The sequence below is a fragment of the Streptomyces sp. NPDC090442 genome, assembly GCF_044769405.1.
Classification (GTDB): Bacteria; Actinomycetota; Actinomycetes; order Streptomycetales; family Streptomycetaceae; genus Streptomyces.
On the sequence record NZ_JBIVXW010000070.1, the window covers coordinates 1 to 48536 of the forward strand.

The 48536-nt window shown below is 75.0% G+C and carries 35 protein-coding genes; 21 read left to right on the top strand and 14 right to left on the bottom strand.

What is annotated here, in order from left to right; all coding sequences use genetic code 11:
• Positions 1-141: 141 nt before the first annotated feature.
• Positions 142-1275, bottom strand: a complete 1134-nt coding sequence (locus tag ACIQU6_RS34995) for an aminoglycoside phosphotransferase family protein (RefSeq protein ID WP_403485751.1) — start codon at positions 1273-1275, stop codon at positions 142-144.
• Positions 1276-1560: 285 nt separating this feature from the next.
• On the opposite strand from ACIQU6_RS34995, the gene ACIQU6_RS35000 reads away from it, so the two are divergent.
• A complete protein-coding gene (locus ACIQU6_RS35000; protein WP_403485752.1) occupies positions 1561-3087 on the top strand; it encodes a hypothetical protein in 1527 nt (508 codons plus the stop codon).
• Between the two features lie 407 nt (positions 3088-3494).
• Here ACIQU6_RS35000 and ACIQU6_RS35005 read toward each other — a convergent pair whose 3' ends face one another.
• Positions 3495-4961: a PP2C family protein-serine/threonine phosphatase gene (locus ACIQU6_RS35005; RefSeq protein ID WP_403485753.1), complete on the bottom strand. Its 1467-nt coding sequence runs from the start codon at positions 4959-4961 to the stop codon at positions 3495-3497.
• Positions 4962-5273: 312 nt separating this feature from the next.
• On the opposite strand from ACIQU6_RS35005, the gene ACIQU6_RS35010 reads away from it, so the two are divergent.
• The 5 genes from ACIQU6_RS35010 to ACIQU6_RS35030 all read left to right on the top strand — a co-directional run bounded on the left by ACIQU6_RS35010 (position 5274) and on the right by ACIQU6_RS35030 (position 13648).
• Positions 5274-6698: a HEAT repeat domain-containing protein gene (locus ACIQU6_RS35010; protein ID WP_403485754.1), complete on the top strand. Its 1425-nt coding sequence runs from the start codon at positions 5274-5276 to the stop codon at positions 6696-6698.
• 113 nt (positions 6699-6811) lie between these two features.
• A complete protein-coding gene (locus ACIQU6_RS35015; RefSeq protein ID WP_403485755.1) occupies positions 6812-7945 on the top strand; it encodes a glycosyltransferase family 4 protein in 1134 nt (377 codons plus the stop codon).
• Positions 7942-9162, top strand: coding sequence for a glycosyltransferase (locus ACIQU6_RS35020; protein WP_403485756.1), 1221 nt, complete (start codon positions 7942-7944; stop codon positions 9160-9162). Before ACIQU6_RS35015 ends, ACIQU6_RS35020 begins: the two co-directional genes overlap by 4 nt.
• Positions 9159-10019 carry an SGNH/GDSL hydrolase family protein gene (locus ACIQU6_RS35025; RefSeq protein WP_403485757.1) on the top strand — a complete coding sequence of 287 codons (861 nt, stop codon included), beginning with the start codon at positions 9159-9161 and terminating at the stop codon, positions 10017-10019. Before ACIQU6_RS35020 ends, ACIQU6_RS35025 begins: the two co-directional genes overlap by 4 nt.
• Positions 10016-13648: a hydantoinase B/oxoprolinase family protein gene (locus ACIQU6_RS35030; protein ID WP_403485758.1), complete on the top strand. Its 3633-nt coding sequence runs from the start codon at positions 10016-10018 to the stop codon at positions 13646-13648. The genes ACIQU6_RS35025 and ACIQU6_RS35030 overlap by 4 nt, the downstream gene beginning before the upstream one ends.
• A gap of 56 nt (positions 13649-13704) precedes the next feature.
• Here the strand turns inward: ACIQU6_RS35030 and ACIQU6_RS35035 are convergent, their stop codons facing one another.
• The 4 genes from ACIQU6_RS35035 to ACIQU6_RS35050 form a co-directional block, all read right to left on the bottom strand.
• Positions 13705-13986: a hypothetical protein gene (locus ACIQU6_RS35035; protein ID WP_403485759.1), complete on the bottom strand. Its 282-nt coding sequence runs from the start codon at positions 13984-13986 to the stop codon at positions 13705-13707.
• Between the two features lie 165 nt (positions 13987-14151).
• Positions 14152-15045, bottom strand: a complete 894-nt coding sequence (locus tag ACIQU6_RS35040) for a biotin-dependent carboxyltransferase family protein (RefSeq protein WP_403485760.1) — start codon at positions 15043-15045, stop codon at positions 14152-14154.
• A complete protein-coding gene (gene pxpB, locus ACIQU6_RS35045) occupies positions 15042-15755 on the bottom strand; it encodes a 5-oxoprolinase subunit PxpB (RefSeq protein WP_403485761.1) in 714 nt (237 codons plus the stop codon). Before pxpB ends, ACIQU6_RS35040 begins: the two co-directional genes overlap by 4 nt.
• Positions 15752-16528, bottom strand: coding sequence for a LamB/YcsF family protein (locus tag ACIQU6_RS35050; RefSeq protein ID WP_403485762.1), 777 nt, complete (start codon positions 16526-16528; stop codon positions 15752-15754). The genes pxpB and ACIQU6_RS35050 overlap by 4 nt, the downstream gene beginning before the upstream one ends.
• A gap of 192 nt (positions 16529-16720) precedes the next feature.
• Here ACIQU6_RS35050 and ACIQU6_RS35055 point away from each other — a divergent pair, with 192 nt between their 5' ends.
• From ACIQU6_RS35055 to ACIQU6_RS35085, 7 genes are all read left to right on the top strand, one after another.
• Complete coding sequence (locus tag ACIQU6_RS35055) at positions 16721-17464, top strand: GntR family transcriptional regulator (protein WP_403485763.1); 744 nt, start codon at positions 16721-16723, stop codon at positions 17462-17464.
• A 156-nt stretch (positions 17465-17620) separates the two neighbouring features.
• Positions 17621-18331: a DUF969 domain-containing protein gene (locus ACIQU6_RS35060; protein ID WP_403485764.1), complete on the top strand. Its 711-nt coding sequence runs from the start codon at positions 17621-17623 to the stop codon at positions 18329-18331.
• Positions 18328-19296 (top strand): DUF979 domain-containing protein, encoded by a 969-nt coding sequence (locus ACIQU6_RS35065; RefSeq protein ID WP_403485765.1) that lies wholly within the window; start codon positions 18328-18330, stop codon positions 19294-19296. Before ACIQU6_RS35060 ends, ACIQU6_RS35065 begins: the two co-directional genes overlap by 4 nt.
• A 56-nt stretch (positions 19297-19352) precedes the next feature.
• Positions 19353-20018, top strand: coding sequence for a pyroglutamyl-peptidase I (gene pcp, locus ACIQU6_RS35070; RefSeq protein WP_403485766.1), 666 nt, complete (start codon positions 19353-19355; stop codon positions 20016-20018).
• A gap of 132 nt (positions 20019-20150) precedes the next feature.
• Positions 20151-21689, top strand: a complete 1539-nt coding sequence (locus tag ACIQU6_RS35075; protein WP_403485767.1) for a hypothetical protein — start codon at positions 20151-20153, stop codon at positions 21687-21689.
• A gap of 85 nt (positions 21690-21774) precedes the next feature.
• A complete protein-coding gene (locus tag ACIQU6_RS35080; protein WP_403485768.1) occupies positions 21775-22713 on the top strand; it encodes a hypothetical protein in 939 nt (312 codons plus the stop codon).
• A 53-nt stretch (positions 22714-22766) separates the two neighbouring features.
• A complete protein-coding gene (locus tag ACIQU6_RS35085) occupies positions 22767-27437 on the top strand; it encodes a hypothetical protein (RefSeq protein WP_403485769.1) in 4671 nt (1556 codons plus the stop codon).
• A gap of 37 nt (positions 27438-27474) precedes the next feature.
• On the opposite strand, the gene ACIQU6_RS35090 is transcribed toward ACIQU6_RS35085, so the two are convergent.
• Complete coding sequence (locus ACIQU6_RS35090) at positions 27475-28278, bottom strand: IclR family transcriptional regulator (RefSeq protein ID WP_403485770.1); 804 nt, start codon at positions 28276-28278, stop codon at positions 27475-27477.
• 165 nt (positions 28279-28443) lie between these two features.
• Here ACIQU6_RS35090 and ACIQU6_RS35095 point away from each other — a divergent pair, with 165 nt between their 5' ends.
• Complete coding sequence (locus tag ACIQU6_RS35095; protein WP_403485771.1) at positions 28444-28773, top strand: bifunctional 3-phenylpropionate/cinnamic acid dioxygenase ferredoxin subunit; 330 nt, start codon at positions 28444-28446, stop codon at positions 28771-28773.
• A gap of 28 nt (positions 28774-28801) precedes the next feature.
• On the opposite strand, the gene ACIQU6_RS35100 is transcribed toward ACIQU6_RS35095, so the two are convergent.
• Positions 28802-29185, bottom strand: coding sequence for a hypothetical protein (locus ACIQU6_RS35100; protein WP_403485772.1), 384 nt, complete (start codon positions 29183-29185; stop codon positions 28802-28804).
• Positions 29186-29558: 373 nt separating this feature from the next.
• On the opposite strand from ACIQU6_RS35100, the gene ACIQU6_RS35105 reads away from it, so the two are divergent.
• From ACIQU6_RS35105 to ACIQU6_RS35125, 5 genes are all read left to right on the top strand, one after another.
• Complete coding sequence (locus ACIQU6_RS35105; RefSeq protein ID WP_403485773.1) at positions 29559-32288, top strand: nitrate- and nitrite sensing domain-containing protein; 2730 nt, start codon at positions 29559-29561, stop codon at positions 32286-32288.
• Positions 32285-32710 carry a roadblock/LC7 domain-containing protein gene (locus ACIQU6_RS35110; RefSeq protein WP_274917326.1) on the top strand — a complete coding sequence of 142 codons (426 nt, stop codon included), beginning with the start codon at positions 32285-32287 and terminating at the stop codon, positions 32708-32710. The genes ACIQU6_RS35105 and ACIQU6_RS35110 overlap by 4 nt, the downstream gene beginning before the upstream one ends.
• Before the next feature lie 31 nt (positions 32711-32741).
• Positions 32742-33155 carry a DUF742 domain-containing protein gene (locus tag ACIQU6_RS35115; RefSeq protein WP_403485774.1) on the top strand — a complete coding sequence of 138 codons (414 nt, stop codon included), beginning with the start codon at positions 32742-32744 and terminating at the stop codon, positions 33153-33155.
• 119 nt (positions 33156-33274) lie between these two features.
• Complete coding sequence (locus ACIQU6_RS35120) at positions 33275-34141, top strand: alpha/beta fold hydrolase (protein ID WP_403485775.1); 867 nt, start codon at positions 33275-33277, stop codon at positions 34139-34141.
• 214 nt (positions 34142-34355) lie between these two features.
• Positions 34356-34967, top strand: coding sequence for a GTP-binding protein (locus tag ACIQU6_RS35125; protein WP_403485776.1), 612 nt, complete (start codon positions 34356-34358; stop codon positions 34965-34967).
• Positions 34968-35130: 163 nt separating this feature from the next.
• On the opposite strand, the gene glpK is transcribed toward ACIQU6_RS35125, so the two are convergent.
• From glpK to ACIQU6_RS35145, 4 genes are all read right to left on the bottom strand, one after another.
• Positions 35131-36708 (bottom strand): glycerol kinase GlpK, encoded by a 1578-nt coding sequence (gene glpK / locus ACIQU6_RS35130; RefSeq protein WP_403485777.1) that lies wholly within the window; start codon positions 36706-36708, stop codon positions 35131-35133.
• A gap of 307 nt (positions 36709-37015) precedes the next feature.
• Complete coding sequence (locus ACIQU6_RS35135) at positions 37016-38752, bottom strand: EAL domain-containing protein (RefSeq protein WP_403485778.1); 1737 nt, start codon at positions 38750-38752, stop codon at positions 37016-37018.
• A gap of 129 nt (positions 38753-38881) precedes the next feature.
• Complete coding sequence (locus ACIQU6_RS35140) at positions 38882-39739, bottom strand: M15 family metallopeptidase (protein ID WP_403485779.1); 858 nt, start codon at positions 39737-39739, stop codon at positions 38882-38884.
• 79 nt (positions 39740-39818) lie between these two features.
• Positions 39819-42224, bottom strand: a complete 2406-nt coding sequence (locus ACIQU6_RS35145) for a TIM-barrel domain-containing protein (protein ID WP_403485780.1) — start codon at positions 42222-42224, stop codon at positions 39819-39821.
• Between the two features lie 277 nt (positions 42225-42501).
• Here ACIQU6_RS35145 and ACIQU6_RS35150 point away from each other — a divergent pair, with 277 nt between their 5' ends.
• Positions 42502-44526, top strand: coding sequence for an acetoacetate--CoA ligase (locus tag ACIQU6_RS35150; RefSeq protein WP_403485781.1), 2025 nt, complete (start codon positions 42502-42504; stop codon positions 44524-44526).
• A gap of 145 nt (positions 44527-44671) precedes the next feature.
• Positions 44672-45598, top strand: coding sequence for a hypothetical protein (locus tag ACIQU6_RS35155; protein ID WP_403485782.1), 927 nt, complete (start codon positions 44672-44674; stop codon positions 45596-45598).
• A 94-nt stretch (positions 45599-45692) separates the two neighbouring features.
• Here the strand turns inward: ACIQU6_RS35155 and ptsP are convergent, their stop codons facing one another.
• Both ptsP and ACIQU6_RS35165 read right to left on the bottom strand, forming a co-directional pair.
• Positions 45693-47363 (bottom strand): phosphoenolpyruvate--protein phosphotransferase, encoded by a 1671-nt coding sequence (ptsP, locus tag ACIQU6_RS35160; protein ID WP_403485783.1) that lies wholly within the window; start codon positions 47361-47363, stop codon positions 45693-45695.
• Positions 47364-47443: 80 nt separating this feature from the next.
• Positions 47444-47893, bottom strand: a complete 450-nt coding sequence (locus tag ACIQU6_RS35165; protein ID WP_274917340.1) for a PTS glucose transporter subunit IIA — start codon at positions 47891-47893, stop codon at positions 47444-47446.
• Positions 47894-48536: the final 643 nt, after the last annotated feature.

Consider the following 48536-nt stretch of genomic DNA (forward strand, 5'->3'; position numbering starts at 1 on the left):
CCGGGGGGGGCCCCCCCCCCCGGCCCGGCCCGGGGCCGGGCCGGGGGGGGGGGGGGGGGCTGGGTTGGGGCCCCCCCCTGCGGGGCGGGGCGCGCCCCCCCGGGCCCCCGCCGCTCACGTGGTGCCCCTCCGGGGCCGGGGTCAGCGGGTGCCGACCGCCGCCCGCACCGCCCGCCGCGCCATCTGCGCGTCGTCGTGCAGCCTGCGCAGCAGCAGCCGCTGCTCCTCCCCGGGCGTCGGTGCCCCGGGGTGCCCCGCGGCCGGCGCGGTGGCCGGCGCGGGCTCGCGCATGGTCCGCTGCACCGCGGTCTCGTACCGCCGGATCTCGCGGGTGAGCACCAGCATCAGATTCACCAGGAAGGCGTCCCGCGCGGCGGTGCCCGGCGCCTGGGCGAGCTGGCTGATGTGCCGGCGGGCCACCGGGGCGTCGCCGAGCACCGCCCACAGCGTCGCCAGGTCGTAGCCCGGGAGGTACCAGCCGGCGTTGTCCCAGTCCAGCAGCACCGGGCCGGCCGGCGAGAGCAGGACGTTGTTCAACAGGGCGTCGCCGTGGCAGAACTGGCCCTGGGTGTGCGCCAGTCCGTGCAGCAGCTTCTGGAGGTCGCCCAGATCCCGGTCGGTGAGCAGCCCCAGGTCGTGGTAGCGCCCGATCCGGCCCGCGTAGTCCAACGGGGCGTCGAACAGACCGGCCGGCGGGCGCCAGGAGTTGACCCGGCAGACCGCGCCCAGCGCGGCCCGGACGTCGGCCCGCGGCGGCGCCTCCGAGGGGTGCCGGGCCAGGGCCGCCACCCGGCCGGGCATCCGCTCCAGCACCAGCGTGCAGTTGTCGGGGTCGGCCGCCACCAGCCGCGGCACCCGGACCGGCGGACGGTGCCGGACGAACGCCCGGTACGCGCTTATTTCCTGCCGGAAGCTGTCGACCCACGCGGGAGAGTGGTCCAGTAAACACTTCGCGACGGCGCTCATCCGCCCGGTCGTCCCCAGGAGCAGTACGGTCTTCCCGCCCCGGCGGAGCACCTGGACCGGGTTGAACTCCGGACAGATGCGGTGCACCGAGGCGACGGCGGCGCGGAGCTGGGCGCCCTGGGGGCCGGACAAGTCGAGTCTCCCGCTGAGCGGTTGGGTGCCCAACCCCTGTGCCCGCCGGTTCCGGCCGCCGGCCAGACCGGTCACCGCCCCCGCGGAGGGGGAGGGATCGAGATACGGCCCGCTGCCGGCAGGGTGCGGGCGGTACGTCCGGGTGGGGGCGGTCACGGCGGACGATGCTGCATACATGGGTGAGACAGATCCCTTCGTGCGCCGACGAGTTGCGTGCGCTCCCGGCCCGGTGACGGGAACCCGTGAACGGGCCCCGTACAGGCGGCCGTCCGCGGGTCCCCGTGAGAGGGCACGCACCCTGGGGAATGCGGTCCCGTCACCGGGCCGGGGGCTGCACACCTACCGAACACGCGGGTGCGGGTGGCAGACCATCTGGCGCACCCTGGCGAACCCTGGCGAATGCTCGCAGCGCACGTCAGCCGCCGATACTGTCAACTCAGTCGAGGAACCTGGGGGCTTGACGTGAGCAGGGAGCCAAACACTCGTCTCGCGGACCTTTTCGGCCTGGCCGGCTGGTCCAAGGGAGAACTCGCGAGGCTGGTCAACCGGCAGGCGGCGGCCATGGGCCATCCGCAACTGGCGACCGACACCTCGCGGGTGCGGCGCTGGATCGACATGGGGGAGACCCCCAGGGATCCGGTGCCCAAGGTGCTGGCCTCCCTCTTCACCGAGCGCCTCGGCCGTGTCGTAACCACCGAGGACCTCGGGTTCGCCCGGACCGGTCGCGCGGGGAAGCGGCAGGCCATGGACGGTCTGCCGTGGGCGCCCGAGCGGACCGCAGCGGTCCTCACGGAATTCACGGGAATGGACCTCATGCTCAATCGACGCGGCTTGGTGGGGGCCGGCGCGGCGCTCGCCGCGGGTTCCGCACTCACCGGTGCCCTGCACGACTGGCTGCACACCGACCCCGCTCCGCTCGCCCTCCGCCACGACGATCCGCTCGCCCACGAATCCCTGCACGAACTCGACCAGATCGGCCTCGACCGCTACGAGGCGGCCCCCGTGGGGTCACAGGAGATCGACGCCCTGGAACACTCCGTCGAGGTGTTCCGCCGCTGGGACGCGGCCCGCGGCGGCGGCCTCCAGCGCAAGGCCGTGGTCGGCCAGCTCAACGAGGTCGGCGGGATGCTCGCCTACCGCCACCCCGAGCACCTCCAGCGCCGGCTCTGGGGCGTGGCGGCCAACCTCGCGGTGCTCGCCGGCTGGATGTCCCACGACGTGGGCCTGGAGCCCACCGCCCAGAAGTACTTCATCATCGCGGCGCACGCGGCCCGCGAGGGGGGCGACCGCCCGCGCGCCGGCGAGGCGCTCTCCCGGGCCGCCCGGCAGATGGTCCACCTGGGCCGCCCGGACGACGCCCTCGACCTGATGAAGCTGGCCAAGTCCGGTTCGGGCCAGGAGACCCTGCCGCGCACCCGCGCCATGCTGCACACCATCGAGGCGTGGGCGCACGCGTCCAAGGGGCACGGCCAGGCGATGCGCCGCACCCTCGGCGAGGCCGAGGAGCTGTTCGTCTCGGACAAGGCCGATGTGCCGCCGCCGGCCTGGATGCAGATGTTCGACGAGGCGGATCTGCACGGCATGCAGGCGCTGGCGTTCCGCACCCTGGCCGAACACGACCCCGCCGCGGCCAAGATGGCGCAGAGCCACGCCACGAAGGCGCTCCAACTGCGCAAGACCGGTCATCAGCGGTCGCAGATCTTCGACTACATCTCGATGGCCTCGGCCTGCTTCATCGGCGACGATCCCGAACGGGCCGACCGCTACGCCCGGTTGGCGCTGGTCTGCATCGGGGAGAACTCCTCGCACCGCACCTGGGACCGGCTGCGGGAGATGTTCCGGCTCACCGGCCAGTACACCGGCTGCGGCAAGATCCAGGACCTCCGCGAGGAGCTCCAGCAGGTCCTGCCGAAGCCGAAGCCCAAGGGGAAGGGCGGGGGCCTGGTGCCGGGCCTCAAGATGGCCGGGGAGCCGAACTTCGGGGTCTGAGTCGTGCCGCCCGCCCGCGGCCACCCACGGGAATCCGTAGGGCAGACCCACGCCCGGCGTCAGAACGCCGTCCCCCATGTCCGCGGCCCCTGACGCCCGTTGACGCCCCCGCCGCCGGCAAGACCGCCGCCGGAACGCCTACGACAATCCTGCCGATCACCGAACCCGTAGCCGCACCTTCGATCGGTCCGCCGATGCCGATCGAGCTGCCGGCCGTCCCGCCGCCGTCCACCCCGCCCGCCGCCCCGCTGACCGACTCCTCAACCGCGCAGCCCTCGTTGACACATGGCGTAAGTGCCGCAAAAGCGACACGGGTGGCGCGCTGTCACCCCGCAGGGCGGGTCGAGCCCTCGGGGCGGGCGGCGCGGCCGTGGCCGGCCCGCCCCCGAGACGGTCGAGCCGTCGCGTCAGTCGCCGACCCGGGCGATCAGCACGCAGGCGTCGTCCTCGCGCTCGGTGGCGCCGAACTCCTCGACCACCGTGCGGACGCTGTCCTGCGCGCTGCGGGCCGCGGCGAACCGTGGTGCCAGGGCCAGGAGCCGCTGGGTGCTCTCGTGGGCGCTCCCCGGGCCGTGGGTGCGGCGCGGGACCAGGCCGTCGGTGTGCAGCACCAGTAGGTCGCCGGGCTCCAGCCGCTCGGTGCGCTGGCCGTAGCTCGCGCTGGAGGTGGCGCCGAGCAGCACGCCCTCGGGCGGGTCCAGCGCGCGCCCCGTGCCGCCGCGGAACAGCAGCGGCGCGGGGTGCCCGGCCTGGGCCCACTCCAGCGTCCGGGTCGCCGGATCGAACTGGCAGCACACCGCGCTGCCCAACGCCGGCTGGGTGGCGGTGTCCAGCAGTTGGTTGAGGAAGCCCATCAGTTGGCCCGGCCGGTGCCCGGCCACGGCCATCCCGCGCAGCGCGCCGAGCACCATGGCCATCCCGGACGTCGCCGCCACGCCGTGCCCGGTGAGGTCGCCGACGCTCAACAGCGTGCGCCCGTCGGGGAGTTGCAGCGCGTCGTACCAGTCGCCGCCGATCAGGGCGGAGGTGCCGGCGGGCAGATAGCGGCCGGCGAGGTCCAGCGTGACCGTGCCGCCCCCGGGGAACCGCAGCGAGCCGCGCCACGGCGGCAGTACGGCCTCCTGGAGCTCGACCGCGAGCCGGTGCTCGGTCTGTGCGATGTGCTGCTCGCGCTGGAGCGAGTCGCCGGTCTCGCGCACCGCCATCTGGCTGCGGCGCAGCTCGCTGACGTCCCGGAGCACGGCCCACATGCAGGCGGTGCCGCCGTCGGCGTCGAGCACCGGTTCGCCGACCATGTGGACCGTGCGGATGCCGGAGTCGGTGCGCACGATGCGGAACTCGCCGTCGATCGGCCGGCCGTCCACCAGGCAGTCGGTGACCATCACGGCCAACTGCTCCTGGTCGTCGGGGTGTACCAGGGACGGCAGTTCGTCCAGCGTCAACGGGCCGTCGGTCTCGTCGCGGCCGAACATCGTGAAGAGCTCGTCGGACCAGTTGACCTCGTCGGTGAGCAGATTCCATTCGGCGCTGCCGACCCGGCGCAACAGTGCGCCGGGCGCGGGCGCCGCCGGCGCGGGCGGGGCGGCCGGCAGTTCGGCGAGCGCCCCGGGCTCCCCGGCGGGCACGGTCGGCAGGCCCTCTCTGAGCTGGTCGAGATGGCCCCCGAGGTCGTCCAGGTGATGGACGGCGAGCTCGCACAGTGCCCGCTGCCAGCGGAGCTGCGGGTCGGCGGCGAGGTCACCGGCCACCGAGGACTCTCTGCGTACCGCGTCGAGGCCACCGCGCAGGGTGCGGGCCTGCGAGATGAGTGCCTCGACCGCGTCGCGCTCGGGGGTCCGATCGGCTGGGTGATCCGCGAAGAGAGGGGGCGGCATGACGTACTCCGTGATCAGGCGGCGCCGGAACGTATGGGCCGGTTACGACTCTTGCACAGGCTGCGACGGTGCGTAAGGGATTTGGCATTACCCGATACGGTGGTGCAACCGGCATATGCCAAAGGCTTCCCCTCGGCAACCGGGCCCGAATCGGCGGAATGAAGCGTTCCACGCTAGGCTGCGGCCGCCGTAGAGCTGTCTACCCCACCGATCCACGGGGGGAACGACGCATAGGGCCCGCGGCCACCGGCAAGAATGCCGGTCAGCGGAAATCCCGTTGCCAGCCTGTCCCCCGCACCGGATGCTGACCTCATGTTCGATCCAGACATAGCGCCCAGTGGCACCCTGCTCGGCCTCCTCCAGCGAGGCCGCGGCGACGGGACCCTGCATGCCCTCGCGGCGCCGCGGGCCGAGGCGCTCGCGGCACTCAACGACAGTGTGCTGCGCGACCCGCGCCGGGACTGGCAGGTGGAGAACCGCTCGCTCTACTACGCGCGCCTCTACATGCAGCTCGACGGCGGCCTGGAGGAGATCGAACGGCACCTCTTCCACCCCGACGACCGCATCGACACCGGGGAGGAGCGCACCGGCCTCGCCCTCGCCGTCCTCGGCCACCTCGCCTCCTACGGCAGGGACGCCGCCCGGCTGCTGCTGCGCAGTTACGCCGCGGTGGGCAGCAACTGGCGGTGGGCCCTCGACGAGCTGGCGCTGCGCGACGACGACGCCGGGCTGATGAGCCTGGCCCCCGCCGTGCTGGCCCGTTTCCCCCAGACCGCCCAGGGCGCCGCCGAGTTGGCCGCCACCGTGCGTGACGCCTTCGAGCCCCGGCCGTGGCGGCTGTGGGCGGAGGACGCCCGTTACGGCGCGCGGTTGGTCGCCGCCAAGGAGGACGGCTCCTTCGACCGTTGGCAGCGGCAGTTGCGGCCGCGCGGGCCGCGCCCCGGCTGGAGCGTGGCCGAGGTGCTGGAGTGGGCCCAGCAGGAGCTCGAACCGCGCCCCGAGGAGCACCGTTATCTCGCCGCGGCCCGCTGCCTGAGCGCCGTCGCCGGTCCCGAGGACCGCGCCGAGCTGCTGCGGGCCGGCCGCGGCGGACCGGACGCGGCGCGCGCCGCCGTCCTCCACCACCTCGCCGAGCGCGGCGACGCGGCGGTCCTGGACCTCGTCGAGGAGGCCGTCACCGACCCGCTCTCCGCCGAGCCGCTGATCGCCGCCGCGCTCTGTGCGTACGAGCGGATGCGCAGCGTGGCCGCCGTCGAGCAGGCCAGGATCTGGGCGGCGCGCGCCGACCGGCTGGGCGCGTCCGCCGCCGCGATGCTGGCCCGCCGGGGCGCCCGCCGCGACACCGGGCTGGTGCTGGCCGCGCTGCGCCGCACCGTGCGGGAGGAGGGGCCGAACGCCTGCACGCTGTGGGAGTTGGTGGACGGCGCCGGCCGCCTCGGGATCGCCTGCGCCGCGCCCGTGCTGCGCCACCTCTACCGCGAGACGTCCTCCTCGCAACTGCGCGGCCGGGCCGCCGCCGCGCTCGCCTCGACCGACCCCGGTTTCCCGGCCGGCTTCGCCGTCGAGTGCCTGTGGGACTGCGAGGAGGCCACCCGGGAGCTGGCCGCCCGGCACGCGGCCACCGCCGACGACCGGGTCGTCGAGCAGCTCCGCCGGCTGGCCGCCGACCCGGCCGAGGAGGCCGAGGTGCAGACCGCCGTGCGGGCCCGCATCGAGCCGGACGCCCCCGCGGTGTGAGGCGGCCCGGCAGAACCGCCTGACCGGGCGGGTGGGCGAACGCTCATGGGACGTTCGCCGGTTGGAAAGATCCCCTTGGCCCCGTCCACGCACGGCGCGCCGACAACAGCGGTATGCGTGTCGTCCTCGTGACCGAATCCTTCCCGCCCGACGTCAACGGCGTCGCGCACTGCGCCCTCCAGACCGCCCGCCATCTCGTCCGGCGCGGACACGAACCGCTGGTCATCGCGCCGCTGGCGAACTCCGCGCCGGCCGCCGCGCCGTACGCGCAGGAGAGTCCGTGCCCGGTGGTGCGGGTGCCCTCGATGCCGCTGCCCGGATACCCGCAGGTGCGGATCGCGCTCCCGGGGCGACGACTGACCGCCGCGCTGGACGGGCACCGGCCCGACCTGGTGCACCTGGCGAGCCCGTTCGTCCTGGGGGCGCGGGGGATGGCGGCCGCGGCACGGCGGGGGGTGCCGGCGGTCGCGGTCTACCAGACGGACATGGCCCGGTACGCGCGGACGTACCTGGGGCGCGGCGGGGCGGCGGCCTGGCGACGGATCCGGGCGGTGCACGCCGCCGCCGACCTCACCCTGGCGCCGTCCAGCGCGGCGCTGTTGGACCTGACCGAGCACGGGGTGCCGCGGGTGCGGCTGTGGCCGCGGGGGGTCGACTCGGAGCGGTTCCATCCGGGGCGCCGGGACGCGGTGCTGCGCAGTTCCCTGCTGGCGGGGCGGGAGTTGTTGGTGGGGTACGTGGGGCGGCTGGCGCCGGAGAAGGACGTGCGGCTGCTGGCCGAGACCTCCCGGCTGCCCGGGGTCCGCACCGTGGTGATCGGCGAGGGGCCCAGCGCCGCCGCCCTGCGGTCCCAGTTGCCCGGGGTGCGGTTCCTGGGCCGGCGTACGGGCGACGAACTGGCCCGGCTGTACGCCTCGTTGGACGTCTTCGTGCACACCGGCCCGTTCGAGACGTTCTGCCAGACGGTGCAGGAGGCGATGGCGTCCGGGGTGCCGGTGGTCGCGCCGGCCGCCGGCGGTCCGCTGGACCTCGTCGACCACCGGCGGACCGGGCTGCTGGTCCCGCCCGGCGACGGCGGTGCCCTGCGGGACGCGGTGCGGGTGCTGGGCGGGGACGCGGAGCTGCGGATGCGGTACGGCGCCGCGGGCCGGCGGGCGGTCGCGACCCGCACCTGGGAGGCGGTCGGCGACCAACTGCTGGGCCACTACGGCGACGTGCTGGCCGACCGGACGGCGGTGGCGGCATGACGGCGCGCCGGGCCCGGGGCGGCCGGTCGGGGCTGCGGATCGTCCGGCTCGCCAACTTCGTCACCCCGGCCTCCGGCGGGCTGCGCACCGCGCTGCGCGAACTGGGCGCCGGCTACCGGGCCGCGGGCCACGAACCGGTGCTCGTCGTGCCGGGCCCGCCGGACGCGCTGGGCCCGCGCGGTGTACGGGACGAGGAGACCGCCCAGGGGCGGGTGTTGACCCTCCCCGGGGCGGTGGTGCCGGGCAGCGGCGGCTACCGGGTGCTGACCGACCGCCGCCGGCTGAGCCGCCTGTTGGAGGGGCTGGCCCCGGACCGGTTGGAGGTCTCGGACCGCACCACGCTGCGGTGGACGGGGGAGTGGGCGCGGCGGGCCCGGGTCCCGGCGGTGATGGTGTCGCACGAGAGCGTGGACGGGGTGCTGGCCACCTGGGGCGTGCCGCGCCCGCTGGCCCGTGCCGTCGCCGACCGCGTCAACTCCCGTACCGGGTACGCCTACAGCCGGGTGGTGTGCACGACCGAGTGGGCGGCGGCGGAGTTCGTGCGGGCCGGGGCCCGGAACGTGGTGCGGGCCCCGCTCGGCGTCGATCTGGTCGCCCGCCACCCGGACCTGCACAGCGCCGCGCTGCGCGGCCGGTACGCCGGGCGGCACCGGGTCCTTCTGTTGCTGTGCTCCCGGCTGTCGACGGAGAAGCGGCCGGGACGGGCCCTGGAGGCGCTGGACGCGCTGCGGCGGCGGGGCGTCGACGCGGCGCTGGTGGTGGCCGGTGAGGGGCCGCTGCGGGCGCGTCTGGAGGGGCGGGCACGCGCGGCGCGGCTGCCGGTGGCGTTCCTGGGGCACCTCGCCGACCCGGCCCGGCTGGCGGCGCTCCAGGCGAGCGCCGACGTGGTCCTGGCGCCGGGGCCGGCCGAGACGTTCGGGCTCGCCGCGCTGGAGGCGCTGGCCTGCGGCACCCCGGTGGTCGCCAGCGCGGCCTCGGCGCTGGCCGGGCTGGTGGCCGACGGCGGACAGACCGCGCTCGACGACGGCCCGTCCTTCGCGGACGCGGTGCAACGGGTGCTGGCGCGGCCGGAGTCGGCGCGCCGCAGTGCCGCCCGGTTGTGTGCCGAGAACTACGGCTGGCGGCCCGCGGTGGCCGCCTTCCTGGCCGCCCATGACGCGCCGCGGCCGGCCGGGGTGGCACCCGCGCGCCCGGTGGCGCCCTGGGGCCCGCGGTGACGCCCCGGTTCGTGGCCCTCGGGGACTCGCTCACCGAGGGGCTCGGCGACCCGGTGGCCGGCGGCGGGTGGCGGGGCTGGGCGGCGCTGCTCGCCGAGGCGTTGGGGGAGCGGCCCGGCGGCGTCGCGCTGGTGAACCTGGCGCGCAGCGGCGCATTGGCGGACGAGGTGGCGCGCGAGCAACTGCCGGTGGCGCGCGCACTCGCCCCGCGCTATGCGTCCCTCCTGGCGGGCGCCAACGACACCCTGCGCGCCGCCTTCACCATCGAGCGGGTCGCGGCCGCGCTGGACCGGGCGCACGGCGCGCTGAGCGCCGGCGGGACGGTGGTGCTGACCGCGTGCCTGCCCGACCCCGGTCGGATGCTGGGGCTGCCGGCCCCGCTGGCCCGCCCGTTGGCGCGCCGGATGCGGGCCGTCAACACCGTGGTGCACGCGGTCTCCGCGCGCTACGGGGGCGTCCATCTGCACCTCGCCGACCATCCCTGGGTGGCGGAGCGGGCCACCTGGAGCGTGGACCGGCTGCACCCCAGCGAGCGCGGCCACCGGCTGCTGGCCCGCGGCTTCCACACCGTGCTCACCGCCCGCGGGGTGGCCGCCGGGCCGCCGCCCCCGCTCACCCTCGACGGCCCCCCGCCGACCCGCACCGGCTCGGCGGTGTGGATGGCGACCCGCGGCACCCGGTGGGTGGCCGACCGGTGCACCGACCTGTTGCCCGGTCTGCTGGCGCTGGCCGTACAGGAGTGCCGGTACGGCCTGGCCGGATCCGCGCGGCTGTTGGACGCGGCGGCCGAAAACGCCACCCGCAGCGCCCTGGCGGCCCTGACCGAGCCGGGCGGCGCTGCGACAATGGCGGGATGACCGGACGCTGGGAGTTCTGGATCGACCGCGGCGGCACCTTCACCGACGTGGTGGGCAGACGGCCGGACGGGCACCTGGTCACCGGCAAGCTGCTCTCCCACCACCCGGAGCGCTACCGGGACGCCGCGGTCGCCGGGATCCGGATGATGTTGGGGCTCGGCCCGGACGAGCCGGTCCCGGCCGAGCGGGTCGCGGTGGTCAAGATGGGCACCACGGTCGCCACCAACGCCCTCCTGGAGCGCACGGGCGAGCCGACGGTGCTGCTGACCACCGCGGGCTTCCGGGACGCGCTGCGGATCGCGTACCAGAACCGGCCGCGGATCTTCGACCGGCGGATCGTGCTGCCGGCGGCGCTCTACGAGCGGGTGATCGAGGTGCCGGAGCGGGTCGGCGCCCGCGGCGAGCCGGTCCGACCGCTGGAACGGGGGCCGGTGCGCGAGGAGTTGCGGCGGGCCCACGCGCAGGGCCTGCGCAGCGCGGCCGTGGTGCTGATGCACGGCTACCGCTACCCGGCGCACGAGCGGGCGGTCGCCGAGCTCGCCAGGGAGGCCGGCTTCACCCAGGTCAGTTGCTCGCACGAGGTCAGTCCGCTGATGAAGCTGGTGGCGCGCGGCGACACCACGGTCGTGGACGCCTACCTCTCGCCGATCCTGGGCCGCTACGTCGCCGAGGTCGCCGCCCAACTCCCCGGTATCCGGCTGCTGTTCATGCAGTCCAACGGGGGACTGCGGGAGGCCGGCCACTTCCGGGGGAAGGACGCGGTGCTGTCCGGCCCGGCGGGCGGGGTGGTCGGCATGGTGCGGACGGCCGCGGACGCCGCCCGCGCGCACGCCCCGGGCGGCCCGGACGGCGGCGCGGACCGGGTGATCGGCTTCGACATGGGCGGCACCTCCACCGACGTCTCGCACTACGCGGGCGAGTTCGAGCGGATCTTCGGCACCGAGGTCGCCGGGGTGCGGATGCGCGCCCCGATGATGAACATCCACACCGTCGCCGCCGGCGGCGGCTCCGTCCTGCACTTCGACGGCCGTCGCTACCGGGTCGGCCCCGACTCCGCCGGCGCGGACCCCGGCCCCGCCTGCTACCGGCGCGGCGGCCCGCTCACCGTCACCGACGCCAACGTGATGCTCGGCCGGGTCCAACCCGACCACTTCCCGGCGGTGTTCGGTCCGGACGGCGACCGGCCGCTGGACGCCGGGGTGGTCCGGGAGCGGTTCGCGGAGCTGGCCGCCCGCGCCGCCGCGGAGACGGGCGACGACCGCGGCCCGGAGGACGTCGCCGCCGGCTTCCTGGACATCGCGGTGCTCAACATGGCCAACGCGGTCAAGAAGATCTCCGTCCAGCGCGGCCGGGACATCACCCGCTACACGCTGGTCAGCTTCGGCGGCGCGGGCGGCCAGCACGCCTGCGCGGTCGCCGACGCGCTGGGCGTCGACACCGTCCTGGTGCCGCCGCTGGCCGGGGTGCTCTCCGCGTACGGCATCGGGGTCGCCGACGCCACCGCGATGCGCGAACAGGCGGTCGAGGAGCCGCTGGCGGACCCCGCGGCGATGGCGCGGGTGCGCGCGGTCTGCGCCGACCTCGACCGGCAGACCCGGCGGGAACTCCTGGCCGACGGCGTGCCGGAGGCGTCGCTCGCCACCCACGCCCGGGTCCTGGTCCGTTACGCCGGCACCGACTCCACCATCGGCGTGCCGCTCGCCGACGCCGCCACCATGGCCGCGGAGTTCGTTCGGGCGCACCGCGAGCGGTACGCCTTCACCATGGACAAGCCGCTGGTCGCCGAGGCGGTGTCGGTGGAGGCCCGCGGCGCGGCCGGCGGGGCCGCCGACTTCGACCTCCAACCCGGCACGCGTCAGGGCGAATTGACGCCGGTCGCGACGGTCCGGATGCACGCGGGTGGGCGGTGGCGGGAGGCCGGTCTCTTCCGCCGCGCCGAGCTGCGGTCCGGCGACACCCTCACCGGCCCGGCGATCATCGCCGAGGAGGACGCCACGACCGTCCTCGATCCCGGGTGGCGGGCCGCCGTCGGCGCCCGTGGCCACCTGCGGTTGACCCGGGCCCGGCCGCGCCCCGCCCGGACCGCCGTCGGCACCGGTGCCGACCCGGTGATGCTGGAGGTCTTCAACAGCCTCTTCATGGCCATCGCCGAGCAGATGGGCGTCCGCCTGGAGAACACCGCGCACTCCGTCAACATCAAGGAGCGGCTGGACTTCTCCTGCGCGCTCTTCGACGCGACCGGCAACCTGATCGCCAACGCCCCGCACATCCCCGTCCACCTGGGGTCGATGGGGGAGTCCATCAAGGAGGTGCTGCGGCGGCGCGGCGACGACCTGCGGCCCGGCGACGCCTACGCCGTCAACGACCCGTACCACGGCGGCACCCACCTGCCGGACGTCACCGTCATCACCCCCGTCTTCGACGCCGGGGGCGGAAAGCCGCTGTTCCTCGTCGCCTCCCGCGGCCACCACGCCGAGATCGGCGGCATCACCCCCGGTTCGATGCCCGCGTTCAGCCGCACCATCGAGGAGGAGGGCATCCGCTTCGACAACTGGCTGCTGGTCCGGGACGGGCGGCTGCGCGAGCGGGAGACCCGCGCGCTGCTCGCCTCCGGGCCGTACCCGTCGCGCGCCCCGGACGTCAACCTCGCCGACCTGCGCGCCCAGATCGCCGCCAACGAGAAGGGCATCCGCGAACTGCGGCGGATGGTCGAGCAGTTCGGCCTGGATGTCGTGCGGGCCTACATGGGGCACGTCCAGGACAACGCCGAGGAGTCGGTGCGTCGGATCCTCGTGGGGCTGCCGGACGGGCGGTACCGCTACGAGACCGACGGCGGCGCGGAGATCCGCGTCGCGCTGACCGTCGACCGGGCCGCCCGCAGCGCCGTGCTCGACTTCGCCGGCACCTCCCCGCAGTTGCCCGGCAACGCCAACGCGCCCAGCTCGGTGGTGCTGGCCGCGGTGCTGTACGTGCTGCGCACCCTGGTCGCCGAGGACATCCCGCTCAACAGCGGCTGCCTCAAGCCCGTCGAGGTGCGCATCCCGGAGGGCTCGATGCTGGCGCCCGTCTTCCCGGCGGCGACCGTCGCCGGGAACGTGGAGACCTCCCAGGCGGTGACCGGCGCGCTCTACGCGGCGATGGGCGTCCAGGCCGAGGGCTCCGGCACGATGAACAACCTCACCTTCGGCAACGCGCGGGTGCAGTACTACGAGACGGTGGCCAGCGGCGCGGGCGCGGGCGACGGCTTCGACGGGGCGGACGCCGTCCAGACCCACATGACCAACTCCCGGCTCACCGACCCCGAGGTGCTGGAGTGGCGCTATCCGGTCCGCGTCGAGGGCTTCGCGCTGCGCGCGGGCAGCGGCGGCACCGGCCGCTGGCACGGCGGTCGCGGGGCGGAGCGGCGGCTGCGGTTCCTGGAGCCGATGACCATCGCGCTGCTCTCCGGGCACCGCAGGGTGCCGCCCTACGGGATGGCCGGCGGCGGGCCCGGTGCGCTGGGCGCCAACTTGCTGGAGCGGGCGGACGGTTCGCGGGAGGAGCTGCGGGGCTGCGACACGGCCGAGGTCGGCGTGGACGACGTGCTGGTCATCCGCACGCCGGGCGGCGGCGGGTACGGGGAGTCGTAGCCGGCGGCGCCCGGTCGCGGACCGGCTGTGTCCGCGACCGGGGCCGGGGCGCCCTCCTACTCCTCCGCCGCCCGGCGGCACGCCGCGTAGGCGATCTGCGCGGGCACGGAGCCCTCGCGCAGCTCGAAGTAGCAGGCGTGCAGGCTCTCGGGGGCGCCCTCCTCGACCATGAGGCAGGCCCGTTCGGCCACCTCCCGGTCGGCGTCGGGGTGTTGCTCCAGGACGGCGTAGTAGCACGCCTGCGGGCTGGCGTGGGCGGCCGGGGCGAGGGCCACGACTCCGCCGAGGGCCAGGACGAGCCCGCTGAGTGCGGCGGTGAGACGCGGAACGAGGCGCATGGTGGTGACGGTTCCTTCCGTGCGGAGGCACGAGCCGGTCGCTCGGTGCGGTTGATCCGCTACGGACAGTGCCCCGGCGGGAGAGCGGGGATGCGGGGAACGGCGGGGCGCGAGGCGCGAACTGCCGGCGTGCGGAGTGGACTTCGGCCGGCGCCCCGCCCGGCGTCAGCCGGTGTGCGCCGCCCCGCCCGGCTTCCGGCCCAGTCGCACGAAGCGCACCGGCGTCCCCGGCACCGCCTGCGCCGCGGCGGGCAGCCACCGCTCCGGGACGACGCCGACGACCGGATAGCCGCCGGTCGTCGGGTGGTCGTGCAGGAACAGCACCGGCAGTCCGTCGGGTGGTACCTGGAGGGCGCCCAACGGCATGCCCTCGCTGGGGAGTTCGCCGTCCCGGGAGCGCTCCAGGGGCGGGCCCTCGGTGCGCAGCCCGATCCGGTTGGAGGCCGGGGACACCCAAAACCGCCCGGTGGCCAGGGTGCGCAGCCCGGCGGCGGTGAACCAGTCGGCGCGCGGCCCGGGCAGGAACGGCAGCACCAGCTCGGCGGCCGGGCCGGCGTGCGGGACCGCGTCAGCGGCGGCCGGGGGCCCGTGCGGGGTCCCCAACGGGAGCACCGCGCCGTCCGCGAGCGGGTCCGGTCCCAGGCCGGAGAGCAGGTCGGTGGCGCGGCTGCCGAGCACCGGCTCGGTGTCCACGCCGCCGGCGAAGGCGAGGTAGCAGCGCACCCCGTGGGTGGCGGCGCCGACCTCCAGCACCGCGCCGGCCGGGACGCGGACCGGTGCGCCCCAGGGGGCGGGGCGGCCGTCCACCGTCACCGGGCAGGCGGCGCCGGTGACCGCGACGGTGGCGGCGGTGCGCACCCGGACCGCGCACCCGGTGAGGGTGGTCTCCAGGGTGGCGGCCGAAATCCCGTTGCCCACCAGGCGGTTGGCGAGCCGGTGCGCGGGCTCGTCCAGGGCACCGGAGCGGGGCACGCCCAGGTGGGCGTGGCCGGGCCGGCCGAGGTCCTGGACGCAGGTCAGCGCGCCGGCCCGGACCACCGTCAGGGCGCGGTCGGTCATCGGGCGGACTCCTTAGGGGCGTGGCGGGACGGGGCGGTGCGCGGTGCCGGCAGCGGCGCGTCCTCGGGGACGAAGCGGACGGGGGTGCCGGGGGTGAGCAGCGCCGCCGGCTCCCGCCCCGGGTCCCAGAGCACGGCGTCGGTGCGGCCGATCAGCCGCCAACCGCCGGGGGAGGCGCGCGGATAGACCCCGGTGTACGGGCCGGCCAGGCCGACCGAGCCCACCGGGACGCGGGTGCGGGGGGTCTCCCTACGGGGCACGTGCAGAGGCTCGGCGAGCCCCGTCAAGTAGCCGAAACCGGGCGCGAATCCGCAGAACGCGACCCGGAAGGAGGTGCCGGAGTGCAGCCGGACCACCTCGTCGGGGGTGACGCCCCACAGGGCGGCGACCTCGGCGAGGTCGGGCCCGTCGTAGCGGACCGGGATCTCCACGGCCGGGCGGTCGCCGGCGGCCGGCGGCGGGATGCGCCAGGTGGCGAGCTCCGCGCCCAGCGCGCCGGGGTCGGCGAGGCCGTCGAGGAAGACCGTGCGGGCGGCCGGTACCACCTCGCGGACCGCGGGCAGGGTGCCGTCGACGGCCCGGCGCAGCAGTTCGGCGTGGAGCGCCTCGACGTCCTCGTCGCTGGTCAACTCGACCAGCAGCCCCCGCTCGCCGACCGGCCGGGCCCGCAACGACAACGGCGCGGCCGCGCCGGGGCGTTGGGCCGTCACACGAAGCTCCGGATGCGGACGCCGGCCGCGGTCAGCTCGGCCCGGACCCGCCGGGCCAGCTCCGCGGCGCCCGGGGTGTCGCCGTGCAGGCACAGGGAGCGGGCGGCGACGGCGATCCGGGCGCCGTCGCGGGTGGTGACGGCGTGGTCGCGGGCCAGGCCGACGGCGCGCTTGACGACGGCGTCGGGATCGTGGACCACCGCGCCCGCCTCCCGGCGCGGGGCGAGGGTGCCCCGGTCGGTGTAGGCGCGGTCGGCGAACGCCTCGGCGACGACGGGGAGTTCGGCCTCCTGGGCGGCGCGGTGCAGCAGCGAGCCGGGCAGTCCGAGGACCGGGAGGCGGCCGCCCGCGGCGCGGATGCCGGCGACCACCGCGGTGGCCTGCTCGGCGTCGTGTACGCAGCGGTTGTAGAGCGCGCCGTGCGGCTTGACGTAGCCGACGCGGGCGCCGGCGGCCCGGGCGAAGACCTCCAGCGCGCCGATCTGGTAGGTGATCTCGTCGGCCAGTTCCTCCGGCGGCACGTCCATCGCGCGGCGCCCGAAGCCCGCCAGGTCCCGGTAGGAGACCTGGGCGCCGATCACCACGCCGCGGGCGGCGGCCAGTTCGCAGACCCGGCGCATGGTGGAGGGGTCGCCGGCGTGGAAGCCGCAGGCGACGTTGGCGCTGGTGACGACGGAGAGCAGTGCCTCGTCGTCGGTGAGCTGCCAGCGGCCGAACCCTTCCCCGAGGTCGGCGTTGAGGTCGATGAGGCCGGGGGCCGCCGAATCACTCATGGATGTCCGTTCCGGGTACGCGGGCTGCGGGAGGCGGATGCGGGAGTGCCGAAGTGCAAGCCAACGTACAGATCGTTGAACGATCCGACAAGAGGTGTGTTGTCCCGTCCCGTCATCTGGGATTGACTGCGGCTGACATCGCAGCGGGACGGGCCGGCGGTCCGGCCGAACGGGACGAGAGCGGTAGGCGGTATGGCGGGCGGAGTGACGAAGAACGACGGGCGGCGGCTCGCCGAGGTCGCGGGGCTGGAACAGGACCGCGCGCTGCTGGGCCGCGCCAGCACGGCCGAGCGGGTCGCCGACATCCTGCGGGACCGGATCACCGAGGGCTACTTCCCGCCCGGCGCGCGGCTGTCGGAGGAGAGCATCGGCGGCGCGCTGGGCGTCTCGCGCAACACCCTGCGCGAGTCCTTCCGGCTGCTCACCCACGAGCGGCTGCTGGAACACCGGCTCAACCGCGGGGTCTTCGTGCGGATGGTGACCGTCGAGGACCTGGACGACATCTTCCGGGTGCGGGCGCTGGTGGAGTGCGCCGCGGTGCGCGGGCTGGGGCAGGGCCCGTACGGGCCCGAGGTCGCCGCGTCCGTGGCGGCGATCGAGGCGGCGGTGCGGGCCGGTGAGGAGGCGGCGGCGAACCGGGTCTGGGAGGAGCTGTCGACCGCCAACCTCCGCTTCCACCAGGCGATCGTGGCGCTCGCCGGCAGCCCGCGGACCGACGAGCTGATGCGCGGGGTGCTGGCCGAACTGCGGCTGGTCTTCCACGTGATGGCCGACCCGCAGCGGTTCTACGCGCCCTACCTGGTCCGCAACCGGCAGATCGCGGAGTCGCTGCTGGCCGGCGACGCGGTCGCGGGCGAGCGGCTGCTGCGGGCCTATCTGGAGGACTCGCGCGGCCAGTTGTCGGCGGCGTACGCCCAGCGCATTGCCGAGGGCTGAGCGCGCTCCCATTTTGTCGGCGCCAACCCCTTGTCGGATCGTTCAACAATCACATAGCCTCCGCTGCAATCTCTTGTCGCTCCCTTGACGTCCGCGCCCCGCCCGACGGCCGGCGCGCACGCGGGGGCACTCCCCGTACGCGGAAGGCGGATCTCCATGATCGTGCTGCTCGGCGTGCTCGTGGTCGTCATCGGCTTCGCCACGAAACGCAATCCCCTGTTGGTCGTGGCGGTGGCCGGCATCCTCACCGGGCTGCTCGGCGGGCTCTCGCCCACCAAGGTGCTGGCCGCCTTCGGCGAGGGCTTCGCCGGCAGCCGCGCGGTGACCATCTTCGCGATCACCCTCCCGGTGATCGGCCTGTTGGAGCGCTACGGCCTCCAGGAGCAGGCCCGCACCCTCATCGCCAAGTTCGGCCGGCTCACCACCGGGCGCTTCCTCGCGCTCTACCTGGGCCTGCGGCAGATCGGCGCCGCCGTCGGGCTGACCAACGTCTTCGGCCCCGCCCAGACCGTCCGGCCGCTCGCCGTCCCGATGGCGGAGGGCGCCGCCGAGCGCCGGCACGGCCAACTCCCGTCCCACACGCGGGAGAAGGTCCGTTCGTTCGCGGCCAGTGCGGACAACGTCGGCCTCTTCTTCGGCGAGGACGTCTTCCTCGCCGTCGGCTCCATCCTGCTGATCACCGGCTTTGTCAACACCACCTACGGGACCCACCTCGAACCGCTGCACCTGGCGCTGTGGGCGATCCCCACCGCGGTGTGCGCCTTCGTCGTCCACGGTTGGCGGCTGCTGCGGCTGGACCGCTACCTGGAGCGTGAACTGCTCGCCGCCAACGTCCAGTCCACCCCCGCAGCGGAGGCCACCCGATGATCAAGGCTGAGTGGTTCTACTGGCTCGTCGGCCTCAGCTTCCTGGTGATGGCCGGCCAGATGGTCGCCGACCGCGGCAACCCCAAGCGCTTCGGCACCGGCGCCTTCTGGGGCCTGGTCGGCGCCGGATTCATCTACAGCAGCTGGGTCGTCACCAAGCGGGCGCCGGCGGAGCCGTTGGGCGTCGCGGTGCTGGTCATGGCCGCCCTGGCCGGCTTCGGCTGTACCGGGCGCGGCACCCCGCGCACCACCACCCCCAAGGAGCGCGCCGCCAGCGCCGCCCGCCTGGGCAACAAGCTCTTCCTCCCCGCCCTGACCATCCCGGCCGTGGCGATGGCCTGCGCCATCGGCGTCAAGCACCTCTCCTTCGGGGGCCAACCGGTCCTCCAGAAGGGCAGCGAGACGATTCTGGGGCTCGGCATCGGCGCGGTCGTCGCGCTCGTCGTCGGCATGGTGCTGCTGCGCGAGAAGCGGCTCTCGGTACCTGTGGAGTCCGGCCGCACCATGCTGGAGGCGATGGGCTGGGCGATGCTGCTGCCCCAGATGCTGGCCACGCTCGGCACCATCTTCCAGGTCTCCGGGGTCGGCGGCCAGGTCGGCAAACTGGCCACCGCAGTGCTGCCCGAGGACTCCCTCTACGTCGCGGTGGCCGTCTACTGCGTGGGCATGTTCGCCTTCACGCTCATCATGGGCAACGCCTTCGCCGCCTTCCCCGTGATGACCGCCGCGGTCGGCTGGCCGGTTCTGGTCGGGCACTTCCACGGCAACCCGGCCGCGGTGCTGGCGCTGGGCATGCTCTGCGGCTTCTGCGGAACCCTGGTGACCCCGATGGCCGCCAACTTCAACATCGTCCCGGCGGCGCTGCTCGAACTGAAGGACCAGTACGGTCCCATCAAGGCGCAGTTGCCGACCGCCGGCGTCCTGCTGGGCTGCAACATCGTCATCATGGCGCTGTTCGCCTTCTAGCGTCCGCCCGTTGACCCCCGGCGGCCCCGCCGCCCGCACCCACGAGGAGGGACCGCGTGACCGCCCCCACCACCGAGCCGACCCGCGTCCTGCTGACCGGATTCGAGCCCTTCGGCGGCGAATCCCTCAACCCGTCCTGGGAGGCGGTGCGCGCCGCGGTGGCCGCCCCGCTCGACGGCGTGGAGTTGCACGCCGCCGAACTGCCCTGCGTCTACGGCGGATCGGTCACGGCCCTGCGCGCCGCGATCGCGGAGGTTCGTCCCGATGTCGTGGTATGCGTCGGGCAGGCCGGTGGGCGCCCCGACATCACCGTGGAACGGGTCGCCGTCAACGTCGACGACGCCCGCATGCCCGACGGCGCGGGCGCGGAGCCGGTCGACGAACCGATCGTGCCGGGCGGCCCGGCCGCCTACTTCGCCACCCTCCCGATCAAGGCGTGCGTGGCCGCCGTCCGCGCCGCGGGCCTGCCGGCCTCGGTCTCCAACACCGCCGGCAGCTTCGTCTGCAACCACGTCTTCTACGGGCTCGCGCACCTCATCGCCACCGAACTGCCCGAGCTGCGCGGCGGGTTCGTGCACGTCCCGTACGCGCCGGAGCAGGTCACCGACCGTGCCCAGCCGTCGCTGCCGATCGCCGCGATCGCCGCCGCGCTGCGGGAGGTCGCCGCCACCGCCGCCCGCACCCGCACCGACCTGCGGGTCGCGGAGGGGGCCACGCACTGAGCCCGCGACGCCCCCGGTAAAATGGCCGGTCGGCCGGCTCGCGGGTCCGTCAACGGGTCCGGGCGCGGTCCGCCCATGAGGGGATCCGTGCCGTTTCGTCCCTTGTCAGTGCCAGCGCCTACGCTGTGCGACGTGACTTCTTCCGCCCCGGGCGCGGCTGCGCCCCAGCTCAACGGCCAGAGCCGGCCCGCGCCCGGCCCGGCCGCCGACGAAGGACTGGCCCGCCGACTGCGCGCGCTGGCGTGCACCGCGCCGCTGCACGACCTCGACGCGCGCAAGGCCAACCTCGCGGGCGAGTACGGGGTGTACGCGATGGCGGAGGTGGCGCTCGCCGTCATCGACCTGGTCACCCTCAACATGGACTTCGACACCGGCGCCGACCACGAGGAGATAGTGGCCAAGGTCCTCCCACGGGTCGCCGCCCAGGCCCCGGACCGTCCCGCGGCGGAGCACGAGCGGGTCGCCCGCTGGGTGCTGGAGAACCTCATCAACGTCGGCAGCGTGGACCGCGGCTTCCGCGCCGTCTACGGCACCTTCACCGCCGACGGCGAGTACGTCCGGCGCGACTACGACTTCAAGCTCATCGAGGAGGTCCCCGGCGCCGGCGGCAGCGTCTACCTCCGCGCCACCGACGAGGCGGTCAACGTCCTGGTCGGCGCCCTGGACACCGACGTCACCAGTGCCCAGATCGCCGCCGAGGTCAAGCTGGAGGTGCTGATCAGCCGCGGCCGGCTGGCCGATGCCCAGCTCGCCGCCGAGCAGGCGCGCTACCGCACCGTCCAGTACGCCGAGACCCTCCGCAAGACCCTGGAGGCCACCCGGCGCAACGTCCGCTCGGTCGACTGGCTGCGCGCCGTCCCCGACATGATCAGCGAGGCGCTGGACCACGTGGCGGACCGCTACCGCCACGAGAACGCCATCCTCACCAACATCCGCAAGGCCCGCGACGAGGCCGAGGCCGTCGACGAGAAGACCGGCGAGCACAAGCGGCGCGCCGCCGAGCTGGTGGACATCGTCAAGGACTGCATCCGCCGGCACACCCAGCTCCAGTCCCGCCTCCTGGAGGCCGGCCCGCTCTTCCGCGCCGAGCAGGACCGCCAGGCGTTCGCCGCCCCCGCCGCCCGCTCCGGCCTCGACCTCTACGGCCAACTCGTCGCCCCCGTACTGCCGCTCCCCGTCGAGCAGGCCACCCGGGTCACCGACGCCTTCTTCGCCCGCGGCACCGGTCTGCGCACCCCCGCCGCGGTCCGGGTCGTCGATCTGGTCGAGGTGCTGCTCACCCCGCCCGTGGAGCGCGAGCACCTCGGCGCCGAGATGCCCGAGCCCGATCTGATCGCCACGCCCGACGACAGCCGCTTCAGCGAGGCCCAGCTCGACGCCGCGATGGCCCTGCTCGACCTCCCCGTCGACGCCCCCCGCCGGCTCTCCGGCCTGCTCGCCGAGGCCCGCCGCGGCGATCCCGAACTCCCGTACCTGGTCGCCCTGTTGGCGGTGCACGCCGCCAGCCCCCCGGTCGGCACCGCCTACCGCCAGGGCGAGCAGCAGTTGCTCTTCGCGGTGGACGACGGCACCGAGTTGACGGACCCCGAGTTCGGCGGCGCCGACCTCATCGTCGGCACCGCCCTGCTGGACGCGGCCGGGATGGCCGCCGACCGCTCGGAGGTGGCCTGATGCCCGCCGCGCCGCACGCGCTCCGGATAGCGCCGCCGCCCCGCCACGAGATACCCCCGACCGTCCCCCGCAAGGAGCCTGCCCCGTGACCCAGTACGACGCCGACGAGGTGCCGCAGCCCGATCCGGCGCCCGGCACCGGCGAGGCGGCCTGGGGCGCGCCCGCCGACGCCCCCGAACCGGCCCCGGCCGGCCCTGCGCCGATCACTCCCGCGGACGCCGCCGACGCCGCCCGGCTGGTCTCCTTCGGCCTCCAGCCCAAGCTGCTGCCGGCCCGCGACGCCGAATACGGCGACCTGCTCCGCCGGTACCGCGAGGAGCCCGCCTTCGCCCGCCTCGCCGACGCGGTCGCCAGCGGTCTCGGCCTGGTCGTGCTGGAGGTCTCCACCCGTGCCGGGATGGCCGTCACCGCCGCCGAGGACTCCGTCTTCGCGGTCCGGATGGGCGACTACGCCCGCCGCGCCTCGGCCGACTCCGCCGACCGCTTCCTGCACGGCCTGGCCCATCTGGCCGTCGCCGCCATGGCGTTCCCGCGCCCCGAGGACCTCGCCGACGACGGCTACATCGGCCGGATCACCGTCAACGGCGTCGACGCCTTCGTCCGCCAGGCGTGCCGCCGGCTGGAGGAGCGCGCCGAGGAGGACGGCGAGAACACCGACCCGGTCAGCGACGCCCCCGGCCTGGAGTCCGCCTGGCGGGTCTACGCCCGGCGCAGCGCCACCGGCGCCACCAAGGACGCCCGGCGGCTGGCTGGTTCGACCACCGGCATCATCGCCAAGGCGGTCACCTTCCTCGTCGACTCCGGCTTCCTCCAGCGCACCGGCGACGACGCCGGCGGCACCTACCGCACCACCGCCCGCTACCAGCTCCAGGTCCGCGACATGGCCGGCACCGCCGCCATGGCCGAACTTCTCGAACTGGGCGTGGTCCCGGTCTCCGACGGCAGCGCCTCGCTGCTGCCCGGCGAGGAGACCGAGGACCTCGACCTGGTCGCCGAGGCCGGACTGCCGTTCCACTCCGGCTGACGCCGCCGCCCCTCCCGCCCACCGACCCACCCACACACCAACGAGAGTCCGCCATGTACGAGCTGTCCCGGGTCCGCCTCTACTCCATCGGGCCGGCCGGTGCGCGCTATGCCGACACCGTGCTGGACCTGCGCGGGGTCGGCGCACCGGTGCCGCAGCCGGCCCCCGCCCAGGCGGACTTCTTCGAGGACGAGCCGGTCGGTCCGCCGCGCCGCCCGGCCCCGGCCGGCGTGCTCTTCCTGGAGAACGGCGGCGGCAAGTCCGTCCTGCTGAAGCTGATCTTCTCGGTGATGCTGCCCGGCCACCGCAACACCCTCGGTGGCGCCAGCTCCGGCGTGCTGCGGAAGTTCCTGCTGGCCGACGACTGCGGCCACGTCGCCCTGGAGTGGCAGCACGTCGTCACCGGTGAGTCCGTCGTGGTCGGCAAGGTCAGCGAGTGGCGCGGCCGCCAGGTCTCCAACGACCCGCGCAAGTTCGCCGAGGCGTGGTACAGCTTCCGGCCCGGCCCCGGCATGAGCCTGGACTCCCTCCCGGTCGCCGAGGCCACCCTGGTCCGCCCCCGCACGGAGAGCGGCGAGGGCGGCTCCGGCGCGCACGGCCGGCGCCGCACCATGAAGGGCTTCCGCGACGCGCTCACCGACGCCGGCAAGAACTACCCGGGCCTCGACGTGGTCTGGGAGGAGGTCCACGAGCGCTGGAACGAACACCTCGGCGACCTCGGCCTGGACCCCGAACTCTTCCGCTACCAGCGGGAGATGAACGCCGACGAGGGCGAGGCGGCCGGCCTCTTCGCGGTCAAGAACGACTCCGACTTCACCGACCTGCTGCTGCGCGCGGTCACCGACACCCGGGACACCGACGGCCTCGCCGACCTCGTGCACGGCTTCGCCCACAAGCTGGGCCGGCGCGCCGAGCTGACCGCCGAACGCGACTTCACCGCCGGTTCGTTGGACCTGCTCTCCAAGATCGCCGAGTCCGCCGAGGCCCGCCACCTGGCCCGCGAGGTGCACACCGGAGCCGAGCGCCGCACCCGCGCCCTGGCCCACCGGCTGCACGCCCGCGGCACCGAGGAGCGCGGCCGGGCGGCCGAGTTGGCCGAGGCGGTGGCCGGCGCCGCACACCGGGTCACCGACGCCGAGCGCACCCGCGGGCGCCGCGCCCTGGTCTCCGCCGAACTCGCCTACCGGCACGCCTCGTTGGCGCTGGCCGCCGCCGAGAAGGGTGCCGCCGCCCAGCGCCGCGAGCTCAACGACGCCCGGACCCTGCACAGCGCCTGGCAGGCCGCCGAGATCGCGCTGCGGCACCGCGCCGCCGCCGACCGCTCCGCCCGGGTCGCCGCCGCCATCCGGGAGGCCGAGCGGGACGCCGCCCCGGCGCTGGCCGCCCGCGCCACCGCCGCCGCCGACCTGGTGCGCGCCCTGCAGCGCGCCGCCGAGGCCAGCGAACTCCTCGCGGGCGAGGGCGAGGAGCGGTCCGCCGCCCTCCAGGAGGCCGGCGAGTCGGCCCACCGCGACGCCACCTCCGCCGCCACCCACGCCCAGCGCGCCCGCAGCGAGGCCGACCACCTCAAGCAGCGGCTCGCCGAGGTCGCCGAGGAGACCGCCGAGGCGGTCCGCGCCGGCTGGCTCGACGGCAGCACCCCGGACGCCGACCCGGCCCGCGCCGCGCTCGCCGCCTCCGACGCCGAGAAGACCGCCGTCGAGGCGTGGGACGTCGCCCGCGAGGCCGCCCGGCAGGCCACCGACCGGGCCCGCGAGGCCACCGCGCGGCTCTCCGCCGCCGAGCTCGCCGCGGCCCGCGCCGAGGACGCCGCCCAGGCCGCCGAGCGCGCCCACGACGCCGAGCGCCGGGCCGCCGAGTCGATCGGTGCCGAGCAGCGGCTCACCGAACTCCTCGGCCTTCCCGAGGCGTCGGCGATCGCCCTGCCCGGCCCCCGCACGGCCGACGGCGCCGGGTCCCCCGCCCCGCGCCGCCCCGCCGGGCCGCTCACCGCCGAGGAGTTGGACCGCAGCGCCGACGCCCTGCACGAGCTGCTGGAGGGCGGTGTCGCGGCCGCCGAGCGCCAGTTGTTCGAGCTGCGCACGGCCGCCGCCGACGACGCCCGCATCCTGGGCGCGCTGGGTGACGGCGGGCTGCTGCCGCCCGGACCGGACGTGCTGGCCGCCGTGGAGTTCCTCGGCGAGCAGGGCGTCCCCGCGCTGCCCGGCTGGCGCTATCTCGCCCAGTCCGTCGACCCGGCCGACCACGTCCGGGTGTTGGCCGCCCGCCCCGAGCTCGTCGACGGCGTGATCATCACCGACCCGGACACCCACGCCCGGGCCCGCGAGGTGCTGGCGCAGGCCGCGCTGCTGCCGCGCTCCGCCGTCGCGGTGGGCACCGCCGCGGCGCTGCTGGCACCCACCCCGCCCCAGGAAGCCGAGGACACCGGCGTCTTCCTCGTGCCGCCCAACCCGGCCATGCACGACGAGTCCGCCGCCGACGAGGAGCGCCGCGCGCTGCGCGCCCGCGCCACCGAACGGGACGGGGAGATCCGGTCGTTGGCCGCCCGGCTCGCCGGCGACCGCGCGCTCGCCGCCCGCCTCGGCTCCTGGCGCGCCGGCTGCCCGGCCGGCCGGCTCACCGAGCTCGCCGAGGCCGCCGAGGCCGCCCGGACGGCCGCGGAGGAGGCCGCCGCCGAGCTGGCCGAGGCCCGCGCGGCCCGCGCCGAGACCGACGAGACCGCCACCGAGGCCACCCGGGTGCGCGACGAGCGGCAGGAGGCCGCCCAGCGCGCCCGGCGCGCCGCCGACCTGCTCGCCGGCCTCGCCCACCGGCTCCGCGAGCGCGCCGGCTGGCAGTCCCGGATGCGGGAACTGGCCGACGAGGCGGCGGAGTTCGAGGCCCGCGCCGAGGAGTGCGTGGACCGCGCCCGGGTCGCCGACGAGGACCGCCGGGCCGCCCAGCGGGCCGCCGACGACGCCCGCCGCACCGCCAGCGCGCTGCGCGCCGAGCGCGCCGAGATCGCCGGCGTCCCCGACGACCTCGGCGAGTCCCCGGAGGAGCCCGGCACGTCGCTGCCCGCGCTCCGCGAGGCGTACCGCGCGGCCTCCCAGCTCTACGAGAAGGTCGGCGTCGGCGCCGATCTCCGCGCCGAGCAGGCCCGCGCGGAGGGCGACGAGTCCGCCGCGCTGGCCGAGTTGAACCGCCTCACCAACAAGGTCCGTACCCGCGCCGAGCAGTTGCTGCAGAGCCCGGACGCGGCCGACGGCCCGTCCCGGCAGGCCGCCGCGGCCCGCGCCGAGTCGCTGGTGCAGATGCTGGAGACCCGCGCCTCGACCGCCAGCGAGCAGCTCGGCCGGCTGCGCGGCGAGGCGGAGCGGCTGGCGCCCACCGACGGTGAGGCGCACACCGAGCTGCCCGAGGAGCTGGTGCCCGCCGACGCCGAGCGGGCCAAGGAGTTGCTGCGCACCGCGGGCGCCGAACTGGCCACCGCCACCGAGGCACTTGAGGCCGCCCGCGGTGAGCACGAGGAGCTGCTGCGCGCGCACCGCGCGGCCGAGGACGCGGCCGGCGGCTTCGACGAGACCGCCGCGCTGCTGCGCGATCTGTTGCGGGACCACCAGGACGGCGAGGAGGGCGCCGAGGCGTCGATCGAGCCGTACGCCGGCAGCCTCGCCGAGGCCCGGCAGGCGGCCGCCGAGTCCCGCCGCTCGCTGCGCGGCTGCGCCGCCGACCTCTCCGCCGCCGAGTCCGCGGTCCGCGAGGCCGCCGACGTCCTCGTCCGGCACGCCAACTCCACCCGCTACGAGCAGGTGCGCACCCCGGCCCGCCAGCAGATCCGCGAGCTGCCCGCCGCGGCGCTGCCGGACCACGCCGTCAAGTGGGCGGAGGCGTTCGCGCCCCGACTGCGGGTGCTCACCGACGAGTTGGCGCAGTTGGAGCGCAACCGCGACTCCATCGTGGACCGGCTGCGCGGCCTGGTGGAGTCCTCGTTGACCACGCTGCGCTCCGCGCAGCGACTCTCCAGGCTGCCCGAGGGGCTGGGGGAGTGGTCCGGCCAGGAGTTCCTGCGGATCCGCTTCGAGGACCCCGATCAGGCCACGCTCACCGAGCGGTTGGGCGAGGTCATCGACGAGGCGACCCGCGCGGCGGTGAAGAAGAACAGCGATCTGCGCCGGGACGGGATGTCGCTGCTGCTGCGCGGGGTGCAGGCCGCGCTCCAGCCGCGCGGGGTGGCGGTGGAGATCCTCAAGCCGGACGCGGTGCTGCGGGCCGAGCGGGTGCCGGTCGGGCAGATGGGCGACGTGTTCTCCGGTGGCCAGTTGCTCACCGCCGCCATCGCCCTGTACTGCACGATGGCGGCGCTGCGCAGCAACGACCGGGGCCGCGACAAGCAGCGGCACGCCGGCACGCTGTTCCTGGACAACCCCATCGGTCGCGCCAACGCCACCTACCTGCTGGAGCTCCAGCGCGCCGTCGCCGACGCGCTGGGCGTCCAACTCCTCTACACCACCGGCCTGTTCGACACCACCGCGCTCGCGGAGTTCCCGCTGGTCATCCGGTTGCGCAACGATGCGGACCTGCGCGCCGGCCTGAAGTACATCAGCGTCGAGGAGCATCTGCGCCCGGGTCTGCCGCAGGCGGACCCGTCCGACGAGACGGTGCACGGGCAGATCACCGCGACCCGGATGTACCGCCGCCCGGAGGAGCCGGCGGCGGAGACGGCCGGGTCGGTGAGCGGCTGAGCGGGCCGCCGCGCCCGGGGCGGCCGCCGCGCCGGTCTCAACCGCCGTACCCCAAGCGGCGGGAGAGGTCGGCGGCGGCCGCCACCGCCGCCTTCGCCAGCTCCGGCAGGCGGTCCGGGGCCATCCGGTAGGCCGGCCCGGAGACCCCGATCGCCCCGGTCACCGTGCCGTCGTAGGCCCGGACCGGCGCCGCGACGGCGTTCAGCCCGGTCTCGAACTCCTCGATGGTGCGGGCGAATCCGTCCTCGACGGCGGCGGTGAGCTGCTCCCGCACGGCGGTCGGGGCGGTCAGGGTGTTCCCGGTCAACCGTGCCAACTTGCGGCCGAGCAGGGCGTCCCGGCGTTCCTGGGGCAGGTGGGCCAGCAGGACCTTGCCGCTGGCGGTGGCGTGCAACGGGGTGCGGCGGCCCAGCCAGTTGAAGGCGGTCACCGCGGCCGGGCCCCGGGCCTGCATGATGTTGACCGCGGCATCGCCGTCCAGCACGGCGATGTTGGCGGTCTCGCCGGTCTCGTCGGCCAGCGCCCGGCACACCGGCTGCCCCTCCTGCGAGATGTCGAGCCGGATCGCCGCCGCGCCGGCCAGCCGCAACACCCCGGCGCCCAGGAAGTACTTGCCGCGCTCCCGCTCCTGCTCCACCAGGCCGCGGTGCTCCAGCACGCCCAGGATGCGGAAGGCCGTCGACTTGTGGACGCCCAACTCGTCGGCGAGCTCGGTGACTCCGGCCTCGCCCAGCCGGGCCAGGCTCTCCAGCACGCTCACCGCGCGGTCCACGGACTGCACGGAGCCGGCTCCGCGGCGCTCCTCGGCGCGGTCCTGGGGCGTATCGGTCGTGTTCGCCATGGCTCTTCGCCTCACTACCCGTTGCCCCCGACGGGCACGTCCTGGGGCCGCTGTCCGGGAAGCCCTTGACGGGGCGCTCCTCGGCTTGGATTCTGTTGCGCATCGCGAGATGCGATGCGCGATTCACAACGATGTCATGATACCGATCAGCGTGAGGGGGGCCAGATGTTTGCCGTCTGCCGCATCGAGGAACTGCCGGTCGGCGAGTCCGTCCGGATCGAGATCGACGCCGCCACACCCGCCATCGCCGTCTTCCACACCGAGGACGGGCTCTACGCCGTCGACGACCTGTGCAGCCACCAGGACGCCTCGCTCTCCGAGGGCTGGATCGAGGGCTGCTACGTCGAATGCCCGCTGCACGCCGCGCTGTTCGACCTGCGCACCGGCGCGCCGACCTGCCTGCCCGCCCGCCGCCCCGTCCGCACCCACGAGGTCGACGTCCTGGACGGGATGATCCACGTCCGACCCGCGGTGCGCGAGGAGGCGGTGGCCTGACCGCCCGAGCGGCCGGCCGCCCGGACCGTCAGGCCGCCGCGCGGTCCGTCCGCCCGCTCTCCTCCGCCGGCTGCCCGCGCCCCCTGCGCCGGGCCTCCCGGCGCTCCCGCCGCAACTCCCGGGCGGTGCTGCTCGGTTCGGACCGCACCCCGAACCGCTGGACCCAGACCTGACGGGTCACCCAGACGTCCAGCACCGCCCAGGTGGCGACGATCGTGCCGGTGACCGTGGCCAGCACCGCCGGGAACGCGAACCACGACCGCGCGAGCGTGCACAGAAAGGCCACCATGGCCAGGATCAGGGTGACCGCCACGATGATGACGGCCCGCACCGCCGCCGTGCGCACCGGGTCGGCCATCCGCCGCCGGGTCGCCGGCTCCTCCTGCCACAAGGGACGCCTGTCGCCGCCCATCGCGTCACACTCCCCGCACTCGCCCGGGCCCCGTCCCGGCCTGCCCGACTCCTCGGTGGCTGCCCGGATTTCCTCGGATACATGCCACAACGGTCGGCCTGCTGTCCACCCCAGGGTCCCTCACCTCCGCCACGCAGCGGGGTGCGCGAAGGCATCCGGGAACCACCGCACCGGCCGCGCGCCCGGGTGGCCGTGGACACACTCGGCGCCCGCCCGTCCGGGCATCGCCGGACAACTCGTGACGTTCCCGCCCCGCCCGTCGCCCCCGCCGCTCCGCCGGGCCTACGGATCGGCCCCCCGAGAGTAGTAGGCTCGCGCCGCTGTTGACGGAAACACCACCCCCGCGTACGCCGGGGTTGACGTAGGGGAGGCCATGCGCTTTCGCGGGAGGTCGGTCCGCCGGAAGATCGTGGCGCTGTTGCTCGTGCCGCTGGTGTCCCTGACGGCTATGTGGGGCGTGACGACCTATGTCACCGGACGGCAGGCCAACGAACTCCTCGACGTCGGCAACGTCGTGCGGGGCCTCGGCTACCCGGTCGAGGACGTCATCCAGGGCCTGCAGCGCGAGCGCCGCCAGAGCCTGCTCTACCTCGCCGACCGCCGCGGCGCCAACGCGCTGACCGAACTGCGCAACCAGGCCCGCGCCACCGACGACGCGGTGACCCGCCTGCACGACGACGTGGACGTCCAGGACGTCCGCTCGGACCTCTCCGGCGAGGCCACGAACCGCGTCGATGAGCTCGTCAAGGGCCTGGACGGCCTAAAGGCCCTGCGCACCCAGGTCGAGGAGAACCGGCTCAGCCGCATCGAGGCCATGGAGTCCTACGACACCCTGGTCGACCCCGGCTACGACCTGCTCGCCGCCCTCCACGCCCTGGAGAACGTCGAGATGGACAAGCAGGGCCGCGCGCTGGTCAACGTCACCCGCGCCCGCGAGGCGCTCTCCCGCGAGGACGCCCTGATGTCCGCGATCCTCGCCTCCGGCAGCATCACCAAGCGCGACCAGCGCGACCTCATCGACCGGATCGCCGAGCGCCGCATCCTCTACAGCACCAACCTCTCGCTGCTGCCGGCCAACGACCGCAACATCTACGAGGATTACTGGCACTCCGCCGCCACCCGCGAACTCATCTCCTACGAGAACCGGGTGGTCTCCGCCGACCCCGCGACCGCCGCGCACGCGGTCGACGCCGACCGCTGGAACACCGCCGCGGAGAAGGTCCTCGGCGACCTCGGCCAGATGGGCCGGGACGCCGGCGACCGGTACCAGGAGCGGGTCGCGCCGATCGCCACCCGGATCGTGGTCAAGGCCGTCGCCACCGGCGTCCTCGGCTTCCTCGCCCTGCTCGTCTCGGTCGTCGTCTCGCTGCGGATCGGCCGCCGGCACGTCCGCGACCTGACCCGGCTCCGCAAGACCGCGCACGAGGTCTCCGGCGTCCGACTGCCCAGCGTGATGCGCCGGTTGGCGGCCGGCGAGCGGGTCGACGTGGAAATCGAGGCGCCCCGGCTGGAGTTCGGCCCGGAGGAGACCGGCCAGGTGGGCCAGGCGCTCAACACCCTCCAACGGGCCGCCGTCGAGGCGGCCGTCAAACAGGCCGACATGCGCCGCGGCGTCTCCGAGGTGTTCGTCAACCTCGCCCGCCGCAGCCAGGTCCTGCTGCACCGCCAACTGACCCTCCTGGACGCCATGGAGCGGCGCACCGAGGACACCGACGAACTCGCCGACCTGTTCCGGCTCGACCACCTGACAACCCGCATGCGGCGGCACGCCGAAGGCCTGGTCATCCTCTCCGGCGCCGCCCCCTCTCGGCAGTGGCGCAAGCCGGTCCAGCTCATGGACGTGGTGCGGGCGGCGGTCGCCGAGGTCGAGGACTACGAGCGGATCGAGGTCCGCCGGCTGCCGCGGCTCGCGGTGGACGGCCCCGCGGTCTCCGACCTGACCCACCTGATCGCCGAACTCCTGGAGAACGCCACCGTGTTCTCCCCGCCGCACACCGCCGTCCAGGTACACGGCCAACGGGTCTCCAACGGCTACGCCCTGGAGATCCACGACCGCGGCCTGGGCATGGCGCCCGAGCAACTGCTGGACGCCAACCTCCGGCTCGCCGAGACCCCCGAGTTCGAGCTCTCCGACACCGACCGGCTCGGCCTGTTCGTGGTCAGCAGGCTCGCCCAGCGGCAGGGCGTGCGGGTCTCCCTCCAGCCCTCGCCGTACGGCGGCACCACCGCCGTGGTCCTCGTCCCCGGTGCGCTGCTCACCGAGACCGGCGAGGGCACCCGCGAGATCGCCCCGGAGACCGCCGGGGCCAAGGCCGCGCCGGAGGAGGACGCCGGCGATCCGCTCGCCCAGGTACCGGTGCCGCTGCCGCGCCGCGCCCGTCGGGGCGAGCTCGACGGCCCGGTCGAACCGGAGGCGCCGCTACCGGAGATCGGCCGGGACGCGACGGACGCCGACGGAGCGGGCGCCGCGTCCCGCGGTCGGGCCCGCGGCCGCGGGAGCCGGGGGCCGTCCGGCGCCCCGCGCCGCCCGCGCGCCGTCCCCAAGCCGTCCCCCGTCCCGTCCGGCGAGCAGCACCAACAGGCCGGCGACCAGACGCCGTCCGGCGGTCTCGCCCCGCTGCCGCGCCGCCCCCGCCCGCCGGTCCTGGTCTCCGACCACGGCCGCACTGTGGACGATGCCCGGGCCCGGGACGATGCCGGGTTCGCGGACGGCGACGCCCGGACTCCGGACGAACCGGGCGGAACGGAGGGCCCGTTGGAGTCCGCGAAGCCGCCGGCCGTCGAGCGGCCCGGCGCCGAGCCGCCGGCCACCACGCCCAAGGGCCTGCCCCGCCGGGTCCGGCAGGCCAGCCTCGCCCCCCAGCTCAAGACCGACCCGACCGCCGAACCCCCGGCGGAGCGGCCGGCCGCACCGGCCGACGACGACCGGGACGCCGCGGCGGTCCGGGCCCGGATGGCCTCGCTCCAGCGCGGCTGGCAGCGCGGCCGCCGGGAGAACGACGAGGGCCCGCACGCCCTCACACCCCCGGACCCGAGTGCCGAGGACGGCGCCACCGGGGGCGCAACCGCACCACGAACCACATCGGGAGAGGACGGTCCATGACCGCACCGAAGGCATCCGCTTCCACCGCAGTCTCGCCGCACGGATCCGGGGAGTTGAACTGGCTCCTGGACGAGCTGGTCGAGCGGGTCGGCAGCATCCGCAAGGCGCTGGTCCTCTCCAGCGACGGCCTGGCCACCGGCGCCTCCAAGGACCTCACCCGCGAGGACAGCGAGCACCTGGCCGCGGTCGCCTCCGGCTTCCACAGCCTCGCCAAGGGCGTCGGCCGGCACTTCGACGCCGGGCAGGTCCGCCAGACCATGGTCGAGCTGGACGACGCGTTCCTGTTCGTCAGCGCGGCCGGCGACGGCAGTTGCCTGGCGGTGCTCGCCGACGCCGACTCCGACGTCGGGCTGATCGCCTACGAGATGACCCTGCTCGTCAAGCGCGTGGGCACACACCTGGGCACCGCGCCCCGGTCCTGACCGGCCGGCCGAGTACGACTACGGTGACGCCATGACCGATCAGGAGGACCCGCCGACGCCGGAACGGCATCCGGCCCGGTGGTTCGACGACGACGCGGGCCCGGTCGTCCGCCCGTACGCGATGACGCGCGGGCGCACCCGCACCGACGCCGAGGGGCGGTTGGACCTGATCGCGCTGGTCATCGCGGAGAGCCGGGCCGAGGGGACCATCGTCGACCAGACGCTCTCCCCGGAGCACGTGGACATCGTCGAGCTGTGCCGCGAGACACCGCAGTCGGTCGCCGAGCTGGCGGCCGAGTTCGACCTGCCGGTCGGCGTGGTCCGGGTGCTCATCGGCGATCTGCTGGACGCCGGGCTGGTGCACGTCACCCGCCCGGTGCCGCCGGCCGAACTGCCGGACGAGCAGGTGCTGCGCGAGGTCATCGACGGCCTGCGCGCGCTCTAGCGCCCGTCCGAGGGGCACCAGGGTCGGACCGGCCCTGGGCCCGGCCCGGAAGCCAACTCCCGCCGCCCGCCCGACCCTTGAGGGCGGGCGGCCCCGTATCCGACCCAGGAGCCGCCGTCATGGCCGACGCCACCCCCTTCGAGCGCCCGCGGATCACCGTGGGGCCGCACACCTTCGACGCGCTGGCCTGCGGCCCGGCCGACGGCGAGCTCGTCCTGCTGCTGCACGGCTGGCCCGAGTTCGCCGACTCCTGGAGCGCGCTGCTGCCCGCCCTCGGCGCCGCCGGCTACCGCGCCCTCGCCGTCGACCAGCGCGGCTACTCGCCGGCCGCCCGCCCGCCGCGGATCGCCGACTACGCCGTCCCCGAACTCGTCGCGGACGCCCTCGCGTTCGCCGACGCCCAGGGCGCCGACCGCTTCCACCTCGTCGGCCACGACTGGGGCGGCCTGGTCGCCTGGGCGCTGGCCGGCGCCCACCCCGAACGGCTGGCGTCGCTGACCGTGCTCGCCACCCCGCACCCCGAGGCGCTGAACCGCGCCGCCGCCGGCGACCCGGAACAGCACCACCGGCTGGACTACGTCCGCTTCTTCCGCCGCGACGACGGCGCGGCGGAGTCCGCCCTGCTCGCCGACGCGGCGGCCCGGCTGCGCGCCGCCTACGGCGGCAAGGTGCCGGCGGAGCTGGTCGAGGCCAACGTCCGGCGGCTGTCCGAACCGGGCGCGCTGACCGCGACGTTGAACTGGTACCGCGCCCCCGAGGCGGTGATCTCCGTCCCCGCCGGGCGGATCGCCGCGCCCACGCTCTTCCTGTGGGGCAGCGAGGACATCGCCCTGGGGCGGCGCGCCGCCGAGTCGACGGGGGAGTGGGTGGACGGCCCGTACCGCTTCGAGGCCCTGGAGGGCGTCAGCCACTGGCTGCCCGAGGAGGTCCCCGCGCTCGTCGCGCCCGAGATCCTCGACCACCTCGCCGGCAACCGACTGGGCTGAACCACCCGCAGGACGGCCCCATTTGATGCGGTTGGCGGCCTTGGCCCGGTGGCCGGAACCGGTCCGCGCACACCTCAAGTGGGCGTCCCACGACCGACGTTGTACGGTGCACTGGCGGACCGCCCTCGGCGGTCGCCCGGCATCCGGGCCGCCTCGTGCTGCTCCGGTGCCCCACGGTCCACCGCGTCCCCGGCACGTCAGGAGAAGGAATCCCATGGTCTTCGGGCGTGCTGAGCGCCGTCGCCAGTCTGCCCCGGCCGAGCCGGTGACGCTCAAGATCCTCGTCGCCGGCGGATTCGGCGTCGGCAAGACCACCCTGGTGGGCGCGGTCAGCGAGATCCGGCCGCTGCGGACCGAGGAGCATCTGACCGAGGCCGGCCGGCCGGTCGACGACCTGCACGGCGTCGAGGCCAAGTCCACCACCACCGTGGCGATGGACTTCGGCCGGATCACCGTCCACGACGCCCTGGTCCTCTACCTCTTCGGCACCCCCGGCCAGGACCGTTTCTGGTTCCTGTGGGACGAGTTGGCCCGCGGCGCGCTCGGCGCGGTGGTGCTCGCCGACACCCGCCGCCTGGAGGACAGCTTCGCCGCCATCGACTACTTCGAGCGCCGCGGCCTGCCCTTCGTCGTCGCCGTGAACTGCTTCGACGGCGCCGACCGCTACCCGGCCGAGTCCGTCCGGGACGCCCTGGACCTCGATCCCGGGGTGCCGGTGCTGCTCTGCGACGCCCGGGTCCAGGGCTCCGCGCGGGACGTGCTGGTCGCCGTCGTCGAGCACGCGATGCAGCGCAGCGCCCAGCAGCCGGAGCCCGCGCTGCCCTGACCCCTCGGCGGCACCGTACCCACGCTTCCCTGACAGGGCGCGGAAGTACGGCCCGTACCCCGCCGCCCGGGGCACGGGCCGTACACTTACGGGCCGGCGCATCGGCGCGCCGGATCGGGACCGACCAGGGCTCCGCGTCGGGACCCCGGATCAGGGTGCCAGTTCAGGGCGCCGGATCGGGTTCCGGAGCGCCGTCCGGGGTCAGCCAATCCAGGCTCCGCGCCACCGCCCGGCGCCAGTTGGCGTACTCCCGCTCCCGGGCCGCCGCCTCCAGCCGCGGCGTCCACTCGGCGTCCGGCTGCCAATGGGACCGCAGCTCGTCCAGGTCCTGCCACACCCCGGTCGCCAGTCCGGCCGCGTACGCGGCGCCCAGGCAGGTGGTCTCGGTGACCACCGGGCGGATCACCGGCACCCCCAGCACATCGGCCTGATGCTGCATCAGCAGTCCGTTGGCGGTCATCCCGCCGTCGGCCTTCAGCCGGGTGATCGGCACCCCCGAGTCCTGGACCATCGCGTCCACCACCTCGCGGGTCTGCCAACTGGTCGCCTCCAACACCGCCCGCGCCAAGTGGGCCTTGGTGACGTAGCCGGTCAGCCCGGTGATCACCCCGCGGGCGTCGGCGCGCCAGTACGGCGCGAACAGGCCGGAGAACGCCGGGACGACATAGGCGCCGCCGTTGTCCGGGACGCTCGCCGCCAGCGGCTCGATGTCGGCCGCCGACGCGATCAGCCCGAGCTGGTCGCGGAACCACTGCACCAGCGCGCCCGTGACGGCGATCGAGCCCTCCAGGCAGTAGACGGGCCGCTCCCCGCCGAGCCGGTAACCCACCGTCGTCAGCAGCCCGTTCTTCGACTCCACCGGGCGGTCGCCGGTGTTCAGCAGCAGGAACGAGCCGGTGCCGTAGGTGTTCTTGGCCTCGCCGACGCCGTAGCACGCCTGCCCGAAGACCGCCGCCTGCTGGTCGCCCAGTGCCGACGCCACCGGCACGCCGGCCAGTTGACCCACCGCCGTCCCGTACACCTCGGCCGACGACCGGATCTCCGGCAGCACCGCCTCCGGTATCCGCATCGCCGACAGGAGCGCCGGGTCCCACTGGAGGGTGGTCAGGTCCATCAGCAGCGTGCGGCTGGCGTTGGTCACGTCCGTGACGTGCACCCCGCCGTCGGTGCCGCCGGTCAGGTTCCAGATCAGCCAGGAGTCGATGGTGCCGAACGCGATCTCGCCGCGCTCGGCGCGGGCCCGCAGCCCCGGCACCGCGTCCAGCAGCCAGGCCGCCTTCGGTCCGGAGAAGTAGCTCGCCAGAGGCAGCCCGGTGGTCCCCCGGAAGCGGTCCTGCCCGTCCGCGCCGCCCAGTTCGGCGCAGAGCCGGTCGGTGCGGGTGTCCTGCCAGACCACGGCGTGGTGGACCGGCTCGCCGGTGGCCCGGTCCCACAGCACCGTGGTCTCCCGCTGGTTGGTGATGCCCAGCGCGCTCAACTGGTCGGCCCGCAGGCCCGCCTGGGCCAGCGCGCCCGCCACCACGTCCCGCACCTTCGCCCAGATCTCGCCGGCGTCGTGCTCCACCCAGCCGGGCCGGGGGAAGATCTGCCGGTGCTCGCGCTGGTCGACGGCGACCACCGCGCCGGAGCGGTCGAAGACGATGCAGCGGCTGGACGTGGTGCCCTGGTCGATCGCGGCGACGTAGCTGCCGTCCGCCGCGCCCCGCCGGCTCCTCGACGGTGCGGTGCGCTGGCTGGTCATCGGTCATGCCTCCCGACGTGCCGGCTGGTCCCGGCCCGATCCCGCGGCCCGCCCCGGCCGCCGGCCCGGGCGTCCCGTCCACCGTCAGAACATCGCCGCGTACCCCTCGACCCGAACGGGATCAGGACCGCGGTACCGATCACCGCACCGACGCGGACATCCCCGTCGGCGTACACGGCGGCTCCCTCGCTCTTGCCCGGGGCGGGCCCCGGTCCCCGTGCTGGGTGCGTGCCATGCCCGGGCGCGGCGGTGCCCGCGGGCATCCGGCGACCGGCAACCGGAAGTGTTCTCCGCCGGTGGGGGAGCGTCAAGGTCGTGCGCCGCTCCCGGTTTCCGCACCGCTGCCCGCGCCCGCCCGGTCCGCCGCCTCCGCCGGTGCCGGCACCCGCGCGTCCGCCCCGCGCCGCACCTCGGTGCGCTCGGTGCCCGGGCGCCCCACCACCCAGCTCGCGCCCGGCAGTTCCTTGGCTGCCTTCTTCAACGGCGCCAGTGCGGCCGCCGCCGCCCCGTGGCCGGTGACGCTGCCCGGCGGACAGACCACCGTCGCCAGCGACAGCGTCACCGGCATCGCGCCCGCCGCCCAGGCCACGTCCAACAGCGCCGCGGCGAACGGCTCCAGCCCGTCCGGCTCGGCCAGCACCAGGAAGTCGTCCCCGCCGATGTGCCCCACCCGGCTGGCCGGCTCGGCGGCCGCCACCTCCGCCAGCGTCCGGCCCACCGCCCGGATCAGCTCGTCGCCCGCCGCGAACCCCGCCCCGTCGTTGACCTGCTTGAACCCGTCCACGTCCAGCCAGCTCAGCGCGAACTCCCGCCCCTCGGCGATCCGCCGGTCCACCTCCCCGTTGACCGCGTCCGAACCGGGCAGTCGGGTCAGCGGGTTGAGCCGGGCCGCCTCCTCCACCCGGCTCTCGGCCAGCGCCCGCAGGATGTCGGCGAGGTGCACCACCCCGATGCACCGGCCACGCTCGTCCACCACCGCCACGTCGTCCCCGGTGCGGGCCCGCTCCCCGTCCGCGATCACGTCCAGCACCTGCCAGGCGGTGGCGTCCACCCCGACCGTCCGCGGCCGGTCCGCCAGCCGCAGCGCCGGCCGGTCCGCGTACAGCGCGTGCCCGTAACGCCCGGAGAGCGACAGCAGGAAGCGGTCCCGGTGGATCGCCCGCACCGGCACCCCGTCCGCGTCCACCAGCAGCACCCCCGACACCTCGGGGGAGCCGGTCAGATGGTTGCGCACCGCGTCCGCCGACGCCGACATCGGCAGCAGCGCCGCCGGTTGCAGGAACTGCGCCACCGGCGGGCCGGACGGCGGGCGGTACGGCGCCGGCCGGCCACCCACCGGCGCCGGCTGCGGGACCGGCAGGTACACCTCCGCCGCCGCCCGCCGCGACGGCGGCGCGAACAGATGCCCCTGCGCCAACTGCACCCCGGCCTCCCGCACCGCCGCGTACTGCCGCTCGGTCTCCACCCCCTCGATCGCCAGCAGCCCGCCCACCCGCTCGCACAGTTGCCGCATCGCGGCCACCGCCGCCTGCCGCCCCGGATCGCGCTCCAGCCGCACACACAGCGAACGGTCCAACTTGACCAGGTCCGGCGCCAGTTCACCGAGCAGCCGGAGCGGCAGATCGCCGTCCCCGACGCCGTCCACGCAGATCCGGTACCCCTCGTCCCGCAGCCCCGCCACCGCCGCCCGCAGCTCCCGCTCGGGCACCTCGGTGAACGGGCCGACCAGATCCAGGGTGATCTCCCAGGGCCGACGCCCCACGTCCCGCACCGCCTTGCCCAGCGGCATCAGCTCCGGCCGCTGCGCGACCGTCCCGGCGCACACGTTGACGTGCAGCGGCAGCAGCGTCTCCTGCTCCGCCGCGGCCCGGACGGCGAGCGCGGCCACCTCGGCGTCCAGGTCGGGGGCGCGTCTGGCACAGGTCAACACGTCGACGTCGCCGTCCTCGTGGCGGGCGAGCGGCTCCAGCGCGGCGACCGAGCCGGTCGCGAGGTTCACCACGGGCTGGAAGGCGAAGCGGAGCTGGTCGGTCCAGGCAGGCACGAGGAGCAGGATGCCGCCCCACGAGCACCCGTGGCGCCTCGTTCACGCACTGTTCACGCACCCTTCCGGAGCGTGCGGCGGCGGGGCGTCAACAGGCCGCGCGGTAGCGATTATTGACGAAACGTCACCTCATCGGTGTCGCAGCGAACTCCGCGCGATCGGGAAGTCGAAATAGGTGTCCGGAAACGTCTCCGGCGTGAAGGTGTAGTGCCACCACTCGGGCGCGTAATTGACGAACCCGGCCCTCTCCAACCCCGCCTTCAGGAACAGCCGGTTCGCCCGCTGCTGTCCCCGGATCCGCGGATCGAGGGTGTGCGCGAGGGTGTCGAAGCAGTCGAAGCCGGTCCCCATGTCCAGCGAACTGTCCGGGAAACGGGCCGCCTTCGGGGCGAAGCACGAGGACAGCGGCTCCCCGGGCACGTACGGCCGGGTCGGCAGCGCCGGCAGCGGCACCAGCGTCAGATCGACCGTACTGCCCCTGCTGTGCCCGGACTTCTCCGCGATGTACCCGTCCCGGAACAGCACCGACTTGTCCACCCGCGGATAGAACTCGGCCTTCATCCGCTGGTCGGAGAGGTCCTTCGCCCACGCCACGAAGTGGCTCACCGCCCGCTGCGGGCGATAGCAGTCGTAGACCTTCAGGGAGTAGCCGCGGCGCAGGAAGGAGAGCTGCGCGCGGTGCAGCGCCCGCGCCGCGTCCCGGGTCAGGATGCACATCGGCTCGCGGTACCCCGTCGCCGGCACCCCCAGGAAGTCGTGCCGGGTGGCGTACCGGATCTCCTGGATGATCGTGGGGTCGACGTCGCGCAGCGCCACGAACTCCGGCGGCGCCTTGGGGTCGTGGGCCCGCACGCCGGCCCCGTCGCGCGGTGCCGACGGCGGTACGCCCCCGCTGCCCGCCTCGGCGCTCGACGGGACGGCGACCACGGTCAACAGGGCGGCGGCAGCGGCGACCAGGCCGCGCCACGTAGCAGCAAGTCTCGGCATGCCCCTCGTCTACCAGGCGCGGCGGGCACGAGGGAAGCCATCTGCCCCGCCTCCCTAACGGTCCCGCCCCGCCGCCCCGTTACCCGTCCCCCTCCCCGGCCAGCCCCCGCACCCGCACCGGATACCCCACCGGCCCCCCGTCCCGCCGCTCCACGACCACCCTGCCGCCCTCCAGCCGCGTGCTGAACCGCGCCACCTCCGGCCGCCGCCAGCCGTCCCCGCAGTCCGGCACCACCAGCCCCGTGCCCGGCCGCCCGGCCACCGGCGCCCACACCTCCAGCTCCGTCCCGCCGTCCGCGCCCACCACCGGCACCACCGAACCGGCCCGCGCCAGCACCGGAATACGGGACAGCGGCGCCGCCACCCGCACCCGGCCCGGCCCGTCGTACGCCCGCCCGGTGGCGGTGTCGTACCACCGGCCGCGCGGCAGCCGCACCGCCCGCCGCACCGCCCCCGCCTCCCACACCGGCGCCACCAACAGCGCGTCCCCCAACAGGAACGCGTCCTCGCACTCCCGCAACGCCCGGTCCCGCGGCGCGCTCCACCACACCGGACGCACATACGGCGCCCCCGACAGCCGCGCCAACTGCCCCAACGTCACGAAGTACGGCAGCAACCGCTCCCGCTCCCGCAGCGCCGCCGCCGCGTGCTCCGCCACCTCCGCCCCGAACTCCCACGGCTCCCGCCGTCCCGCCCACAACGCCGAATGCGTCCGGAACAGCGGCAGGTACGCGCCCAGTTGGAACCACCGCAGATACAGCTCCGGCGACGGCACCCCCGAGAACCCGCCCACGTCGGGCCCGCTGTACGGCACCCCGCACAACCCCAGCCCCAACACCAGCGCCAACGACGCCCGCAGCCCCGGCCACCCGGTCGCCACGTCCCCCGACCAGGTGCCCCCGTACCGCTGCAGCCCCGCCCACCCCGACCGGGAGAACAGGAACGGCCGCTCCCCGGGCCGCAGTTCACACAGCCCCTCGAAGGCGGCCCGGGCCATCGCCAACCCGTAGACGTTGTGCGCCTCCCGGTGGTCACCGCCCCGCCCCTCCAGGTCGTGCCGCGCCGACCGGGGCAGCGTCGCCTCCCCGAACGCCGCGAACGACACCGGCTCGTTCATGTCGTGCCAGAACCCCGCGAACCCCTGCGCCAACCGCTCCGCGTACAGCGCGCCCCACCACTTGCGCACCCGCCCGTCGGTGAAGTCCGGATACACCGACTCGCCCGGCCACACCACCCCCCGCACCACCCGCCCCCGCGCGTCCCGCACGAAGGCGTCCACCGCCGCCCCGCCGTCGTACACCGCGTTCCCCGGCTCCGCCTTCACCGCCGGGTCCACGATCGACACCAGGCGCACGCCCTGCTCCCGCAACTCCCCGGCCAGCCCCGGAAGATCGGGGAACCGCTCTTGGTCCACGGTGAACACCCGATGGCCGTCGTAGTGGTCGATGTCCAGATGGACCGCCGACAGCGGCAACCCCCGCTCCCGGTAGCCGGCCACCACCCGCCGCACCTCGTCCGCCCCGCCGAACCCCCACCGGGCGTGCTGATACCCCAGCGCCCAACGGGGCGGCAGCGCCGGCGCACCCGTCAGCGCCGTCCACCCCTGGAGCACCCGGGCCGGCGTCCCCGCCAACACCCAGTAGCGCAACGGCCCGCCGTCCACCCGCACTTCACAGGTGCCCGGCCGGTCATGCCCGGAACCGGCGCCCTCCGCGCCCTCGCGCAGCGTCACCCGGCCGTCCCAGGAGTTGTCGTGGAACACCAGGTGCGTCCCCGCGTCGGCCACCACCAACTGCACCGGCATCGCCAGATACAGCGGATCGTCCTGCGGCCCGAACGCGCCGCCCGGATCGGTGTTCCACAGCCGGTACACCCCGTCCCGCAGCCGCGGACCGCCGGCCCGGCCGCCCAGCCCGAAGAACCGCGCGTCCGCCGCCACCTCCGACCGCTGCACCCACCGCGACCCGGCCGCCCCCTCGCCCCCGGCCCCCTCCGCACCGTCCCCGGACGCCTCCGCCCGGTCCCACCAGCGCGGCGGCAACTCCCGCCGCAGCATGGCCCCGCCCGGCGTCCGCACCTCCACCGCACCGAACCGCGACACCACCACCAGCACCCGCTCCGAGACGACCCGCCAGCCGCCCTCCGTGTCCGGCTCCAGCACCGCCCGCGGGTCCACCTCCGGACACGCCCCGGCCAGCGCGTACGACGGCTCGGGACAGGCCCCGTCCCACCCGCAGAACACCGCGCCGCCCACCGCGACCCGCACCCGCAGCGACGACCGCGCGAAGCGGATCACGCCGCCACCGGGCAGCGGCTCCGCCCCGTGGGCCGTCCCCGGCACCCGCGCCCGCTCCGCACCCCGCCGTGGCAACGCCCGCGCATCCGCTCTGCTCCGACGCCACGCCGCACGCACGGCCCGCAGCCCCTGCGCCGGCCCGACCGCCCTGACCATCCGTACCGACCGCCCCAGATCACGCCCGTTCATGCCGGTCAGCCTGCCACCGACGGCTCCGCGCGGGGGAATCGTTCAACTGTCGTTCACCTGACCACGGCCAACCGGCCACATCCCGCCCGCACCGCATCCCCGAATGCCCGCCCCACCCCGGGGACGCCCCCGCCACCGGCGAATGTGACCAGACCACCCTGGTGCCCGACCCGATCACATGGCATCGTCCCAACAAGCCGATCACGCGCACCACCGGGCGACCCCCGCCACGGCGCGCGACCGTCGCCCACGACGCGTAACCGCCAGGAGCCGCATCATGACCACCGCACCGCACTCCGCCGCCCAGCCGACACCGGAACCCCTCTGGCAGCCCGGCCCGGACCGGATCGCCGGCGCACAGGTCACCCGCTTCCACGCCTGGGCCGCCACCCACCACGGCGCCCCCGCGCCCACCCCCGGCGACCCCGCGGCCAGCTACGCCGCCCTGCACCGCTGGTCCGTCGACCAACTCCCCACCTTCTGGGGCGCCGTGGCCGCCTGGTTCGACGTCCGCTTCGCCACCCCCTACGACACCGTCCTCGCCGACCGCACCATGCCCGGTGCCCGCTGGTTCCCCGGCGCCACCCTCAACTACGCCGAACACGCCCTGCGCGCCGCCGAGGACCCCGCCCGCGCCGACACCCCCGCCCTCCTCCACGTCGACGAGCGCCAGGAACCCGCCCCCCTCACCTGGGCCGAACTCCGCACCCAGGTCGGCTCGCTGGCCGCCGCCCTCCGCCGCCTCGGCGTCCGCCCCGGCGACCGCGTCAGCGGCTACCTCCCCAACATCCCCGAGGCCGTCGTCGCCCTCCTCGCCACCGCCGCGGTCGGCGCCGTGTGGACCTCCTGCGCCCCCGACTTCGGCGCCCGCAGCGTCCTGGACCGCTTCCAACAGGTCGAGCCCGTCGTCCTGTTCACCGTCGACGGCTACCGCTACGGCGGCAAGGAGCACGACCGCCGCGACACCGTCGCCGAACTCCGCGCCGCACTGCCCACCGTGCGCGCCACGGTCCACGTCCCGCTGCTCGGCACCCCCGCCCCCGAAGGCGCCCTGAACTGGTCCGACCTGACCTCGGACGACACCCGACCGGTCTTCGAGCAGGTCCCCTTCGACCACCCGCTGTGGGTCCTGTACTCCTCCGGCACCACCGGCCTCCCCAAGGCCATCGTCCAGTCCCAGGGCGGCATCCTCCTCGAACACCTCAAGCAGGCCGGCCTGCACTGCGACCTCGGCCCCGACGACCGCTTCTTCTGGTACACCTCCACCGGCTGGATGATGTGGAACTTCCTGGTCGGCGGCCTGCTGGTCGGATCCACGATCGTCCTCTACGACGGCAGCCCCGGCCACCCCGACGTCTCCGCCCAGTGGCAGGTCGCCGCCGCCACCCGCGCCACCGTCTTCGGCACCTCCGCCGCCTACGTCATGGCCTGCCGCAAGGCCGGCCTGCACCCGGCCCGCGACCTCGACCTGTCCACCGTCACCTGCGTCGCCACCACCGGCTCCCCGCTGCCGCCCGACGGCTTCCGCTGGCTCCACGACACCTTCGCCGAAACCGGCACCGACCTGTGGACCGCCTCCGTCAGCGGCGGCACCGACGTGTGCAGCTGCTTCGCCGGCGCCGTCCCCACCCTCCCCGTCCACATCGGCGAACTCCAGGCCGCCTGCCTGGGCACCGACCTCCAGGCATGGGACCCCCAGGGCAAGCCCGTCATCGACGAGGTCGGCGAACTCGTCGTCACCAACCCCATGCCGTCCATGCCCACCCGCTTCTGGAACGACCCCGACGGCACCCGCTACCACGACAGCTACTTCGACACGTACCCCGGCGTCTGGCGGCACGGCGACTGGATCACCCTCACCTCCCGCGGCAGCGTCGTCATCCACGGCCGCTCCGACTCCACCCTCAACCGCCAGGGCGTCCGGATGGGCTCCGCCGACATCTACGAGGTCGTCGAGCGCCTCCCCGAGATCCGCGAGTCCCTCGTCATCGGCCTCGAACTCCCCGACGGCGGCTACTGGATGCCGCTCTTCGTCCACCTCGCCCCCGGCGCCACCCTGGACGACGCCCTGCGCGACCGCATCAAGCGCACCATCCGCGAACAGCTCTCCCCGCGCCACGTCCCCGACGAGATCATCGAGGCCCCCGGCGTCCCGCACACCCTCACCGGCAAGCGCATCGAGGTCCCCGTGAAGCGCCTCCTCGCCGGCACCCCCCTCGAAAAGGCCGTCAACCCCGGCTCCGTCGACGACCTCGAACTCCTCCGCTTCTACGAGCGGATCGCCGCCGACCGCGCCACGTGACCGCGCCCCGGCGCCGGCGGTCCCAACGCCCCGGCGCCGGGCCGCCGTTGTCAGACCCCCCGATTACTCTCGGTGACGAGGTCGCTCGACGACCCACACCGACCGTGCACGCACACCCCGCCGTGCACCCACCGAGGGGGAAGCCATGACACCCACCACCCGACCCACGCCCCACCCCGCCGACCACCCGCTGCGCCGCGAACTCCCCAGCACCGCCGCCGTCCTGGCCGACGCCCGCGCCTTCGCCGCCATGCGCCGCTACCGCTCCTTCCCGTTCGACGACCACCGCGGCTACCTCCACCAGTTGGAGACCCTGCTGCGCACCCTCGCCGCCCAGGGCGTGCACACCACCCTCTGCCTCTTCGACCCGGCCGCCTACGCCCGCTACTGCGCCGACCACGGCCTCGCCCCCGACGACCCCGGCAGCCGCAGCCGTTACACCGCCGCCGTCGCCTGCACCGGCGCCACCATCCCCTACGACGGCGCCCCGCTCGACCACCTCCTGCCGTTACTCACCGAGGAGGCCGCCCGCCAGGCGTCCTGGGACCGCGCCACCGCCCTCCTGGCCCGCGCCGGCCGCTGCACCACCTGCGGCCAGGACCTCGCCCACGCCGCCTTCACCCGCGCCACCACCGCCCTCCAACACCTCCTGACGGCCCTGGGGGAGGGCACCCACCACCTCGTCTGCACCCTCCCCGACACCACCGGCCCGCTCCGCGCCTACCTCCAGGTGACCACCACCCCGCCCGGCCGCCCGCCCCAACTCCCCGAATCCGAAACGCTCGTCTTCTGCACCGTCCTCGCCGCCGCCCTGGCCCGCCCCGACACCGGCGCCCTCGTCTGCCGCACCACCCCCGTCCCCGACACCCCCACGGACGACCCCACCACCCCCGCCACCGTCCGCGGCTGGCGCCTGCGCGACGCCTGGCCCGCCCCCATCACCGCCGCCGAGATCTTCGACGCCTACTGCACCGACCCCGAAACCGACGAACCCATCCCGCCCGAGCCCGGCGTCGACCACGCCCCCGGCCTGCCCCTGCCACCCCCACCCGCCCCGCACTGCCACCCCTGACCCGGCCCCGCCCGCGCACACGAGACGGCCGCCCCGCCAACCAGGCGGGACGGCCGTCCCCAAACACCTCACACGGCGCCGCGCGCCGCCCGGATCACTCCCCGGAGAGCACCGCCTGCGCGGCCGCCCGGGCATCCGCCGCGGTGTCCGCGGCCCGCGCCGCGGCCGCCGCCCGCTCGCACTGCGCCAGCGTGTGCTTGGCCAGCGTCGCCCGCACATACGGAAGCGACGCCGCACCCATCGACAGGCTGGTGACCCCGAGCCCCGTCAACACACACGCCAACAGCGGATCGGAGGCCGCCTCACCGCACACCCCGCAGCTCTTGCCCTCGGCCTTCGCGGCCTCGGCCGAGGCCGCCACGAGGTCCAACAGCGCCGGCTGCCACGGGTCCTGAAGCCGCGACACCGCGCCCACCTGACGGTCCGCCGCAAAGGTGTACTGCGCCAGGTCGTTGGTGCCCAGCGACAGGAACTCCACCTCCTGGAGGATCGACCGGGCCCGCAGCGCCGCCGACGGAATCTCCACCATCGCGCCGAACTTCGCCTGGAGCCCGGCCTCCCGGCAGGCATCCGCGAACGCCTTCGCGTCGATCCGGTCCGCCACCATCGGCGCCATGACCTCAAGGTAGACCGGCAGCCCCTCGGCGGCCTTCGCCAGCGCCGAAAGCTGCGTCCGCAGCACCTCGGGGTGGTCCAGCAGCGTCCGCAGCCCCCGCACGCCCAGCGCCGGGTTCGGCTCGTCCGCCGGCGTCAGGAAGTCCAGCGGCTTGTCCGCCCCGGCATCCAGCACGCGAACCACCACGCGCCCCTCAGGGAACGCCGCCAGCACCTGCCGGTACGCCTCGACCTGCTTCTCCTCCGACGGCGCCCGCTCGCTGTCGTCCAGGAACAGGAACTCCGTGCGGAACAGCCCGACGCCCTCCGCGCCGGCCTCCACCGCCGCCGGCACGTCCGCCGGCCCGCCGACGTTCGCCAACAGCGGCACCTTGTGCCCGTCGGACGTCGCGCCCGGACCGGACGACGCCGCCAGCGCCGCCTTCCGCGCCTCGGCCGCCTGCGTCAGCTCGGCCCGCTTCTCCGCACTGGGGTCGACGAAGACCTCACCGGTGCTGCCGTCCACCGCGATCACGGTGCCCTCGGCGAGCTCACCCGCACCCGGCATCGCCACCACGGCCGGCACCCCCAGCGCCCGCGCGAGAATCGCGCTGTGGCTGGTCGGCCCGCCCTCCTCGGTCACGAAACCGAGCACCAGCGCCGGGTCCAACAGCGCGGTGTCCGCCGGCGCCAGGTCCCGAGCGATCAACACATACGGCTCGTCGCTGTCCGGCACGCCCGGCATCGGCACGCCCAACAGCCGCGCCACGATGCGGTTGCGCACGTCATCGAGGTCGGCCACCCGCCCCGCCAGGTACTCGCCCGCCCCGGCCAGCAGCGCCCGGTACGCGGCGAACGCGTCGTACACCGCCCGCTCGGCCGTGCTGCCCACGACGATCCGCCGCTCGACATCGGCCATCAGCTCGGGGTCCTGCGCCATCATGGCCTGGGCCTCCAGCACGTGCTGGGCCTCGCCACCGGCCAGGTTGCCCCGCGCGATCAGGTCGGCAGCCACAGCTTCCACGGCCTGACGGGCGCGCCCCTGCTCACGCTCCGCCTCCTCCGCCGGAATCTGCTTGGCCGGCGGCTCCAGCACCGCCGTGCCCATGTGCCGCACCTCGCCGATGGCCACGCCGTGGCTCACCCCGACGCCCCGCAGCGTTGTCTCCATGTCACCCGTCTCCGGTTTTGCGGCGGGCCCGGCCGCCGCGGTGGATGTCGTACCTGCCGCCTCGCAACGGCACCCGGCTGCTACTGCCAGGAGAAGAGGGCGTCGCCCGCCTTGATCTCGCCGTCCTCGCGCACCTCGCCGAGCGAGTCCGCGGTGGCCTCCAGCGCGACGACCGGGCACACCGGCGACTTGCCGGCCTCCTCGACCGCGGCCGGGTTCCAGCGCACGACCGCCTGCCCGCGGGTCACGGTGTCGCCCTTGTTCACCAGCAGCTCGAAGCCCTCGCCGTTGAGCTGCACGGTGTCGATACCAAGGTGCGTCAGCACGCCGTGCCCCTCGCCGTCCACGACGACGAACGCATGCGGGTGCAGCGAAACAATGACGCCGTCAACGGGCGAAACCGCCTCCGACGGCTCACGAACGGGGTCGATGGCGGTACCGGGACCCACCATCGCGCCGGAGAAGACCGGGTCCGGCACTGCCGCCAGCCCGATGGCGCGTCCTGCAAGAGGGGACGTCACGGTGGTCATGGGAAACCTCCCAGGGGTGAAGATTCATGAGGCCGCCGCCACTGCCTGTCCCGGGCGGCGCACCGTTGAGAAGCGTAAGTCATAAGAACTGACGGTTCCGCATGACAGAGCCCGGTTGATGCCCACGGCAACCCCACCAGTGCTCCCGCGGTCACGCGGAATCGATTTGCCTCGCCCACACCGCCCCTGTAATGTCTGGGCTCTGCCCCGGACAGTCAGGAAGCGCTTCGGCGTAACCGACTGAGTGGGCGGCACTCCTCAGAGTCATGATCCTGATTCTCGAATCATGCGCTTCTGCATGCCTGCAGAAAAGCGGTGGTCCGGAAGCCGGAAAAGCCCTGATAGAGTGTGAAACACCGAAGGGAAGCGCCCGGCGGAAACCCGAAAGGGAATCCGAAGGAAGCGTCCGTTCCTTGAGAACTCAACAGCGTGCCAAAAGTCAACGCCAGATATGTTGATACCCCGTCTCCCGCATTCGTGGGGGATGAGGTTCCTTTGAAAGTCCTTCCAAGTTTCTTGGGAGGCGCACACAGCGAGGACGCTGTGAACCGCGGGGATTATTCCTCCTTGTGGTTCCGCTCAACGCGAGTGTCTGACCGGATTACCGGTAAACATTCACGGAGAGTTTGATCCTGGCTCAGGA

Coding starts and splice junctions, on each gene's coding strand:
- ACIQU6_RS35110 (WP_274917326.1), top strand. CDS start 32,285: ATGACCGCACCGAAGGCATCCGCTTCCACCGCAGTCTCGCCGCACGGA.
- ACIQU6_RS35085 (WP_403485769.1), top strand. CDS start 22,767: ATGTACGAGCTGTCCCGGGTCCGCCTCTACTCCATCGGGCCGGCCGGT.
- ACIQU6_RS35040 (WP_403485760.1), bottom strand. CDS start 15,045: ATGACCGACCGCGCCCTGACGGTGGTCCGGGCCGGCGCGCTGACCTGC.
- ACIQU6_RS35050 (WP_403485762.1), bottom strand. CDS start 16,528: ATGAGTGATTCGGCGGCCCCCGGCCTCATCGACCTCAACGCCGACCTC.
- ACIQU6_RS35035 (WP_403485759.1), bottom strand. CDS start 13,986: ATGCGCCTCGTTCCGCGTCTCACCGCCGCACTCAGCGGGCTCGTCCTG.
- ACIQU6_RS35165 (WP_274917340.1), bottom strand. CDS start 47,893: ATGACCACCGTGACGTCCCCTCTTGCAGGACGCGCCATCGGGCTGGCG.
- ACIQU6_RS35155 (WP_403485782.1), top strand. CDS start 44,672: ATGACACCCACCACCCGACCCACGCCCCACCCCGCCGACCACCCGCTG.
- ACIQU6_RS35115 (WP_403485774.1), top strand. CDS start 32,742: ATGACCGATCAGGAGGACCCGCCGACGCCGGAACGGCATCCGGCCCGG.
- ACIQU6_RS35100 (WP_403485772.1), bottom strand. CDS start 29,185: ATGGGCGGCGACAGGCGTCCCTTGTGGCAGGAGGAGCCGGCGACCCGG.
- ACIQU6_RS35020 (WP_403485756.1), top strand. CDS start 7,942: ATGACGGCGCGCCGGGCCCGGGGCGGCCGGTCGGGGCTGCGGATCGTC.
- glpK (WP_403485777.1), bottom strand. CDS start 36,708: ATGACCAGCCAGCGCACCGCACCGTCGAGGAGCCGGCGGGGCGCGGCG.
- ACIQU6_RS35120 (WP_403485775.1), top strand. CDS start 33,275: ATGGCCGACGCCACCCCCTTCGAGCGCCCGCGGATCACCGTGGGGCCG.
- ACIQU6_RS35065 (WP_403485765.1), top strand. CDS start 18,328: ATGATCAAGGCTGAGTGGTTCTACTGGCTCGTCGGCCTCAGCTTCCTG.
- ACIQU6_RS35145 (WP_403485780.1), bottom strand. CDS start 42,224: ATGAACGGGCGTGATCTGGGGCGGTCGGTACGGATGGTCAGGGCGGTC.
- ACIQU6_RS35055 (WP_403485763.1), top strand. CDS start 16,721: ATGGCGGGCGGAGTGACGAAGAACGACGGGCGGCGGCTCGCCGAGGTC.
- ACIQU6_RS35090 (WP_403485770.1), bottom strand. CDS start 28,278: ATGGCGAACACGACCGATACGCCCCAGGACCGCGCCGAGGAGCGCCGC.
- ACIQU6_RS35105 (WP_403485773.1), top strand. CDS start 29,559: ATGCGCTTTCGCGGGAGGTCGGTCCGCCGGAAGATCGTGGCGCTGTTG.
- ptsP (WP_403485783.1), bottom strand. CDS start 47,363: ATGGAGACAACGCTGCGGGGCGTCGGGGTGAGCCACGGCGTGGCCATC.
- ACIQU6_RS34995 (WP_403485751.1), bottom strand. CDS start 1,275: ATGTATGCAGCATCGTCCGCCGTGACCGCCCCCACCCGGACGTACCGC.
- ACIQU6_RS35095 (WP_403485771.1), top strand. CDS start 28,444: ATGTTTGCCGTCTGCCGCATCGAGGAACTGCCGGTCGGCGAGTCCGTC.
- ACIQU6_RS35140 (WP_403485779.1), bottom strand. CDS start 39,739: ATGCCGAGACTTGCTGCTACGTGGCGCGGCCTGGTCGCCGCTGCCGCC.
- ACIQU6_RS35010 (WP_403485754.1), top strand. CDS start 5,274: ATGTTCGATCCAGACATAGCGCCCAGTGGCACCCTGCTCGGCCTCCTC.
- ACIQU6_RS35125 (WP_403485776.1), top strand. CDS start 34,356: ATGGTCTTCGGGCGTGCTGAGCGCCGTCGCCAGTCTGCCCCGGCCGAG.
- ACIQU6_RS35150 (WP_403485781.1), top strand. CDS start 42,502: ATGACCACCGCACCGCACTCCGCCGCCCAGCCGACACCGGAACCCCTC.
- ACIQU6_RS35015 (WP_403485755.1), top strand. CDS start 6,812: ATGCGTGTCGTCCTCGTGACCGAATCCTTCCCGCCCGACGTCAACGGC.
- ACIQU6_RS35060 (WP_403485764.1), top strand. CDS start 17,621: ATGATCGTGCTGCTCGGCGTGCTCGTGGTCGTCATCGGCTTCGCCACG.
- ACIQU6_RS35030 (WP_403485758.1), top strand. CDS start 10,016: ATGACCGGACGCTGGGAGTTCTGGATCGACCGCGGCGGCACCTTCACC.
- ACIQU6_RS35005 (WP_403485753.1), bottom strand. CDS start 4,961: ATGCCGCCCCCTCTCTTCGCGGATCACCCAGCCGATCGGACCCCCGAG.